Raw genomic sequence first — 57,671 nt, 5'->3', positions numbered from 1 at the left:
CCGCAGTTCGGGTGTGGCCGCCTGCAGTTGGCCTTCGGCAATGAGGGCCCGGGCCCTCAAGAGCTTGGCTTCAGGCACATTCCCGGGTTCTTTGACGGCTGCGGCGGCGCGGAGGGCCAGCTCTGCGGTGGACGGACTGTCCGCGGCAGGCGCAGCAGACAGGATCAGTTCATCGGACAAGCTCAGCCCGGAGTCCAGTGTCCAGGTCATCCAGCGCAGCATCGCCGGAGCGGACTCCTTGGTCAGCTTGGGACCCTCGACGCCGATCCGGAGGGCCGTGCTGCGCGAACGCGGAACGGACAGCCGGGTGCCCTCGCCCCAAAGCCAGGAACTGGTCCGGACCATGGGCGGGCTGCCGGGGATCAGCCGGATCCGGCTTGCCGCAAGCAGGTCGTCCATGGTCCGCTGCCCGAAGCTGCGTTCCACGGTCTCCAGTGCCACCGGCTCCCCCAGCGCGATGACCTCCAACGCCTGGCGTTCCTCGGGCGGGCAGAGGGCATTTTCTGCCGCCACGTGTTCCACCACGCCCGGCCACCGGCAGCGGGCACGCGGGTCCAGGGTCCAGAATCCGCGCCGATGCACCAGCAACTCCGCTCGCCGGGCGTCCTCGACGGCAAGGCACAACAGACCCACGTTGAAACCGCTGATGACCGCAAAGACGCTGCTGACCCGGCGCTGCATCCGTCCGCCCAGGAGGTCCTCGCACAGCGCCTGGGCTTCCTGGAAGGTGAAGGGCGGCAGGAGATACTGCTCAAGGAAGCCGTCTTCCCATAGCTGGTAGAGGTCCTGCGGCAAGGGCCTCCTGCTGTCCGCGGTAGCCACCAAGGTGGCACCGAACCCGGGCATCAACTGCAGCAATACAGCCAACGAGTCCGGGTCGACGTGATGGATGTCGTCCACCAACAGCACCAGCGGAGGACGCCGCTGCGCCGTCATGCTTTTCCGGCCGCGGCGGCGCGGCGCGGGCGTATACAAATAGTCGGCAGGACCGAGGGCTGCGGTGAGCGCCCGGAAAACATGCAGCCCCGGAAGACCGGAGTACTCCCCCGCAGCTTCAGCGCGCGATGTCAGGGCTCCAAAAGGTACGGCTTCAAGTTCAGGCGTGCCTGCAAATGTTCGGACATCCATCGATTCGGGCAATCCGGCCTGGATGGAGAGCAGCAGGTGGCTCTTGCCTGAGCCTTTGTCCCCCACCACCACTATGCCGTTGGTTGACGGTGACGCTATGGCTCCGACGATGAGTTCCAGGAGCTGCCGGCGGTCCGGAAGTGCCGATGGCCCCAACCCTGCTGCGACGGTGTCTTCGTCCAGCCAAGGGTCCGGCAACATGCGCACTCCAATAAGCAGCAAAAGTCCCTTGTTCGGGGAGAAGGTTGAGTTTCCGCGAGCGCGGATCCCTGGCCTAGAAGCCGGCGACGGCTGGGGGGAGAGTCTCGGTCTCAGAAGACTCTGTCGCCGCCGGCTTCGTCCAGGGCCGGACCGTCTTGCGACGGCCGGAGCACCGGCTCAAAGAGACCACCGATGCGACTGTTGCGACTGGAATTCCGGCGATGCTTGGGGCTAACCGTCCTTCCAAGAAACAGTTAACCGTCTGGCCGAAACCGGATCACCAGTAGTTGGTACTCGATTCCCTACGCTGTTTGCGGGCCCGGGTACTCCTTTGTACTCAGTCCTTTCGGGGTGCACTACTTGGTCCCGGCGCACCGCAAGCAGGTATTACTCCATTCATTGGTTAAATCCGCTGAGTGGCGCGGGCCAGTGGTCCCCACAGGGTTTGGACGGTACTCGGAACGCGCCTTCAGCTGCGGACCGCAGCACCCAGATCTTCACGACGCCGGATGCCCAGTTTTGCGTAGCTGCGGTAGAGGTGACCCTCCACGGTGCGCACCGAGACCATGAGCTTCTCTGCGATTTGCCGGTCAGTGAGTCCGGAAACAGCGAGGGCTACAATGTCCTGTTCCCTGCGGGTCAGCGGGACGGACCGGTCGGTTTCCGTGTGCGGGTCATGGACCAGGGCACTGCCGAGGTTGGCTTCACTGGCATCACGCAGCACCGCCGCCTGCCGCGCTTCGGGACGCTTGCCCTCGGCGTCGAAGGCGTTGGCCGCCTTATCGAATGCCACAGCGGCCGGCCCGGGCATGCCTGCCGCGGCAAGGAGGTTGCCGGCGTTGACGAAGCCGTCCCCTGCACCGCCGAGCTGGGCCACCGCCAAGGACTCCCAGCCGTTGGCCCACGATCCACCCATGGGCGAAGCGGTATCCCGGATGACCTCCATGGCGGGAAGGTCGCCGAGCTCGGCACGGAGGACGACATTCTGCAGGAGGACTCCGGGCAACCGGTGCAGGGCGGATGACTCCGGCAGCTCGCGCAGCTTTTCCAGCCCCGTGCCCCTGTCCAGGTGTTCTTTGGCGGCCAGTACGAACAGTTCAGCCAGGGCTTCGATGTAGGCTCCGCCGGCCGCGGCCGTGTCCACTTCTCCGGCCAGGCGCCTGGCCAGATCCTTGTCGCCCGTCCGCGCCGCCGCATAGAAGGCCACCGCAACGCCCAGTCGCCGCAACCGCTGGGGGTCCCTGACCTTGAGGGCTTCCACAGCAGGCGTCAGCACCGCAGCGGCCTGCTCCAGCCGGCCTTGACGCAGCAGGGACAAGCCTTGGAGCGTCTGGATGTCTCCACCAAAGATGATCAGTCCCATGGCAGAACTTGCCGCGTAACGGTCCAGCGCAGATTCCGCGGCCGGCCATTCCCCGGCTTCCAGGGCTGCCAGCGCGTACCGGACCACGATGAAATCACTGAAGTAGAGGAGATCATCCTTGTGTTCGTCCAGGAGCACCAGGGCGTCCCGCCCCTTGTCCAAGGCCTGGACCGCCTGGCCCTCTACCATGAGGAGCTCGCACGTCATGGCAAGCAGGAAGAGTTGGTTCATGACGAAGTCAGGCTCATCGGCCGCCATGCCGGCCTCGAACTTTTCCAACCCTTCGCGCAGTTCCGCATAAAGGCCCGAGTGGGCCAAGGCCGCAAGTTCCAAGGCGTCTGCGTGGCGGCTGATCTCGGCCACCTTAGCCGGATCCGCGCTGTGCCGCGCAGCCAGGCCCTCGGCCGCGGCCCGGGCGTCAGCGGCAATATCAGCCGACGAGTCGCCCAGTGCAGATCGGGCGGCCGCCCACAGGAGGCCTGCTCCCAAAGGACCGGACGGATCTGCGTCCAGGAAACCCGAGTCTTCCTCGAGCAGCCGGACGGCGGCGCGGTAGTCGCCGTCGTTATAGCTGACCATTGCCATGACCACGCGGGCCCGGGGGCGCAGCACCTCTGAACGCACTTTCGCGGCCGCCGCCATGGCCAGCTGGTTTTGCAGCAGTTTCGCTGCAAGGAAAGCGGCCTGCAGGAGCTGTTCGTCCTCGACGTCGGCCCCGCAGTCCAGCGCCCAGCTCACCATCCGCAGCAAACCCTCAGCGGTGGCCGGTTCCGCGGCCAGGTGGTGGACCATCCGCTGGCGTATCTGGAGGCTGCGCGCCGGGGACACGATCTGGCGCAGGGCTTCCCCGTACATCGGGTGCCACATCTTCAGGGGACTTCCGATGCCGTTCGTGGACAGGACCAGCCGGTTGTCCATTAACGAGCGGACGGTCTCCCTGCCGACCAGTGAATCCAGCACGGCCGCCGGGACCGGCTCGGACAACGCCACCACGAACATCGCTTCGCGTTCTGCCTCGCTGGTCCGGAGGACTTTGTTCCGGACAACCTCTGCCAACCCTTCGCCGCTACCGGTCAGGGCGCGGGTCAGGAACCAGACTCCGTTGCGCCTGACGAGGTTCCCGTCAGCCTTGGCATCCTCCACCAAGGAACGGAGCAGGAGCGGGTTGCCCTCGGAGACCGTGTGCAGGACGTCGGCGGTGCTGGCCATGACGGTTCCGCCCAGCATCTTCTCTGCCAGTTCCGTGACGGTTTCCTGCTCCAAGGGGTGCAGCTCCAGGCGTTCGGCCAAGCCGTCGTACCAGAGCTGGAGCAGTGCGGGCGGGAGCCCGGGCCTCGGGCGGCTCGTAGCCACCAACCTGGCCCAACCCGCCGTCACCAACTCAGCGAGGATCTGCGTGCTCCCCTCATCCAGATCGTGGGCGTCGTCAACCACCAGCAACAGGCGGTTGCCTTCGCTGCCCCGCCTTTTTTCGAACTGGGACCAGAACTCCCGCAAGATGGCCACGGGAGAGGTGGCTTGGTCTACCGGCAGGTCCAGCAGGTACGGCGCCAGCACCCCGAACGGAACAGCGGACAATGCAGGACTGCCGTGGACGTGCATCACCACCATTTCGCCGGACAGGCGGGAGGCAAGCTCTGCCGCCATGGCCGTCTTGCCGATGCCCGGGTCAGCGATGAGCAGTACTGCCCCCGCGCCTTCCTGTGTCAAAATTTCCGTGGCCAGGTCCAACTCTGCTTCCCGGCCCACCAGGTACTCAGCCTGCATCGGCGAATCTCACCGAGTAGTCCGTCACCGGGTATGCCTGCTCAGAGGAGACCATTGAGCTCACCCCGCGACGACACCCCGAGCTTGGTAAACACCTGGTAGAGGTGGCCTTCCACTGTGCGCACAGACACCCCAATATCCATCGCGATTTCACGGTTGCTGACACCCTTTCCAGCGAGTTTGGCGATTTGCCGTTCGCGCTCGGTCAACACCGGCGCGTCACTGCGAGGTTGGATCGGCAGGGCCGACACGGATTGTTCGAGCCGTTCCAGGCGGAGCTGGGCCGTCCTGGCCGTGGTGGTCTCGCCGGCGTCGCGGGCGAAGTCCAGGGCCATGGCGACGCACCGGGCCTCCACCACCAGCAGGTCCAGCGCTGCCGCGGCATCGGCGGCGGCCAAAAGGGCTTTGGAGCTGCGGCCCAGGGAGCCCCTGGCCAGTTGTCCGGAGATTTCGGCCAGGGGACCCTGGCGGTGTCCGGCGATGTCCTCCAGCAGGCGGTATTCGGCGTCCGTACCTTCGACCGTCGCGCCGAAAAGGCAGATCCCCGCGGTCGTAAACCGCTGGTTGTCGAAGTCCTCGCGGACCTTCGCCAGGAGCCGCTGCTTGACGTCGGGGTCACCCATCCAGCGGCCGGCCATGTCCGCGCAGAAACCGGCCACGGATTCCGAGAAGTACGTGCCCGTCCCCCGGCAAGTCCGGTACAGGTCCAGGTAGCGTCCGGCTTCCAAGGAGTTGCCCAGTTGTGCGTAGGCGAAGGCCGTGGCGGCGTAGGCGACCTTAACCAGGTTCATGGCCGGGCGAAGCTCGAGTTGGGCAGCCGCGGAGCGCAGCGGTTCAATGGCGCTGGAGGGCTTGCCTGCATAGGCGTAGGCCAGGCCGATGCCCAGCTCAGTGATGGCGCCACGGAACTGGAGGCGGGAGGGCTTGGACGGGGCGCGGCGCATGAGCTCGATGCACTTACGCCACTGGCCGGACAACAACAGGGCCAGGAACGCATGCCGGGCCAGGGCCTCCTCCAACGGCGCGGGGCTCCCTGCCTCACGCAGAGCCTGGGACATGCTGCGGGCCAGTTGCTGGGCTTCCAGCTCCCGGCCCAGGATGCAGCGGGCTTCGATCAGGAAGAAACCGGACCGCAGCCAGTGCTCCCGGTCGAAGTCCGGGTCCTGCTGCAGCTCCGCTTCCAGGTCCTCGATGATCCGTGCGTACTCTCCCATGTAGGTCTGGTACTCGTAGTTGCACAAGCGCATGCGGTTTCTGGCAAGGCGGAAGGCACGCGCTCCGTGCCCGGCCCTGGCCTCCATGTCATCCAGGGCAGCGTTGGCCTCCGCAATGACGCCGGGAACCATACCGGAGCGGCCGTCGATCCACGTCATCGCCTGACACTTGGCCGCCATGATTTCCGCGAATTCAACGGGTTCCAATGCTGCCAACTGGTCCTCAGTGACCTCATCGAGGGCTTGCGCGGCATGCAGCGGCAAATCGAGCATCAGGTATGCGGCTGCTTTCACCCGTTGCCCCGGCACCCATTCAGGGTCCTTCGGGTCCAGGGAGAGGGTGCACTGGATGGCGAAGTTGGGATCGTAATCATCCAAGGCTGCCCGACCCGCGGCAAGCGCGTGGGCAGGCGACGGCGACGGCTCATCCTCGCAGGCATGCATCCACGCCGCGTAGCTCAACAGGTCCTGCGATGCCAGGCCCTCGAGTTCGGGTTCCTTTGGCCCCAGCAGCATCAACCACAGTTCCCTCCGGCGCCTGGTGCTGAGCCAACCGCGGACCACTTCGCCGAGGTACGGATCACGGAGCGACACCCAGTGCTCGCCGGCGCGGTCGATTGTCAGGAAACCGGATTCCTCCATCTCCACCAGGGTCTCGGTGCTGAAAATCGCTGCGAGGTCCACCAGGGTTGCGCGCTGCGCACACGCCAGGATTTCAATGACGGTCCGGTTGGTTTGTGGTTCGCGCGCCAGCCTGGAACGGACAAAGTCCTCCACCACCGTGGCACCTTCGAGCTTGATCCGGTCGCGCAACGTCCACACCGAGTCATTGAGGACCAGGTTGCCGGAGTGCCGCTGTTCATCCAGCAGGGCGTGCAGCAGCATCGGGTTGCCGCCCACGGCCGAGTGCAGCGAGCCGACCAGTGTGGACGACACGTAATGTCCCAGCACGGAGCCGAGCACTTGCTTGGTCTGTTCCTCCGTCAAAGTGTTCAGATGGACCTCGCCCAACTGGCCCTCCAGGACCAGGCGATGGAAATCTGCAGGGAGGTCGCTGGCGCGTTGCACGGTGGCAATGACCTTGGCCGTTCCAGTGGCCATGAGATTGAGCAGCACGCCGGTGCTCATGGGGTCCATGCCTCCGGCGTTATCCACGATGAACACCGTCTGGCGTCCCGCCGCTTCCGCCCGGATCAGGGACGTCACCGAGTGCAGGATCCCGGTGGGAGTACTCACTGCTTCCGAAGGGAGGCGGGCCAGGAGAAAGCCGAGGCACCCGTACGGGGTTTGTCCGCCGGCCAAAGTGTTGCGCAACTGCAGGCTGTGGATCTTCGGGCCGAGGGAAGCAACCACGGCGCGGGCCAGTCCGGATTTTCCGATGCCCCGGTCTCCGGTGAGTATCACGCCGTAGGAGTCCGGAGCTTCAAGGTGCTTGCCGGCCCTCGCCAAGTCATGGCTCCTGGCCAGGAGGGACCACGTTTGACGGTCGGATGGTCCGCCAACAAGATCGGGAGCCGCAGCCCTGGCCGCGCCTCCCCGGTTCCTGTTAAGCAACTCCGCCGACACCCGCACCCCTCGCTCAGTTCCCCCGTGCACCTGCGTACCATGCACACTACCGCCGGGGCGCGACACTTTATAGGGCCAAGGGTCCCATCGACCGTAAGGCTTTGATCAGGCTTTCCTCAAGATTTGCTCAAGATCGCGCGGCGTGGTGTTTTTGTTGGGCGGACAACAAGCCCTCAGTGATAAGGAGCTCCACGGCATCAGCCGCCTCATCCAGCAGGAACGGCAAGTCCTTCTTCTCCGGGGTGGCGAAGTCACGGAGCACGAAGTCGGCTGTATCCATGCGCCCCGGAGGACGTCCCACGCCCACGCGGACCCGGAGGTAATCCTTGGTGGCGAGGGCCTTGGAAATGTCGCGAAGACCGTTGTGGCCGCCTTCCCCGCCACCGATCTTCAGTTTCACCGTGTTGAACGGGATGTCGATCTCATCGTGGACGGCGATCACGTGGTCCGGAGCCACATCGAAAAACTTGGCCAACGCGGAGACAGGCCCGCCGGAAACATTCATGTATGTCATCGGCTTGGCAAGGACCACGCGCGGGCCGCCGATGCCCATACGGCCCTCCACCACTTGGGCGCGGGATTTGTGGACCTTGAACTTGCCGCCGATCCGGGATGCGAGTTCATCCAGCACCATCTGGCCCACGTTGTGGCGGTTGCCGCTGTATTCGCTGCCGGGGTTGCCGAGGCCAACAATGAGCCAGGTGTCAGTCATGGATTCAATCCTAGGGAATGGAAGAAGGTGCAGGTCAGGCGACAAAGGAAAGTGGCCGGACCCCCATGGGACCCGGCCACTCTCAAGGCAATAACAGCCTCAGGCAGTCAGAAGACTACTCAGCGGCTTCTTCGGCTGCAGGAGCCTCTTCGCCTTCAGCAGCTTCTTCGCCGGCCGCGGAAGCGGTGGCCTCGGAGATGTTGACCACCAGGGTGTCGGCTTCGGTCAGCAGGCTGACGCCCTTGGGGAGCACGACGTCGGAAGCGTGGACGTGCGCGCCGGCTTCGCGGCCTTCGATGTCAACCTCGAGGGCGGTCGGCAGGTGGGTTGCCTCGGCCTCAACGGAGATGGTGACGGCTTCCTGGTTGGCAACGGCGCCCGGAGCAACTTCACCGGTTACGTGAACGGGAACGTCCACGGTGACCTTCTCGCCGTGGCGGACGGTCAGGAGGTCCATGTGCTCGATGGTCTGCTTGATCGCGTTGCGCTGGATGTCCTTGACGATCGTCAGGTGGGCTTCACCGTTGATGTCCAGGTTCAGCAGGGCGTTGGCAACGCGGACTGCCAAGGTGGTCTCGCGGCCCGGGAGGGTTACGTGGACCGGCTCGGCACCGTGGCCGTAGATGACTGCGGGGATGCGGCCTGCGACGCGGGCACGGCGGGCGTAGCCCTTGCCGAATTCGGTGCGCAGTTCTGCTGCGAGCTTCTGCTCAGACATGTGTACTCCTTGATTACTGGTGTGCCGCTGAGGCGGCGTGGTGATCAGCAAGGGCGGAGGTCTGGAGTGACCTTCCACGCCCGCGGGCCCGGGCTTGAGCGCCGGCCCGCCTTCGTCGAAGGAGGTTACAGACCCAGTCGATGACGGAGACACTTTCCCGGTTGTGAAACCAGGGGTGCTCTCCCTCGCCAAGGTATCCCCGAAAGTTTACCAGCGGTGCCGGGCAAAAATGAAAACGGGCCATCGGCCGCCGCTGGGGTGGCCGATGGCCCGTCTACGTACAGCAGTCCGGCGTTACGCCTTGCCGTCAAAGAGGCTGGTGACCGAACCGTCGTCGAACACTTCACGGATGGCGCGGGCAATCAGCGGTGCGATGGACAGCACCGTCAGCTGCGGGAAGCGCTTCTCGGCCGGAATCGGCAGGGTGTTGGTCACCACCACTTCACGTGCACCCGACTCGGCCAGGCGCTGGGCTGCGGGATCGGAGAACACGGCGTGCGTGCAGGCGATGATGACGTCCTTGGCCCCGGCGTTCTTCAGGACCTGGACGGCGCCGGAAATGGTTCCACCGGTATCGATCATGTCGTCGATCAGGACGCAGGTGCGGCCTTCGACCTGGCCCACGACGGTCTTGGACACGGCCTGGTTGGGCACGGTCAGGTCGCGGCTCTTGTGCACGAAAGCCAAGGGGGCGCCGCCAAGGCGTTCGGCCCACTGTTCGGCAACGCGGACGCGGCCGGTGTCAGGCGAAACGACAGTGATGTTGTCAGCTTCCACCTTGGTGCGGATGTAGTCGGCCAGGAGCGGAATGGCCATCAAGTGGTCAACGGGGCCGTCGAAGAAGCCCTGGATCTGCGAGGTGTGCAGGTCCACCGACATGATGCGGTCAGCGCCGGCCGTCTTGTAGAGATCAGCAACCAGGCGGGCGGAGATGGGCTCGCGGCCACGGCCCTTCTTGTCCTGGCGGGAGTAGGGGTAGAACGGCGAAACTACCGTGATGCGCTTGGCAGAGGCACGCTTGAGGGAGTCGATCATGATCAACTGCTCCATCAGCCAGTTGTTCAGCGGTGCCGGGTGCGCCTGGATAACGAACGCATCCGTACCACGAACGCTCTCGGCCGACCGCACATAGATCTCCCCGTTGGCGAAGTCGTACGCGTCCACCGGAAGGAGTTCGGTTTCCAGTTCCTTTGCGATTTCCTGCGCCAGCTCCGGATGCGCCCGTCCGGAGGCGAGAACCAGTTTCTTCTCGCCGTGTGCGGTAATTTCGCTCATTCCTATTTGCCTTCTTCTGTGGTTGCCGGGGATGGTGAAGATGTGGGGGCGGCAGCCAGCCGCGGTTCCAGTGCCGCTTCGGCAAGGCGGGCGGAGACGGAGCCTTCACGGTTGGCCAGGACCCAGCCTTCGGCGTTCCGCTGGGCGGCGACGTTGAGGGCAAGGGCACCTGCGGGCACGTCCTTGCGGATCACGGCGCCGGCACCGCTGTAGGCGCCGTCACCTACGGTCACCGGGGCCACGAAGACCGTGTTCGAACCCGTGCGGACGCCCGAGCCGATCACCGTACGGTGCTTTTTCTCGCCGTCGTAATTGGCTGTGATGTTGCCGCAACCAATGTTGGTGTCCTCGCCGATTTCGGCGTCACCGGCGTACCCGAGGTGGGACAGCTTGGAGCCGCGGCCAATGGTGACGTTCTTTGTCTCATAGAAGGCGCCGATCTTGCCCGTCTCGCCAAGGACCGTGCCGGGGCGAAGGTAGGTGAACGGTCCAACGCTTGCCTTGGCGCCGATGGTGGAACCGGATCCGTGCGTGCGGACAACCTTGGCGCCCTCACCCACGTGCACGTCGGTGAGCGTCGTGTCAGGACCGACGACGGCGTCCCTCGCCACGGTGGTGGAACCGTGCAGTTGCGTATTGGGCAGCAGCCTGACGTCCTCGTCCAGGGTCACGGTGGAATCGATCCAGGTGGTCGCAGGGTCCACTACCGTCACTCCGGCGCGCATCCAGGATTCGATGATGCGGCGGTTGTGCTCGGCGCCCAGCGCGGACAACTGGATGCGGTCGTTGGCGCCTTCAACCTGCCAGCGGTCATTGGTGACGACGGCGGCAACCCGGCCACCGGCGTCGCGCGCCAGGCCAAGGACGTCGGTCAGGTACATCTCACCCTGGGCGTTGTCCGTGGTGACGCTTTCCAGGGAGGTGCGAAGGACGGCGGCGTCGAAAGCGTAAATGCCGGAGTTGATCTCGCGGATGCTGCGTTCTTCTTCCGACGCATCCTTGTGCTCGCGGATACCCAGCACGGTTCCGTCTTCGGCACGAAGGATCCGGCCGTAGCCGGTGGCGTCGTCCAGGACCGCGGTCAGGACCGTCACTGCGTTGCCCTGGGATTCGTGGGTGGAGACCAGTTCACCCAACAATTCACCCGTGAGCAGGGGAACATCGCCGTAGGTGACAACCACGGTGCCGGTGACGTCGCCCTGGGCATCGAGGGCCTTCAGCGCCACTTCCACGGCGCGTCCCGTGCCGGGAACGTCGTCCTGGTCCACGATCAGGGCCTCGGGGTCCTGCGTTGAGATGTGCCCCGCCACGCGGTCACGCTCGTGGCGGACCACAAGGGCAAGCCTCTGCGGGTTAAGCGAACGGGCGGCGAGGATGGCGTGGCCAACCATGGAACGGCCGCCGATTTCGTGGAGAATCTTGGGAGTCCGCGACTTCATTCGCGTTCCGGCACCTGCGGCCAGGACGATGACCGCTGCGGGACCGGTGGTTTCGGGGCTCACGTACTGGCTCTCCTTGCTCGGTTTGTCCCGGATGACCCGGCTTCGGAATACTGCCATCCAAGCCTTGGACCCAGACACCGCTCGAGCCGTTCCAGGTACAGAGTGGAGCGCATTCCGACCGTTCCGCCCATAGGATTCGAACCTATACTCCACGGCTCCAAAGGCCGGGGTGCTGCCGTTACACCAGAGCGGACCGTGCATGCCCGGCGAGCCCAAGTCCTGAGGCTTGGAAGCCTTCCCGGCTAACCGGGATGCACACACAAGAAACTAGTTTGCCATGACCTTTGCGTGCTTCGCGACTTGACCGGCGCGGACCGGCCCGGAAATGCCCGTTCGGCACGGTATCAGCGGTCCTGTCCGGCTCGAATACCGCCGGTGGTGCATGATGGACAAGTGAGCAAGCGCACTGAATTTTCCCGGTCAATCCCGTCCCGCGGGCCCTCGGAACACGCCTCCGGCGGCACCACGGTCCGTGCCAGGATGACCGGCCAACAACGTCGCGAGCAGCTCATCGGGATTGGCCGGTCACTATTCGCTACCCGCGGGCTGGACGGCACCACCATCGAGGAAATCGCGGCGACTGCCGGGGTTTCCAAACCGGTCATCTACGAGCACTTCGGTTCCAAGGAGGGCCTCTACCGGCAGGTGGTCGATGCGGAATTCCGGATTCTGCTGGACTCCATCACCGAGGCCCTCAGCACCGAGGCCAAGCCCCGCGTCCTGGTGGAGCGGGCGGCCTTGGCACTGCTGGGCTACATCGAGGAACGCACCGACGGTTTCCGGATCCTCATGCGTGACGCACCGCCGTCGCAACCCGAAGGTGCCTTCTCCACCCTGCTCTCGCATGTCACCGCCAGGGTGGAACACCTGCTGTCCGACGAGTTCGCCCGCCGCGGTTTCAGCGCCGCGGACGGTGCCATGTACGCGCAAATGCTCGTGGGCATGGTGGCGATGACGGGCCAATGGTGGCTGGACAGCCGGCAGCCGGACAAGAGGGCCGTGGCGGCACACCTGGTGAACCTGGCGTGGAACGGCCTGACCGGCCTCCAAAAGGAGCCCGCCCTCCGCTCCGCCCCCTGATCCTCTATCACTTCCCGGCCGCTGACGGGCGTTCCTCTATCACATCCCGGCCGCCTACGGGCATTCCCCTATCACATCCCAACCGCCTACGGGCATTCCTCTATCACGGCGGATAGGATCCCGGAATGACTGCACTGCAGATTTACGCCCTCTTCCCCGGCACTGCGCGCGAGGCTCTTACCTTCTACGCGGGAGTCTTCGGCGGCACTCTTGCCCTCTACTCCTATGAGGAATTTGGACGCGTTGACGGACCGGCAGACGCAATCGCACACGGCGTCCTCGACGGACCAGTGAGCCTTGCTGGAGCCGACGCCTCGGAGGGTGGGCCAAGCGTCCGCATGGAGGGCCTCATGCTCTCGCTCCTTGGCACAGCTGCCCCGGCGGTTCTCCACCAGTGGTTCGACAAACTCGCCGACGGCGGCAAGGTAGTCGATCCCTTGGGCCCGAAGCCGTGGGGCGCATCTGATGGTCAGGTGATAGACCGCTACGGTCTGCACTGGCTCCTGGGGTACGAACCGGCCCCACAAACCGACGGGACGTGAAAGAGCAACCCCCGCAAACCGACGGGACGTGATAGAGCGTTGCTGGGGCGGGCTTACTCCCCTAGGACTTCAGCGGCTTCGAGCCACTCGAGCTCCAGGCCTTCCTTCTCCTCGAGCAGTTCCTGCAGCTTGGCGTTGAGTTCCCCGAGGGCGTCGAAGTTGCCGGATTCGGACTTGGCTGCCATCTGGGCGTGGAGCTTCTCCTCCTGCTGGGCCAACTTTCCGAGCTGACGGTCGATCCTGTTGAGGTCCTTCCGCGCTTCGCGTTTTTCGGCCTCGCTGGGTCCATCCGCCGACGTCGGAGCCGAACCTCCCGCAGAACCGGCGGTAGGTGCGGTGGAACCGGCAAGGGACCCGGAAGCCAGGGCGGCTTCGCGCAGTTCGAGGTACTGGTCCACGCCGCCGGGCAGCCCACGGAGCTTCCCGTCACCGAGCAAGGCCATTTGGTGGTCGGTGACGCGCTCCAGCAGGTACCGGTCGTGGCTGACAACCACCAGCGTTCCGGGCCAGCCGTCCAGGACGTCTTCCACGGCAGCCAGGGTGTCGGTGTCGAGGTCGTTGGTGGGCTCGTCCAGCATGAGGACGTTGGGCTCCCCCACCAGCAGGCGCAGGAGTTGGAGGCGGCGGCGCTCACCACCGGACAGGTCGGAGACCGGCGTCCACTGCTTTTCCTTGGTGAAGCCCAACTGCTCCACCAGTTGCCCGGCCGTGAACTCCTTGCCGCCAACGCTGAACGAGCGCTTCTCGCGTTCAATAACCTCAATGACACGGAGGTCCGAGACCTCGTCAAGTTCCTTCACGTCCTGCGTAAGGACAGCCGTGACCACGGTCTTACCGCGCTTGAGCCGACCCGACGTTGGTTGGATGTCGCCGTTCAGGAGCCGCAGCAGCGTGGACTTGCCGGCGCCGTTGACCCCCACCAGCCCCAGGCGCTCCCCCGGCGCCAACCGCAGCGTGATGTTGTTGAACAGCTTCTGCCCGGATTCGCCTCCCTCAAAATCGAGGGTGATGTTCTCAAGGTCCAGCACGTCCTTGCCCAGCCGGGCGGTGGCCATCTTGCTCAGCGCCACGGAGTCGCGGGGTTCGGGGACGTCGGAGATGAGCTCGTTGGCGGCTTCGATGCGGAACTTGGGCTTGGAGGTCCGGGCCGGTGCGCCACGCCTCAGCCAGGCGAGTTCCTTCTTGACCAGTTGCTGGCGCTTATTCTCGACGACGGCGGCCATGCGGTCGCGCTCGGCGCGCGCCAGGACGTAGGCGGCGTACCCGCCGTCGAACATGTCCACCATGGCGTCGTGGACTTCCCAGGTGTAGTTGCAGACCTCGTCGAGGAACCAGCGGTCGTGGGTGACCACCAGGAACGCGCCTTGGTTGGCGCGCCAGCGTGACTTGAGGTGCCGCGCCAGCCAGGCAACGCCTTCGACGTCTAGGTGGTTGGTCGGTTCGTCCAGCATGATGACGTCGTGGTCGCCGATCAGGAGCTTGGCCAGTGCCACCCGCCGCTTCTGGCCACCGGAGAGCGAGTGCACGTTGGCGTGCCAGTCAACGTCACCTACGAGGCCGCCCATGATTTCCCGGATCTTCGGGTTCGCAGCCCATTCGTGGTCCGCTTGGTCGCCGACGATCGCGGCACCCACCGTCAGGTCGCCGTCGAGCACGTCGCTTTGGTCCAGGTAGCCCACAGTGACGTCGTTGCGTTTGGTGACCCGGCCCGAGTCCGGAGTGGATCGCAGCGCAAGCAGCCGCATGAGGGTGGACTTTCCGTCGCCGTTACGGCCGACCATGCCAATCCGGTCGCCATCCTCCAAACCGAGGGTGACGCCGTCGAGCACGGTGCGGGTGCCATAGGTGACAGAGAGGTTTTCGCCGCCAAGCAGGTGGGCCAATGGGTACTACTTTCTGGAGCTGGTGTGCAGGGAGCTATTAAAGGCAGGGAGCTACTAAAGGAGGGTATCGGAGATGATCCGGGCGCCTGGCACGGGTCCGTGCACAGCGATGGCGTTGTGCCCCCGATGTGTCAGGTCTTCGGCCAGCACGGAGGCGGCACCGGGATCCCTCGCCAGGAGGGCCACGGTGGGTCCGGAGCCTGAGACCATTCCGGCCAGGGCGCCTTGCGCCTCCCCAAGCCCGATTGTGTCGCGAAGCTGCGGGGCCAGGGCAATCGAGGCTCTTTGCAGATCGTTGACGAGGACCCGGCTCAGGGTTTCAGGATCGCCGTTCCGTAGGGCCTGGAGGATGGTCGGATCCACCTCCACGGGTTCCGGAACCTCCGCGCCTTCCGAATCCCGCAGCCCATCCAGCGTGCGGAATACGTCCGGGGTCGACAGTCCGTAGTCGGCGAAAACCAGCACCCAGTCCACCTGCGCTTTGGCCAGTGCCGGCGAGAGCTTGTCGCCTACCCCGAGCCCGACCGCGGTCCCCCCCAGGAGCGAGAACGGCACATCCGCACCAAGTTCGGCGGCCACGTGGGCAAGTTCCTCGCGGGAGAGGCCGCTGTTCCACAGGGCATCGCACGCCAACAGCGTGGCCGCGGCATCGGCGGACCCCCCGCCCATCCCGCCGGCGACGGGAACGCGCTTGGTGATCTCCAAGTGAACGCCGGTTGGCTTCTCCGACATCTCGGCCATCACAGCGGCTGCCTTGTAAGCCAGGTTGCGCTCATCCAGCGGGATATCGACGCCGTCCAGGTCCAAGGTGCTCGCCGGGCTGATGCTGACGGTGATCCCGGGGGCTTCAGTGCTGGTCGCAGCAACCTCCTCGTACAAGGACACTGCCAGGTAGACGCTGGCCACGGAGTGGTAGCCATCGGGTCGCAAGGGTCCAACGGCCAGCGAGACGTTGACTTTGCCGGGCGCTTTCACCCGGACCGTGCGTGCACGGAAGCGCTCCCCTTGGTAGGGCAGTTCCCCGGGCCTGCGGATTCCCGGGGTCATACTGCTGCCGGGTGGCGCGCTTCGGCGATCCGCACGTACCCGCCAATGTCCAGGACTTCGCCGCGTGCGGTGGGGTCCACCCCTGCAGCTACCAGGCACCGTTCGGCCTCCACGGCACCGCCTGCCCAACCCGCCAGCGCAGCCCTGAGCGTCTTGCGCCGCTGCGCAAACGCGGCGTCGATGACGGCGAAGACCTGGTCCCGTGTCACGTGGGTGGCGGGCGGCTCGTGGCGCGTGAATTCCACCAGGCCCGAATGGATCTTGGGTGCCGGCCAGAACACGTTCATGCCGATCACACCGGCCTTGCGCATGCGCCCGTACCAGGCGGCCTTGACGGACGGGACGCCGTAGATCTTGGAACCTGGCGACGCCGCGAGGCGGTCGGCCACCTCGTCCTGCACCATCACCAGGCCGTGGCGCAGGCCCGGGAAGTGCTGGAGCAGATGCAGCACCACCGGGACGGCCACGTTGTAGGGCAGGTTGGCCACCAAGGCAGTGGGCTCCACCGGCAGTTCGGTCACCTTCATGGCATCGGACAGCACCAGGTGGAAGCGCTCCTCGGCCTGGGGCCGCCAGGTACGGAGGGTCTCCGGCAGCTTGCCGGCCAGCACGGGATCGATTTCGACGGCGACTACCTCGCGGGCCGCGTCCAGCAGGCCCAACGTCAGCGAGCCAAGGCCGGGTCCAACTTCCAGCACGGTCTCGTCCGGGTCGATGCCGGCCGCGGACACGATCCTGCGAATGGTGTTGCCGTCGATCACAAAGTTCTGCCCCAGGGTCTTGGTGGGGCGGACACCGATTTCCTCGGCTAACCGTCGGATGTCAGTTGCGCCCAGCAAAGGCGCGACGGCGGCGGGTTCGGAATTCGGTTCAGTCACCTAGGTATCGTATCGTCTGCGCCGGGCTAGGCTGCGTGCGCGCAGCCCCAGTCGCGGAGGCCGTTCTTGGCGTAGAGGCGGTTGGCGATATCGATTTGCTGTGCCTTGGTGGCAAGGTTGGCGGTCGGTGCGTAGGCGCCACCACCGTTGGCGAGCCAGGTGGGGCTGGAGAACTGGAGGCCGCCGTAGTAGCCGTTGCCGGTGTTGATGGACCAGTTGCCGCCGGATTCACACTGGGCAATACGGTCCCACATTGCTTCGTTGGGAGCACCGGTGGGGCCGCTGGATACGGGAGCGGCTGCCTTCGCTGCTGCCACCGGACGTGCCTTGGTTCCAACAGCCACCTTCTCGGTGACGGGCTGGGTGGTCACGTTGCTGGAGACGAGGGTGCGGGAGGCTTCACGGCCATCCACGAGGACCAGCTTGAACGTCTTGACCACGGAGCCGGCAACGCCCTTCTGCGTTACCTTTTCCTCACCCTTGTAGAGCTCTGCGCTTTCGCTCTTGACGCTCTCGAACGGGACTTCCTCGGTGGTCTCGGCAGTCTTGCTGGTGTCCACGCGGGAGACCTTGATGACCATGTCCTGGACAATGGGGGCGTTGCTCGGCTGGGAGACGCGGTCGTTGGCACCCACGGTGATCCCGGCGTCCTTGAGGACCTCGGCGACGTCGGAGGCCGTGGTGGTGGTGCTGGTGTCCTTGCCGTCGGCTACGAGGCTGATGGTCTTGGGCGTGGAGATGGACACGAAGGAACCCTGGACTTCGAGGGAAGCATCCTTGGGCTGGGAAATTTCGGACGAACCGGCGACGCCGAGTTCGCTGACCAGGCCGGCCACATCGGGAGCGTTGGTGTTGACCGTCTTCCGGGCGCCGTCCAGTTCGATGGAGACGGCCTTGGCGAGGTTGACGTTCACCACGGAGCCGTTTTCCACCCGGGAATCCAGCGCGGGGGTCACCCGGTCATCGTTCTTCAGTTCAACCTTGGCTGCCTTGACCACCTGGTCGACGGTTCCGCCAAAGGTCTGGATGGAGCTCACTTTTCCGTCGACGTTCAAGGTGACCGTCTTGTTGTTGCCCACGAAGGCAACGACACCGGCTACGAGTGCTACTAACACCAGCACTTGCGCGCCCACTTTGAGGAAACTGAACTTGCCGTCCGTTGTGAAGAACTTGATCACGTTTGCCCATAACTCTCAGACCATCCGGGCACGGGGAAAAGCGCAAAGAAACACCAGCGGCAAAACACAGGGGCCTGGCTCACGCCCGGTCCCACGCTTCACTGCCGGCTGCTGCGCCGTCACTACATTCAACTGGTGAGTCCGGATCTTACCGAACCAGTTGTCCGAAGGCCTTCCCCGACCCCGGCTATTTGGTTCACAGTAACCGATTTGTTATAAACGAGCCAATCAAAATGCATACCGGGTATTCAGCATCACATCGAATACCTGCACGTCAGATGGCCCTTATGCCCATGATCCGTAGGCATTGACGGTGTTTTCCGCGAGGCGCGAACACAGCTCGGACAGGTCATCTCCAGTCACATCGGCCATGGAGCGGACAGTGTAGGGAACCATGTAGCTTGCGTTGGGACGTCCCCGGTAAGGGTGCGGGGTGAGGAACGGCGAATCGGTCTCCACCAGCACCCTGGATGGTTCCGCGATGGCCAGGGCGTCCCTGAGGTTCTGCGCGTTCTTGAACGTCATAGTCCCGGCGAAGGACATGTACCAGCCGTTGTCATTGCAGATCCTCGCCAGATCCTCGTCGCCGGAAAAGCAATGGAAGACCACCCGCTCCGGAGCACCCTCTTCCTTGAGCACCTGCACCACGTCGTCGTGGGCATCGCGGTCGTGGATCTGCAGGGTGAGGTCAAGGCGCTTGGCAATATCAATGTGGCGCCGGAAGGAATGGCGCTGATGCGCCAGTCCTTCGCCGCGCGTACGGAAGAAGTCCAAGCCGGTCTCGCCGATGGCACGGATTCTGGGATGGCGGGCAAGGTCTTCGATCTCGGCGAGCGCCGATTTCAGCTCTCCGCGTCCGGCGTAAACGGGAGCATCGTTCGGATGGATCGCCACTGCACCCAGAAGCCGCGGGTCGGCTTCCACCGCTTGCACGGTGAACCTGGACGACTCGAGGTCGCACCCTACTTGGATGGCTCCATGAACACCGACGGCGGCGGCGGCATCCATGGCGTCGGCGACGCTTACCTCGATCAGGCCGTGCCGGAAGTCCAGGTGCGTGTGGTTGTCCATCACGGGGACGGGGAGCGGTTGGGGCGCGGGTGGATATTCCTTGCGCGATGCCTTGGCATCGTCTGGGTCTGCGGACGTGCGATAGGGAGCAGGGGCGAGGGAATTGCACATGCTCCCACCTTAATCGGACCGCGGTCCTCCCCCATCCCCGCGGCCCGTGGTGACGAACTCCAAGCAGCACACAAATTCCCCCTGCACTATGTCAGCGATGCCCAAAGTCTGGGTAGGCTGGAACGGACAAGGCGGCCAACGCCGGCACGTTGCCGGGCGGGCGGCCACGGCTGAAGGGCATTCCATGGAGTCCAAGCGACGCGCCACTGTTGAACCAGCTTCTTTTCAGGGCGAGGCGTACAGCGCTGTGCCCCTGGACGCTGCAGACAACGGGAATGCTTCGCGCAACCCGGACGCCGTGCACAACGGGCACAAGCCGCACGTGATGGATGCCGAACGCTTCCACGATTCCAGCGAACGGATCCTCGGTGCGATCAGCAAGGTGATCGATGGGAAGGCCGACGCTGCCAAGCTGGCCCTGACGGTCCTCCTGGCCCAAGGGCACCTGCTGCTTGAGGACGTGCCGGGGGTAGGAAAAACCCTACTGGCAAAGACACTTGCCAGAACCGTTGACTGCACGGTTTCCCGTATCCAGTTCACCCCGGACCTGCTGCCTTCGGATGTCACGGGCGTCTCCATCTATAACCAGTCCTCCCGGCAGTTCGAGTTCCGGCCCGGAGCTGTTTTCGCGAACATCGTGATTGGTGACGAGATTAACCGTGCTTCGGCCAAGACCCAGTCCGCACTGCTCGAGTGCATGGAGGAGCACCAGGTCACCGTGGACGGGCACTCCTATCCGTTGGCCCTGCCGTTCATGGTGGTCGCTACCCAGAACCCCATCGAGATGGAGGGCACCTACCCGCTCCCCGAGGCCCAGCGCGACCGTTTCATGGCGCGCATCTCCATGGGTTACCCGGACCGGGATGCGGAAATCGAAATGCTGGAGACCCACCAGGCTGTTTCGCCCTTGGCCAAGGTGACGCCGGTGGTCACCGCCAACGACGTCGCAGCCATGATTGCCACGGTCCAGCAGGTGTACGTGTCCCCCGCCATCAAGGAGTACACCGTAGCCATAGGCCGCGCCACCCGCGAAAGTGCCCGGTTGCGGCTGGGTGCCAGTCCGCGCTCCTTGCTCCAGTTGCTGCGCGCCGCGAAGGCAACCGCTGCCTTGGACGGCAGGGACTTCGTTCTCCCTGACGATGTGGTGGACGTCGCCGAGTCGGTCCTGGCGCATCGCATCATCCTGGACAGGAAAGCGGCGAGCGCCGGCGATACCCCCCAGACCGTCCTGCGCGGAATCCTTGCCTCGCTCCCGGTCGCCCAGGAACCGCCCGGCGCGTGGCGCAGGGATAAGCAAAGCGCCTAGGCGGTCCGGATGGCACTCGTGGATCGGCTTCCCAAGCATCTGTTCACCAACCGGGGTTGGGGTTTGCTGGCCGCAGGCGTGGTGTCCATCGTTTGTGCCCACATCATGGGCCGGCGCGATTTGCTCACCTTGGCAGTGTTCCTGATTTTGCTGCCCCTTGTGGCACTGGCGGGGGTCCGTATCCTCAAACCTAAATTCCAGGTGTACCGGGAGTTCAATCCCTCAACTGTGGAAACCGCCATGGCAACCACCGTGCGGTTGGCCGTGGCCCGCACCTCGTACGGCACCGGCCAGGTGGTCATGGAGGAGCAGCTTCCGCCCCGTTTCGGGGATCCGCCCGCGTTCCGCTTCCCTGCCCGCTCCGCCACCGGCGGAACCAGCCGCTATGAGTACCATCTCCGTTCCGGGAAGCGCGGCCAATTCCGGATCGGTCCGGTCACCGCGGAGTTCAGCGATCCGTTTGGCCTGTCCTTGCGCCGCCATTCAATCGACGACGGCGACCTCCTCACCGTGACGCCCGCCGCCGTCGAACTTCCCGCGACGGGACTGGCCGGGGCCCGGGGAAATGACGGCGTCACGGCAACCCGGATCCGCGCCAACCCGAGCGATGACGACATCATGACCCGCGAGTACCGCCATGGTGATCCGATGCGCCGGGTTCACTGGCCGGCAACGGCGCGCCACGGGCAATTGATGGTGCGCCAGGAAGAGTCCGTGACCACTCCCGAGGCCACGATCGTCCTGGACCAGCGGCTGGCAGCCTTTGCTCCAAGCACCGGCTCGGTCTTCGGGAGCCATGACGAGGACACTGATCTGCTGACCACGCCCGGTTTCGAGTGGGTGGTGACCGCTGCAATGTCCATCAGCGCACACCTGTCCGAGCGGAACTATTCGCTGCGAATGTTGGACGCCTCGGGGCATCCCGCCTTCAGCCACTCAAAATCCGCTCCTGACGCCACCGCGGAGGAATTCAACGGGGCGGGCGGCCTGCACGCCATCGCCGAGGGCCTGGCAGCAATTGAGTTGTCCGGTCCCCGGCATCACCGGCCCGAGCACGCCCGTCAGGACGAAGAAGCGTCTGCGGACCGGCGCAACCCGGGCAGGACCCCTGTTGCCGTCAGAGGCCCCGGCCGCGCCGCCAGGAACCTCGATGAATCGCCGGAAGGCGGAGACTCGGCTTTCGATGACCTGCTCATGGACAAGCTCGCGGCCCATCGGCTGCGCGGCCCCCTCCTGGCGCTGCTCGGCAACCTGACCGTGCCCGAGGCCAAAGCCCTGGCTCCGGCTGCCGCATATGGGGCCAACGCTTTTGCGCTGCTGGTTACTGATTCCTCCCGCAACAACGAGCAAGTCCTGGAGATTCTGCGGCAGGGTGGATGGCGGGCCGTCGCCGTCACGTCAAGGACCCCGTTGGCGGCTGCCTGGGCGGCGTTTGACGAGGGCGGAATGGTTGCTGCGGCTGCGGCTGCCATGGACGTCCGACGGGGAGCGGCGGTGCCACGATGACCGTCACTTCGCGGCCGAGCGCAGATCCCCGGAGCAAAACTTCGACGCCGGGCACACGGCGCCGCATCCCGGGCCCGGGTCCGGGCGCGTTCCCCTGGGCGATGGCCGGGGCCATTTCCGTGGGCGTACTGGGTGCCGCGCTTTCACTGAACGGGGTTTTCCGGGGCTGGGCGTGGTTCATGCCGCTGATCACCGCCGTGGTGGCCGTGGCGCTGACGCTGGCCGTGCTGCGCTCCTTGCGCGTGCAGCCCTTGCTGGCCACCATTGGCGCCTTGGCTTCCCTGATCGGGGTCCTGGCCTTCACGTTCTTCCGGCAGGAAAGCCTCCTGGGGTTCATCCCCACGCCGGAGACCCTCCAGGCAGTGGGAAGGCTCATCAAGCGTGCCGGGGAAACCGTGGTTTCCGAGAGCGCTCCAGTGGCTCCAAACGTCGGCATCGTCTTTGTCACGTGCGCTTGCCTTGGGCTTTTGGTGGTCTTGATCGATGCCTTGGCCGTCCCCCTTTCCATGCCCGCGGCGAGCGGCATCGGCCTGCTGGCCATCATGGTTGTTCCGGCCACCATCAAACCGCAAAGCGTCGGCGTGCCGGGCTTTATCGGCGCGACCATCGGGTTCCTGCTGATCCTCGGCTGCAGCCAATGGTTCGCTCCCGACTCGCGGCTGCAATCCGGGGCTCCGCGGGGCGCTGGCCAGTTCAAGCGCTTGGTGGTCACAGGGGTGCTGACCCTTGGCTTGGCGATGGTGGTGCCGCTGGCCATACCGGGTTTCGACAACGGTACCTTCCCGCAAGGCTCACGGCTCACGCCGTGGGGAACCTCGAACGGGCTCAACCCCATGATCACACTGGGCAACAGCCTCCGCAGCCCCAGCGGGGCGGGCCGGATTACTTACGCCACCAGTTCCAGCGGGCCTTTGTACCTGCGCTCGGTCACCATTGACCACCTCGACGGCGAAACCTGGGCGCCGGATGATCGTGCCGGCTCGCGGCGGGCGGGGGCGGACCGGATCGAGGCCGGGTACTCCGTCCAGGGAGAGATAGTCAACGCCGTCACGTCCATCAACGCCGGACTGTTCACCAGCCCGTATCTACCCGCCCCCTTTGCACCGGTGTCAGTCAACGGGCTCAACGGACGCTGGACGTGGGACCCCGACACGCTGAGCATCATGAGCACGGAAACCAGCACTTTGGCCCAGCGGTACGTTGTGTTTTCCGCAGCGCCCAAGGTCACGGCCCAGGCTTTGTCCCAGGCGAACGCTGCGCCCCGCTCCATTTCCGAGGACTTCCTGCGCATCCCCGGAAACCTCCCGGGCACCGTCCGGGAAACAGCCCGGACGGTGACGGCATCGGCGGGCAACAATTACGCCAAGGCGCTGGCCATCCAGAAATACCTCCGCTCCGGCGAGTTCATCTACTCCCTGCAGGCTCCGGTCCAAAACGGGTATGACGGCAACGGCCTGTCAGTCCTGGCGGATTTCCTTTCCGTCAAGAGCGGCTACTGCGTCCATTTCGCATCGGCGATGGCTGTGATGGCGCGGGTTGAGGGCATCCCCAGCCGAATCGCCGTCGGATACGCACCGGGCCGGCTGACCGGCGAATCCGTGGCGTTGGTGGGCCAAGGTTCCTTCCCCGAGTATGAAGTGGACGCCCGTGACGCCCATGCCTGGCCGGAACTGTACTTCGAAGGCCTGGGGTGGGTTCCTTTTGAGCCGACGCCTTCCCGCGGCGTCGTTCCCGAATATGCCACCGAGGCTTCCACCACCGGAAACCTCAGCACGAACACCGATGAGAAGGACGTTCCCAGTACGGCGCCAACGCCTGTCCCCACCACGGCGCCGCTGCCCGGTATCGACACACCGGCCCAAGGGCCTGTTCAGGGCAACCCGCTTCCCGCTATTGCCGCCACATCTGCCGCCGTCATCCTCTTGGCTGCGTTCCTGGGTTCTCCGCGCCTTACCCGCTCCGTGCTTCGCCGCCGCCGGCTGAAGCGCCGCAAACCCGGGGACGATCAGCCACTCCCGGAGTACCCGTCCGCAGGATTGGCATGGGCCGAATTGCTGGACCTGGCCACGGACTTTGGCGTGCCCTCCACACCAAGCGAAACCCCACGGCACTTCTCGGCAAGGTTCCGCTCCAGCACGGTGCTTGGTGACTCTGGCGGGTTCGACGACGCCGCCCACCGGGCGGTTGCCTCCCTCACCGCCGACTTCGAACGGCAGCGCTATGGCCGCCCCTCGGATACCGCCGCCGCGTCCGCAGCGCCCAGGATCGCCGTCGTCCGGGAGTCGTTGCGCAACAATTCGGGCTGGTGGGTCCGTTTCCAGGCGGACTGGCTTCCGCCGTCGTTGATGCGACGGTGGCTCCACGCGCTCGGCGCGCCTTTCCGGGCGCTGGCCTCGGTCACGAGGCGGGCCGGTGCCGGGCTTGCCAGGTCATGGCGGGGGTTGCGGCAGCTGCTCCCTCAGCGCCGCTGACCCGCGCGGGGTCACAGCCGGACCCACACAGGGCCGCACAGTAAAAAGACCCTGCCCCTCGGAACGTGTAGTTCCAGGGGCAGGGTCTTTCTTGCATCTACCGGCTTGTTGCGGGAGCGGTGGACACGGAAGGGATGCTAGTCGGCGTACGGATCCGCGATACCTACGTACTGGGTGTAGAGGTACTCTTCGATGCCCTCTGCGCCGCCTTCGCGGCCCAGGCCGGACTGCTTGACGCCGCCGAACGGCGCAGCGGCGTTGGAGATGACTCCGGCGTTCAGGCCGAGCATGCCGGTCTCGAGCTTCTCGCTGACGCGCAGGCCGCGGTTGAGGTCCTTGGTGAAGACGTAGGCAACCAGGCCGTACTCGGTGTTGTTGGCCAAGCGGACTGCGTCGTCTTCGGTGGAGAACGTGATGATCGGGGCAACCGGACCGAAGATTTCTTCCTTGAGGATGCGGGCACCCTCGGCCACGTTCTTGAGCACCGTGGGCTGGTAGAAGTAGCCGGGACCGTCGACGGCGGCACCACCGGTGACTGCCTCGGCGCCGCCTGCGACTGCCTCGCTGACCAGGGCGTGGACGCCGTCGCGGGCTTTGCCGTCGATCAGCGGGCCGACCTTGGATTCGGGCTCGGTGCCGCGGGCGGTGGTGAGGGAACCGATCTTCGCTGCGAACTTCTCAGCGAAAGCGTCGGCGACGGACTCGTGGACGATGAAGCGGTTGGCTGCTGTGCAGGCCTCGCCCATGTTGCGCATCTTGGCAGCGATGGCGCCTTCGACGGCCTTGTCCAGGTCGGCGTCTTCGAAGACGACGAACGGGGCGTTGCCGCCCAGCTCCATGGAGGTGCGCAGGACCTTGTCCGCGGCCTCACGGATGAGTGCCTGGCCCACTGGGGTGGAACCGGTGAAGGAGATCTTGCGGAGGCGGTCATCCTTGATCAGCGGGCCGGTGACGGCACCTGCGGTGGAGGTCTGGATGACGTTCAGGACACCGGCGGGAAGGCCGGCTTCCTGCATGACCTGTGCAAAGAGGAGGCTCGTCAGCGGGGTGAGGTTGGCGGGCTTGAGCACCATGGTGCAACCGGCGGCAACCGCGGGGGCAATCTTGCGGGTGGCCATGGCCAGCGGGAAGTTCCACGGAGTGATCAACAGGCAGGGACCCACGGGCTTCTTCTGGACCAGGAGGCGGTTCTTGCCGTCCGGGGCTGCCGAGTAGCGGCCGGAGACACGGACTGCTTCTTCGGAGAACCAGCGCAGGAACTCAGCGCCGTAGGTTACTTCACCGCGGGCTTCGGCCAGGGGCTTGCCCATTTCGAGGGTCATCAGCAGTGCGAAGTCTTCGGCGCGCTCGGTCACCATGTCGAACGCCCGGCGCAGGATTTCGCCGCGTTCGCGCGGTGCCGTGCGGGCCCAGTCGGCCTGGGCAGCCGCAGCTGCGTCCAGGGCAGCGGCGCCGTCTTCCGGACCGGCGTCGGAGATGCTGAGCAGCACCTTGCCCGTGGCAGGGTCCTCAACATCAAAGGTCTTTCCGGATCCCGCGGGGCGCCACTGACCGTTGATCAGCAGGCCAGTAGGGACGGAAGCCAGCAGTTCGCTTTCGCGTTCAACCGTGACAGTCATGGCGACTCCTTCGTCTTGGGTGCTTTGGAGTGTTGCACCACTAGGGTTCCTTGCCAGAAGTGGCTTGAATTACTGCCACGGTACTGCCCGGCCGGAAGGAGTGTCTACGCCTGTGCGCACTGCACGGTGCCCCCGTAATTGTGCAGCTGCACAGCACTTCCTAGCGCGCCGCCAGGACCGCCGCGTAGAGTTCGCGCTTGCTGATGCGGGCGTCTTCGGCAACTGCGGCCACGGCCTCTTTCAGGCGGATGCCTTGGGTTACCAGCTCATTGACAGCCGCCACGTGGTCTTCCGGCTTTCCGGGCGCCTGTTCAGGTGCACCGCCCACCACCACGGCAATTTCCCCACGGACCTCGTTGTTCTCGGCCCATTCCAGGAGTTCGCGCAAGGACCCGCGGATGACTTCCTCGTAGGTTTTTGTCAGTTCACGGCACACCGCTCCACGCCGCTCCGGGCCAAACCGCTCGTGGAGGGCACGCAACATCACTTCGAGCCGGTGCGGGGCCTCGAAGAACACCATGGTGCGGCGTTCGTCGGCCAGCTCGCCCAGCCGGGAATTCCGCTCCCCGGGTTTTCGGGGCAGGAAGCCTTCAAAACAGAAGCGGTCTGTCGGGAGGCCGGACAACGCCAGGGCAGTCAGCACAGCCGAGGGGCCGGGAACAGCGGTGACGGTCAGGCCCGCGGCAACAGCGCCTTCGACCAGACGGAAGCCGGGGTCGGAAACCGCCGGCATGCCCGCGTCACTGACCATGAGGATGCTCTTGCCCTCGCGCACCTGGTCCAGGAGTTCGCCGGTCTTGGCCACCTCATTGTGCTCGTGGTAGCTGATCACGCGGCCGGATACCTCAACGCCAAGGGCCTGGACCAGTCGATGGAGCCGGCGGGTGTCCTCCGCAGCGATGATGTCCGATGTGCCCAGGAGCTCGATCAGCCGCGAGGATGCGTCGCCCACATTTCCGATCGGTGTGGCGGCCAGGACGATCCTGCCAATACCGGGGGTGCCCCGCTCCGGAGACTGCACGGTTTCCCCTGCGGAAAATTCGTCATCCAAGGGGTTCTCAACAGGGGTGCTGCGTTCTTCGTCCACTTGCCAAGCCTACTGCCCCGGCCAGCCGTTCAAAGGCAGTTCCGGTTTCTCCCAAGGACGGAAAGGTAGCATGGGGCGGGTGAACCAGTCGTCCGTTCCTGCCACCGATTCCGGAACTGCCGAGACGCCGGTCCCCTCCCGGGACACCGACGGAACGGCGGCCGCTGACACAAAAGAACCGGTAAGGGAACTGACTACTTGGGAGCTCCCGCAAAACCACCGAAAGGACGCCCGCCTTAAGCCGCGCGGACTGGAGCGGCAATCCTGGATTGCACGGCCGGCTGAAGCCTTCACCTCGAAGAGCCTCCGGAACCGCCTCATTGGCGGCATTCACAGCTGGCGGGACTACCCGCCGTCGTTGCGTCTCTGGTTCTGGCTCATCCCTGCCCTGACCGCCGTCCTGGCCGGCGTACTCCGCTTCGTCCGCCTTGAGGTTCCGCACAGCCTCGTGTTCGATGAGACCTACTACGTCAAGGACGCCTACTCCTACCTGGTGAGTGGCTACGAACGGAGCTGGCCGGCCAAGGCCAATGATTCCTTCAACGCGGGCAACCCCGACGTCCTCCTGAACAGTCCTGAGTATGTAGTCCACCCGCCTGTGGGCAAGTGGATGATTGCGTTCGGCATGTGGCTGTTCGGAGCAGACAACCCCTTAGGGTGGCGCTTCGGGGCGGCTCTCATCGGAACACTGACGGTTTTCCTGGTGTCCCTGATCGCGCTCAAGCTCTTCCGCTCCCACACCCTCGGTTTGGTTGCCGGAGTGCTGCTTGCAGTGGACGGCCACCACCTGGTGCTCTCCAGGACATCCTTGCTGGATATTTTCCTGGCCTTCTGGATCCTGGCGGCGTTCGGCGCCTTGCTGTTGGACCGCGACGACGGCCGCCGTCGTCTGGCTTCCCGGCTCGCCGTGCAAGCGGCTGCTTCGCCCGGCGGGGTGCCATCCCCGCTTCAGCTCCTCTCCGGTCCATGGCTGGGAATGCGTTGGTGGCGCCTGGTGGCGGGCCTTTGCCTCGGCTTGGCGGTGGGCACCAAGTGGTCCGCGCTCTCCTTCGTGGCCGTGTTCGGTCTGATGACGGTCTTTTGGGACATGAGTGCCCGCAGGATTGCAGGAATCCGGAGCTGGGCCAGCGCGGCGATCATCAAGGACGGCATCGCGGCGTTCTTCACCCTCGTCCCCGTCGCGTGCGCGACGTACGTGGCCACCTGGACCGGGTGGTTCCTGTCCAAGGACGCCTATTACCGCCAATGGGCTGCCACCAACCCGTCGCCCGGCTGGGACTGGCTGCCCAACCCGATTCGCTCCCTGGCGCACTACCACCTGGAGGCGTACAAGTTCCATCAGGGCCTCAGCTCGGACCACCCTTACGAATCGAGTCCCTGGACGTGGCTGGTGATGGGCCGGCCCACGTCCTTCTACTACCAGGCCCCCAAGCAGGGCACGTCCGGTTGCGTCGTTGAAACGTGCTCCTCGGCGATCCTTCCAGTCGGAAACCCCGTCGTGTGGTGGGGCGGAACCATTGCCCTGGTCATCCTTCTTTTTTGGTGGGCGGGCCGGCGTGACTGGCGTGCCGGAGCCATCCTGGCCGGGGTTGCCGCAGGCTATCTCCCGTGGTTCATGTATCCGGAACGCACCATGTTCGTCTTCTATGCAGTGTCCTTCGAGCCCTTCCTGGTCCTTGCCCTCACCTACGTCCTCGGCCTGGCGCTGGGGCGGAGCAACGATCCACCCTGGCGGCGCCGCTCAGGGCTGTACGTCGTGGGTCTCGTGGTGATGCTCGCTGTGATTGCCACGGCATTCTTCTACCCCGTCCTGACCGCAGAGGTCATCAGTTACCAGGACTGGCGGATGAGGATGTGGATGCCTTCATGGATTTAGGCTGATCCATGGAAGAAATGCGCGGGCAACGGCACACAGCCAAGCCCAGGAAGCGAGGAGGGTCGTGAGGGAAGCAAGCACAGAGCTTCTGGTGGAGGCCGATGAGGACAGCAACGTCACGGACCTCCTCTTGGAACGGTGCACCAAAGATCCCTTCGGCATCCTCTATGCCCACAAGACACCCAACGGCTGGTTGAACGTCACGGCATCCCGGTTCCTGGCCGACGTCAGCGCACTCGCCAAGGGCTTGATTGCAGGAGGGCTCAACCCCGGAGATCCGGTGGCTGTCCTCTCCCGCTCCAGCTTTGAGTGGACGCTGGTGGATTTCGCCATTTGGATGGCCGGCGGGGTCACCGTTCCTATTTACGAGACGTCATCGGCAGGCCAGATCGAATGGATCCTGGTGGACTCCGGAGCCCGCCGCGTCTTCGTCGAGGACACAGCCAAGGCTGAACTGGTCCGGTCTGTGGTGGACAAGTCGGCCGCCCTGGGTGATGACCTGGTCACCATCATCCGCATGGAACACGAAGGTGAGGCACCGCACCTGACCAGCGTATCCGCCGTCGGGACCGGCATCACCGACACTGAGCTGGAACGGCAACGCAGCGCCGCGAACCTTGCCGATGTCGCATCGATTGTCTACACCTCCGGCACCACGGGCAGGCCAAAGGGTTGCGAAATCACCCATGGCAACTTTGTCCGCATCACCCGCAACGTCATTCCCTTCCTGCCTGAACTGCTCATGCAGCCGGGAGCAAGAACCCTGATGTTCCTGCCGTTGGCCCATGTCCTGGCGCGGGCAGTGCAGGTGGTCTCAATGACCGGCGGGATCACCATGGGCCACAGCGCAGGAGCGAGCGGGTTGATGGATGACCTCGGCGCCTTCAAACCGACGTTCCTGCTGGCTGTCCCCCGCATCTTCGAAAAGGTCTACGCAGGAGCCGGGCACAAGGCTGCCATGAGCGGCAAAGGGCGGCTCTTCGCCGCGGCGTCGTCAACGGCTGTGGAGTATTCGACGGCGGCGGACCTCGCCTCGCGCGGGCAGGGCACCGGGCCCGGCTGGACGTTGCGCGCCAAGCATGCAGTGTTCAACAAGCTCCTCTACCCCAAGGTCCGCGAGGTCTTTGGCGGGGCCGTAGGCTACACGGTCTCCGGTGCAAGCCCGCTCAGCCTTCGGGAGAACCATTTCTTCCATGGTGCCGGCGTTCCCGTCCTGGAAGGCTACGGGCTGACCGAAACCACTGCCCCCTGCACGGTCAACACACCCAGCATGTTCCGCGTCGGCACCGTAGGCATTCCACTCCCCGGGACCACCATCCGGATAGCCTCCGACGGAGAAATCCTGGTGAAGGGCATCGGCGTCTTCAAGGGTTACCACAACAACCCGGCCGCCACGGAGGCAGCGTTCGTCGACGGGTTCTTCCGCACGGGAGACCTCGGCGAGCTCGACCAGGACGGGTTCCTCACCATCACCGGCCGCAAGAAGGACCTGCTGGTCACTGCCGGTGGCAAGAACATCGCCCCGGCACCGCTGGAGGAGAAGCTCCGTGAACACCAACTGGTGGGCCAGGCAGTGGTCGTCGGCGATGGAAAGCCGTTCGTTGCCGCATTGATCGCCCTCGATCCTGAAGGACTTGCGGATTGGTGCGCGGAGAACAAGCTCGGTGCGCTGTCCCTCCAGGAAGCATCCACAGACCCGCGGGTCCGCGCTGAAGTGCAGTCCGCCGTTGATGAAGCCAACAGGCTGGTGTCCGCCGCAGAGTCCATCCGGAAGTTCGACTTCATCACCAGCGAACTCACCGAAGAATCAGGCCACCTCACGCCGTCGCTGAAGCTGAAGCGCGATGTGGTGACGAACGACTTCGCCAAGCTGGTGGAGAAGCTCTACGCAAAGTAGCGCCACCTGCGCTGAACGCAGTCTTACCGCTTGGTGGTTGCTGAATCCTTGGTGGGGTCTGCAGCCTCGGCCTCAACATCGGCAGCTTCGTTGGCATCCGCCGATTTGGCTCCCAGACCGCGACGACGGCGTGTGGGCCACGTCAGGATGAAGGTCACCGTGGCTGCCAGGAACACCAGGGCACCGATGACGATTCCGGCATCGACCCAGAACTGGCCGGGGAAAAGGCGGATGAGCGTATCCTCGAGCGAGAAAGTCCAGGTGCCGCTGGCGAAGAAGATGCGGTGGAACTCGGTGAAGAACTGCTGCCAGCTCAGGACCGCCAACACGGCAAGACCGATGATGATCACCAGCGTGACGATCGAGCCGGCGAACAGGCCGCGGCGGACACCGCCGTCGCTCTTCTTCCGGAGGTACATGATGGCGATGAAGCTCAGGATGATCAGCAGGAGGCCGGCCCCGAAGGAAGACAGTATGACCAGCTTGACGTCGGCCATGTGTGAAACTTCGGAGTCCTTGAACAGCTGGTTGCCGTCCTCATGGACCAGGCCGCCCAGGTACCGCGGACCCGCCCAGTTGCTGAGGTAGTCCACTGCATAGGAGCCGTAGGTCATGCGGTCTTCGGTGCTGAACCCGTAGCCGTCCCCGGGGAAACCCGGCCGGTTGTACTCGATCCAGAGGAACAGGGGGCTGGCTACTGCACGGACGGCAAGCACCAGCAAGATGATGGGGAAGAAAATCGCGAGCAGCACTTGGAAGATGCGGGGCGCCAGCGGCTTCACCTTGGCCGCTTGCTCGCGCTCTGCGTTGCGGCGGGCAACTTCCTCTTCGGGCGGACGGACCTGAAGGGCCGATGTCGGTAACGGCTCCGAGTGCGACGCGCCGCCGGTTGGTTTGCCGGCAGGGGAAGAACCTGCGAACAGCGGGGGCTCGGGCTCAGTTTCCGCAGCTTCGGCGGCCTTGCGGCCAGCGCGGCTTTCGGGCTGGGTTCCCGTCGGGGCCGCGGGCTGGGATCCAGTGCGGCTTTCGGGTTGGGATCCAGTCGGGGCCGAGGACGCCGGCTGGGCTTTAGTAGCTGCATCGGCTGGGGCGGAGTTCCCCGCAGCCGACGTGGCGCCGGACGATGCGGGCTTCATCCATTCGAAGGCCGGTTCATCGGGATCGTCGTGGACGTCCGTGTCCGGTTCTTGTGGTTTCGGGCTCTTGTCGCTCACAGCGGTTTCACTTCCGTAGGCATCGACCGGCCACTGCGTGCTGCCGGATTCTTGTCTGCATTCGAGCCTACAGTCCGCCCTTGCACCGAAACAGGAGCCACCCCGCCGTCGGCAAGATTGAAACGTAACTGTAAGGTGCCTACGCAGCTATGCCCCGGTATCCGGCGTCGTTCGTTTCCAGGTCTCCCGTTTCCCCGGCGCGGAAGGCACGTCCGCCCAGCAGCAGTGCGTACACCCAGTAGGCGGCGAGGACCATCGCCCCAATGGTGATCTTCGCCCACACCGGCAAAGGGCTGGGCGTCACGAATGCTTCGACGACGCCGGAGACAAGCAGCACCAGAACCAGTCCCAGCGCAACGGTCACCAAGGAGCGGCCTTCCTCCGCAACAGCCTGGAGCCGGGTTCTCGGGCCCGGCTGGACCATGGCCCAGAAGATCCTTAATCCGGCTGCGCATGCAATGAAGACGGCCGTCAGTTCCATCAGGCCATGCGGAAGGATGTAGCTGAAGAAGATGTCCAGCTTCCCGGTCGCCACGAAGACTCCGGCCGCGGCTCCTACCGCCTGGGCGTTGAGGAAGAGGATCATGGGCACCCAGAATCCGGTGATGCCGAAGGCAACAGCCTGCGCGGAGATCCAGGCGTTGTTGGTCCACACGGCGCCGGCGAATGATGCTGCGGGGTTTTCGGAATAGTAGTCGATGAAGTCGTCCTCGACGTACCGGCGGATATTGTCGTCGCTGCCGAATACCGCCCGCAAGGCCTCCGGCGAGGTACCGATCCACAACGCATACGCCCCACCCACCGCCAGAAAGAAAAGTCCGCACCACACGGTCAGCCAGCGGATTCGGTAGAAAGCCGCAGGCAACGCGATCACAAAGAAGCGGGCCAGGTCTTCCATGAAGTTGGATCTGGCCCCTGTAAACCGGGTACGTGCCTGGGCCAAGGCTGCGGACAGGGACGACGACAAGGCCGATTCCGGCGCCACGGAACGGATCAGCGACAGGTGCGCTGACACGGTTTGGTACAGCCGCAGCAACTCGTCGGCCTCTTCCCCGGTCAGCCGCCGTTTATGGGCCAGGTAAGTAAGCCTGGACCATTTGCTCCCGTTCACGGCTGAGAAGGCGTCGATGTCCACGGCTCCACCCTAGTCCCTGACGCGCGCGCGGCAGCGGGGACGCGGCTAGACTCAGTGCAGCAAAGGCAGGTCATGCCTTTCGCAGGGCAAAAAGCTACGAGAGAGGCGGCGCCCGGTTGAGTTCAATCGTCACAGGCGAGGCAGTGGTCCTTGAACTGCGCCCTGCCTCATTCGCCGCCCGCGCCCTGGGCCTGGTCCTGGACGTCATCGCGAACGTCGTGCTGCTCATCCTGCTGATCATCCTCGTCGGCTTCGCCGCCCCGGACCTGGACGCGGCCGCAACGCGGGCCATCATCCTGGCCTGCGTCGTTTTCTCGTTCGTCATCGTCCCGGTCACGGTGGAAACCCTCACCCGTGGTCGTTCCCTGGGCAAGCTTGCCGCAGGACTCCGCATTGTCCGCGACGACGGCGGTTCCATCCGGTTCCGGCATGCGGTTATCCGCGGGCTGCTCGGGTTCCTCGAAATCTACGTGACGTTTGGTGGACTCGCCATTGGTGTGGCGCTGTTCAGCGAGAAGTCCAAACGGTTGGGTGACATCGTGGCCGGAACATACTCCCTTCGCCAGAGGGTTCCTGTGGAACCGCGTATCCTGCCTGCCGCGCCACCGTATCTTCAAGGGTGGGTGGCCATGGCCGACATTGGGCGTATCCCGGACAATACCGCGCGCCGTGCGGCGACCTTCGTCCAACAGGCTTATCGGATGGCGCCGGCATCGCGAACCAACATGGCCATTGCCTTGGCTTCCGAACTTGCCAGCTATGTGGCTCCGCCCCCGCCGGCAGGAACCATGCCCGGAGACTACATCGGGGCAGTCCTGGGCGAACGCCGGAACCGGGAGTACGAGCGGCTCAAGCGTGCCGAGCAGCGCAATCTGGCCACCGGTGAAAGGCTCCGCAAGCTGCCGTTCACGGAGCGCTGACTTTGCCTGGTCCTACCTTTGGGCGTAGCTTGCCCATGGAATATTCCAGTCACCGAAGCCTTCGAGCGGCTCGACGGCGGGGGCGCCGGTGTTGAGGATCTGCACGACGTCGCCGGTCTTCATGTTGTTGAAGAACCAGGCGGCATCCTCAGGCAAGAGACCCACGCAACCGTGCGACACATTGGCGCGTCCAATGGCACCCCAGGCGGCCTCCAAAGCCTGGTGAACATAGACGCCGGACCACGTCAGCCGGTTGGCGTACTCCACCACCAGCGGCGGATAATAGCCCTTGTCCCCCGGCTTCAGCCCGATGGTCCCGGCGTTGAAGTTGGAGTGGCGTTCCTGCTCCATGATCACCGCATAGCCCGTGGGCGAGAGCCAGTCCTCCCCGCCCAGGGACACCGGCGCTGTGTGTGCCAGCTTGCCGTCGATGTACACGTTCATGGTCTTGGTGGTGTCGTCAACCACGGCTATGCGCTGCGGACCGGTGGTGAAGGTGGACGTGACATCCCCGTTGCCGATCATTCCGTTGCCGAAGTCGACGCCCAGGAGCTTCATGTCCACGGTGACAGTGGTTCCCGCGGCCCAGAAGGCTTCGGGCCGGATGCGCACTTTCTTGTCCGAGTACCAGTGCCACGCCACCGGCTGTCCCGAGGAGACCGTGATGGCAACGCGCTTTTCCATGGCCGCCTTGTCCAGGACCGGTTCACTGAAGTTGATCTCGATCGGTTGCCCTGAACCTGCCACGGTGCCGTTGCGGGGGTAGATGGACGCATCCGCTTCATAGGCTGCCGAGACGGTGGTGAAAGTCTGGTTTCTGGTGGTTTCCTTGCCGGCAGAGTCAGCCACCGTGAAGGAGTAGTTGTATTGGGTCTTGAACTTCAGGACCTCCAGCGTTGTCCAGGTGCTGCCGTCCGGACTGATCTTCCCTTGCACGGGAGCGCCCCCGTCGGCAGGAACCAGGCGGACATCCTTGATTTTCCCGTTGACGGCTTTCACCTGCGGGCCGACCACCGGATTCCACTCCACTGCGCCATCGAGGGGAGTGACGCCCAGTTCAACGGGCTTGGCCTCGGGAGCGGCCGACTGCACCGTTCCGGCGTCGTTGGAGGCGGAGCCCGGCAGGAGGCCGGGGACGGTGGCCACACCGATTCCGCCGGCGGCGATGGCCGCGCAGATCCCGATGATGGCAACGACCTTGCCTGTTTTCCGCTTTGCGACTTCGGTCATGGTTCCCGTCTTCCTGTCCCCCGGCAGCTTTACTGAACAGTCAATTTTAGCCGAAAGGCCGGCCACGCAGGTTCGCGTGTCCGGCCTTCCAGTTCTTGTCACAAGGCTTAGTAGCGGTAATGCTCCGGCTTGTAGGGCCCGGCGACGTCGAGGCCCAGGTATTCGGCCTGTTCCTTGCTCAGTTCGGTCAGCTCTACGCCAAGCGCGTCAAGGTGGAGGCGTGCCACCTTCTCGTCAAGGATCTTCGGCAGGACGTAAACCTGCTTCTCGTACTCCCGCTCGCCGGCAGGCTGGTCGTGCTTGGTCCAGAGTTCGATCTGCGCGATGGTCTGGTTGGCGAAGGAGTTGCTCATCACGAACGACGGGTGGCCCGTGGCGTTGCCGAGGTTCAGGAGGCGGCCTTCGGAGAGCACGATGATGGAGCGCTCGTTGTCCGTTCCGGAGTCGAAGACCCATTCGTGGACCTGCGGCTTGATTTCGACCTTCTTGACGCCGGGAAGCTTGGCAAGGCCGGCGATGTCGATCTCGTTGTCGAAGTGGCCGATGTTGCCCACGATCGCCTTGTTCTTCATGCCCACCATGTGCTCGGCCAAGATGACGTCCTTGTTGCCGGTGGTGGTGATGAAGATGTCACCCTGCGCCAGAACCGTCTCCAGCTTGGCCACTTGGTATCCGTCCATGGCGGCCTGCAGGGCACAGATGGGGTCGATCTCGGTGACCACTACGCGGGAACCCTGGCCCCGGAGCGCCTCGGCCGCACCCTTGCCGACGTCGCCATAGCCACAAACGACGGCGACCTTGCCGCCCATAAGGACGTCGGTGGCCCGGTTGATGCCATCAGGGAGGGAGTGGCGGATGCCGTATTTGTTGTCGAACTTGCTCTTGGTCACGGAGTCGTTGACGTTGATGGCCGGGAAGAGGAGCTTGCCCTGCTCGGCGAGCTGGTACAGGCGGTGGACACCCGTGGTGGTCTCCTCGGTGACGCCCTGGATGCGGGCCGCGGTGCGCGTCCACTTCTGCGGGTCCTCGGCAAGCGTGCGGCGAAGGACGTCCAGGATGATGCCGTATTCCTCGGGGTCCTCTTCCGCTGTGGCCGGGACAGCCCCGGCGGCTTCGAACTCAACGCCCTTATGCAGCAGGAGCGTTGCGTCGCCGCCGTCGTCGAGGATCATGTTGGGGCCCAGCTCCGGGTTGCTGTCGGCACCCGGCCAGGTGAGGATCTGCTCTGCGGTCCACCAGTACTCTTCCAGGGTTTCGCCCTTCCAGGCGAAGACGGGAACACCCTGCGGGTCTTCCGGAGTTCCCTTGCCAACCACGACGGCGGCCGCTGCCTCGTCCTGGGTGGAGAAAATGTTGCATGATGCCCAACGGACTTCGGCGCCCAAAGCGGTGAGGGTCTCGATCAGCACGGCAGTCTGCACGGTCATGTGCAGCGAGCCGGCAATCCGGGCACCCTTCAGGGGCTGGGAGGCGCCGAATTCTGCGCGCAGCGACATCAGACCCGGCATTTCGTGTTCGGCGAGGCGGATCTGGTGGCGTCCGGCCTCGGCCAGGGAGATGTCGGCTACTTTGTAGTCAAAAGTCATGGGTGTCCTTCGATGTACCTTGTGGAATTCGTGTCTTGGGAGAATCAGGCGTCGGCGGCCGGAAGAAGGTCCGGCGGCAGGAGCAGGGGAATTCCGTCTTCGATTCCGTAACGGACCTTGTTGCCGGCGGCGTCCGCCTCGGTGGAGACGAGCTCCTCGCCTTCCTGCACCAGCGCGGACCCTGTCACCGGGCAACGCAGGATGGACAACAGTTCAGGACTTACCTTTGGCATGGTGAATGCTCCCTGGATGGCGCCGGGCATGGCGCCACGGGCTGATTATTCTGCAGGTTCCAGCCTACCGCGCGGGACTAAGCGTCACGGAGCCGGCGCAATATTGCCTCCGTACCCGGGCTGGCCGCCGGGTCAGGAAGGTTCGCGCAGGACCCTCAGGTGTCCCCGTCGGGTGCCCTCAACTGCGGCAGGCGGTTCCACCGGAGTGCGCGGGGTACGGGCCGGGCTTTCCGGTGCTGCGGATGCGGCTTCCCGCACTGCGTTCGCAAGGGCCAGCAGATCATCCGGGCCCGGCTGCGGCGGGGTGCCCGGCATGGCCAGGCGAAGCACTTCCCATCCCCGCGGCACGGTCAGCGTCTCCGCGTGCTGGGCACAGAGGTCATAGGCGTGGGGTTCGGCGTACGTTGCCAACGGGCCCAGAACGGCGGTCGACTCGGCATAAACGTACGTCAAAGTAGCTACCGCTGACTGGCGGCAGGCTGATCTTGAACACTGGCGAATAGCACCCACAACATCCCAGATTAGCCGCAGTTGGCCCCTGGAGCGTGCATTGACGGGCACAGCAGGCCGCATTTCGGCTCCGAAGCAGGGCCCGACGGCGGCGCCGGCCCCATGATGTCGCGCTGGCGGTTGGGCGGGACTACAGTCGTTGTATGCAGTCACAGCCACAGGTTCCTGGCTTCACCATCCAGTGGAATGAGGCCAACGGCAGTCAGGCCACTGACCCTGCTGCGCAAGCCCCCCGCGGGTTCCGGCGGCGCCGTCGCAACCGTCATGGGCGGGGCCTGCGGGGCGAGCTGATGCTCCCCAACCTTCCGGGCTTCCGGTCCCGCTCCGAGCGCTTCGATGACATGGTGCTCGACTCGGCCGAACGGCTGCAGGAGATGTGGGGCCAGCAACTCGATGGCGTGCTCTTTGCCGTGGATGAGATCCCGCCCCGGTTGGAGCAGCTGGTCGCCGAACGCACGGCAGCGCCCATGGGGGCATACACGCCGGCCCGCGGAGGCGAACCTCCCATGATCACGGTGTACCGGCGGGTTGTTGAACAGGCTGCGGGCACCCGCGAGGAACTCCAGGACCTGGTCCATGACGTTGTGGTGGAGTACACGGCCGAGATGCTCGGAGTGCCACCTGAGACGCTCGACCCCGTGTACCGCCGTCGTTATCAGTAGCACGGTGTGCCGGCAGCCTCAAGCCGGACTGCACCGCGTACCGAACCGGCTGCAGGCCGCTCAGTAACCGACCGTGACGGGCACCTTCCGTAGGCCGTCCGCGGCGTCCTGAATGGCCAGCACGGACACGTCGGGACGGTCCTTGTTTCTCAGGACCACGGAACCGTAGACGGGATCACCTTCAGCTGAAACCACGTAACCGGCTACCGCAGCACCGCCCGACGTGGCCGGGAGCTCGATCAGGGACGTCGTGCCGCCGGACATATCGACGTCCACGGACTTCCCGACCTTGCCATCGGCGGTCACCGGGGCATAGCTCACGGTTGCCCGCCCTTCCGGCACCCCGAAACTGAAGAAGCTCTGGCCCGCGCGCGGAGCAGCTACCAAGTGCTGGCTGCCCAGGCGGGAAGCAGAAGGGGACCAGGCAAAGTCGGCCGGCGAGTCAGCCTTGGCTCCCCGGACAACGCGGGTGGAGGCCACGAACGCCACGTCCGAGCTCGCCGTGACGGTGTAACTGCCGGAAGGAAGTCCGTCCAGTTTCAACGACGCAACAGTGCCGCCCTTCACGGTCACCACTCCTCCGTCGGGGATTTGCCGTTCTCCGTTGGCGCCGTAGACCTTCACCTGCACCACGGCGTCACTGGAGCCCGGAACGGCCAGTTGGAGCGACGGGACAGCATCGGTGAAACCTGGCTTCCCGCCGAGTGCCTGAACAGCTGCGGCATCCTGGATATCGACGCCGGACATCACCTGAAGCGTGGACGGCGCCGTGCCGGGTGAGAGGAAGTCAACGCCGCCGGGGACAAGCCCCCGCAGGGCGCTCTGCTGGATGGTTCCGGCCACGGGCCCGCCGGTACTGCGGACGTGCACCGCCAGTTCCGACTCGTTCGGGGCCAATCCGGCCAGGTTCACCGAGCGTGTGGTCCCGGGCGCGACCAGGAGGCCCCTGGCGCCGGGGGCTTGGATCTGCCCCTGGGCACCAAAGAGGTCCAGGCTGACCGTGGCAGGGGTCTCGGATGCATTGCTGAGATTGAGCACCGCAGTCCGCCCCAAAGCCGTGTTGGCGCCGAGCAACCATGAGTCGTTTCCGGGTTGCTGGCACTGCGCGGCTGCCATGCCCCGCAGGTCACCGTCCGTGGCCGAATAGCTGAGGTTTGCAGACAAGGAGGCCTGTTCGTTGCCGATCGGATCCGCGCCCACCACTGCCGGGGACGTCACGGATGTGATGGAAGCAACGGCTGCGGCCAGCACGGGCGGACCCGGCGTGGGCGAGGGCGTGCTGGCGGGAGCCTGGGCGATCCTGGCTATGCCCTTGCCGTCCAGGGACGTGACGTTGCTGCCGGGGACCGTTCCGGCCGGATTGCTGAGGACGACGGCGTTGAGCGCACTCGTCGCGGTTGTCGATACCGGGCTGAAGTCGGCATCGGTATCCACATCGGTTCCAGTGACCAACCGGGCAGGCTCAGGGCAGACGCCAAGCGACCGCCCGGCAGGGACATCGGCTTGCTTCACTTCGACGTTGCTGCTGCCCGTTGGCCCGGGAACCATTCCGGATGCTGCCACCGCGCCTCCCCCGGCGGCCAGGATCACCACCGCGGACACCACCCCGCCGACAACGCCCTTGTTGGAACCGCGCCGGCTCTTGGAATTGCGCCGGTTGTCCCGGCCCGCTTTCTCCTGTTCGTCAGACACTGCTGTACTCCTTACGGAGGGAAACTTCGTCCCTTGTCATGCCGGTCCGGGAACGGCGGGCGGGTACGGGTACGGCCAGGAGTGCCGTGAGCCCGAATACCACTACCTGCAGGATTCCCAGCCATAGGGCCCAGGGGTTGGTGTGGCGAATTTCAAGGTGCCCGCCGGTGGCGGGAAGTTCGAAGGCCTGGGACCAGCCGGACGTCGTGGCAGGGAGCTCCTTGCCGTCCAACCACGCCTTCCAGCCGGTGTCGAAGCGCTCAGCGAGTACTACCTTGCGTCCCGGGTCGCCTGGAGGCACGTCCCCGGCCACGCTCACGTCCTCGGAAGGCAGGGCACCGATCACGGTGTCCTTGGCATCAATGATCCTTGCGCGGACTGCGGTGTCCGAGACCGTGGTGGCCGCCGCTCCGCGCGGAGTGACGCGCCACAGCCATCCCGCTTCGGTTTGCCCCACAGCAACAAGTCCGGGGACTGCGTCGATCCGGCTGGCGGTCAGTTGCGCGGCGCTGTCCGCAGTCTTGAGGACCACGAAACCTGCGCCGAGTTGTTCCAGATCAGCACGTGGATCCACCCCCGTACTCGCGACGATCGTCGCTACGGCCCTGCGGAGCGAGGCGGTTGCGGCGTCGTCGGTGTTCATTTCCTCCCGGCCCGGCGCACCGCTGATGGTGCGGGCCGAGGCGATCGTGGAAAGGCTGTCCAGAGTGGTGCCGGCGCCCCGCATCAATGACGACGTGAACTCGCCCTGCTCGCCGCTGGTGATAACCAGCGTCCTGGTGCGCTCGGGTCCCACGCCGCGGTCGACGGCGGTGGCCGGCAGGGTGGCGGTCTCCACCGCCCGGACCTGTCGTGAAGCGCCGAGTGAGGCGGCCGCACCGGCCTCCGCACGTTGGGTCGTCGGGGCATCCGATTGCAGGACATTCTGGGCTACCCAAGCGCCCATGCCGGCCAACGGGCCGGACAACAGGACGGCGACGGTGACGCCCGAGACGGCTCCGCGCAGCGATGGCTTCCAACGCCCTGCACCCGCGGACCGGGACGTGCCGAAGATGCGGTCGGCGCCGATCATCGCAGCACCCAACAGCAGTACCCCGGCCGCCGAAACAGCCGGTCCTGTGAAGGGGCCGGCCAGTACGTTGTTGTTCACGCCCGTAGCCACATGCCCGAACAACCAGCTGCAGGCAAGAGTGGCCAAGGCGGCCAGCCAGAAAATACGGGCCAGGACCATGCGCTCACCGGGCAGGAACAAGGCGACGACAGCAAGCACCAGCACCGGGACGCCGATCAGCAATGCAAGGATCAGGGCCCAGGGAACCGACCCCGGTCCAAAGAGCCCCAGACCGGTTAGTCCGCCGTCGACGTCGAACGCCAGCGGCTGCCCAAGGAGTTGCTGCCAAAGCGGTGCCGCTTCAAAGAACCGGGGCACGCCGGGATCGGCGAGCAAGGAGCGGGGACGGTCCGCGGCGGAAATCGCATACGGGATGAAGAGCGCGGCGCTGGGCAGAAGCGACCACCACAGCGTTTTTCCCCGACGCCCCAAAACAACGGCAGCCAGGATGATCGCTACGGTGATGGGCCCCAGCAACGAGGGAGCTGATGCCGTAATGGCAGCCATGACCAGGCCCGCTGCAGCAGCTGCTGTCCATGAGGGCACTCCGTTGACCCCGGGCTTGCTTCGGCCCGGGACGGAACGGCGGGCGGGGAGTTGGTGCCGGCCACCGTTGGCCAGTGCTGAACCGGACGCCCGCAACAGCGCCAAGAGCAGCAAGGGCATCAGGACATGTGCCACGAGGGCACCAAGACGGCCCTCGTTGACGGCAATCAAAAGTGCAGGCGCGCTTCCCCAGACAAGGGCCGCTACCATCCTGAAACGGCGGAGCCTGGTCAACGCACCAACGGCGAACCAAGCGCCCAGTGCGGACAGGGGCAGGGCCAGGACCAACAGCCAGCTCATCGCTGCGTTGCCGTCGCCACCGCCCAGGATGGAGATCGCCCACAGAACGTATCCGAACGGATCACCATGGCCGGGCAATCCGGCGCCCAACGAAATCCACCACGTGGAGGCGTTGTCCCACATGGCTCCCGGAGTCGCGGACACCGGCAGTAGGCTTCCTCCTGTAACTGCTCCCGTGCGGAGAAGCCCGAGAAGTCCCACCATCGCTGCGGCAAGGGTGACGAGGACCGCTGCCACCGCTCCCGTTCCCACCCAACCGCGCTCGTTCGTGGCCAGTGCCGCGAAGTCGTCCGTGGAGTCTCCGCTGGGTTCCGGTGCCAGGAGATCGGAGACCTCTTGGCGCTCTTCAGGGGGTCGGATGGCTTCCAGCAGCGAACGCCGGTGCGCGCGGACCTCGCGCGAGGAGCGTTGGAGTCCCCGGACCACGGTCCGGTGCAGGCTCCGCGTCCGGGCGGCTGTGCGTCGGCTTCGCACCACTGCCATTGGACGGGCAAGGGCGGAAACCGTGGAGGTGAATTGCGAGAAGCCGTAGCCGGGTTCCTTCACCAGGATGCTGAGGACCAGGCGCAGCAAAGAGCCCAGCAGCGCGCCCACAGCGTGGAACGGCACTTTCCACCAGGCAGTGTGTTTGAGGCGGAGGTGGATCTGGGCCTTACGGGCAGCCGCGGAGGTTCCCAGGCCGTTGGGGCGGTGCTCCACGTGGAACATCCGTGCGCTGGGAACAACAACCACGCGGTTGCCTGCAAGCCAGTTCCGCCAGCAGAAGTCGACGTCATCGCCGCTCCCGGGCAGTGCGGGGTCGAAGCCGCCAAACTGCTCCCAGACGTCGCGTCGGATCAACATGCCTGCCGAATTGACTGCGAAGGTGTCCGTGCGGGCATCGTATTGGCCCTGATCCACCTCGTCAGCGTCGATCAGCGTCAGGCGTTCTGCCCATCGGCTCGTGGACAAGCCCACATCAACCAAGTGCCGCTCGTCGTCCCAGCCCAACTGCTTGCAACCGGCAACTGTGACCGACGTAGTCCGCTCAACGGCGTGGAGGAGTTCCGCCAGCGCATCCGGGGCCGGGGCCGCGTCATCATGAAGCAGCCAGATCCATTCCGTTGTTTCCGACGACGCTGATCCGGCGGGAGCCAACTGCTCCAATCCGGACCGGACGGCAGAACCAAACCCGGCTTTTGCGTGGTGGTGAAGTTCCACCACGTTGGCATCGCCGAGCACATTACGGAGCAGTTCCGCCGAATGGTCGGTCGATCCCGCATCAACGCCAATGGCGGCATCTGCCGAACGCGTCTGGTTCGACAATGCCGCCAATGTCCTGGGGAGATAGTTCCCGCCGTCGTGGGCAACCACGACGGCGGTAACGTGCACTTCCTTAAGAATTAGACCGCTCGCTTCCTTAGCCGACGACGCTCACGCTCGGAGAGGCCGCCCCAAATGCCGAATCGTTCGTCGTTCGCGAGGGCGTACTCAAGGCACTGCGAGCGGACGTTGCACGCTCCGCAGACCTTCTTGGCGTCCCTGGTGGAACCGCCCTTTTCAGGGAAGAAGGCTTCGGGATCGGTCTGTGCGCACAGCGCATCCGTCTGCCAGCCAAGCTCACCTTCATCATCGAAGTCAGCCTGCGTAGGCAACCCGATCCAGACAGGCTGCACCGGGCTTTCAAGCGGACGGCGCAACTCCATGGGTGGATCGTCAAGTTCGTCCTCGGCCGCGGCGGGGTCGTCCCCGATCAAGGCCTCGTGGGCTGCAAGGAGCGCCGTTGCCTGCTCCTCCAGCGATTGCTGCACGTTCTGGTTGTATTTCTCTGCCGCTTCGGGATCCGCCGGATCCACATACCAATCCCCGGGTACTTCCCGCGACCGGTATTTTACCGACGCGTGTTCTGCGACGACTGCATCTTCCTGGATACGCAACGCTTGCCCCATGGCGTCCCTCCTGATTTTGCAGCTGCTGCTTGGATGTTTTCCGATTCCCGGTGTTCGTTCCGGTCCTCTGTGCAGCGGCGTTTGATTACTAATTACACGTGTGTAACTAGCTGCCAGTCAAGCCGCGCCGGGATAATAATCAAGAATCTGTAGAAACGTGGGCTGCGCCACGCCCAACGTTTTGGTACTGGTCCCCGGGCGTGGCGGAACCAAAACGAAAGCGTCGTCCTGCTTGCCGCCCGCGTACCCCGGCTTTCCGCGGATTCCCGCCATGGCTGCCGGCCCCGCCAGCGAATGGACTAATCCCGGTGTGCGGCATTTCACACAGGGCATCCCGCTGCCAGTGCAACGCGTGCCAAGATGGACCCATGAGTATCCCGGCAGCCAACTTGATGTCCGCCCTGCGATCCGGCCACTCCACCTCGCCGAGGCTCACGTGGTACGGCCCCGACTCCGAACGGGTGGAATTGTCCGGCCGGGTCCTGGACAACTGGGTGGCCAAAACCAGCAACCTGCTGCAGGACGAACTCGACGCCGAACCGGGCACGGCCATCAGGATCGACCTCCCTGCGCACTGGAAGTCCTTTGTGTGGGCGCTGGCCGCTTGGCAGCTCGGCATGGAAGTTGTTCTGGACGGCTCAGCCGCAGATCTGCTGGTGACCAATGATCCCTCTGACCACACGGGCGCGGCATACGACGCTGTCGTGGCGGTACCCCTCGCGGCGCTGGCCATGAGCTGGCCGGGCGAGCTGCCCCCCGGCGTCGTTGACTACGCTGCCGAAGTGCGTTCCCACGGTGACGTGTTCATGGTGCACAACGAGCCCACCCCGGAACTCGCAGCCGTACGTGGCAACGCCGGCTATGCCCACGCGGATCTTATGGAACAGTTTGCGGAAGCCGCCGAGCCCGGCGTCCGCCTGCTGGTGCGGGCCTCCGAGGGACTGGAGTCCGGACTGTCGGCAGCTCTTGGCGCCTGGCAGGGGGACGGTTCAGTGGTGTTGGTGCACGAGGATGTGGATGTGACCGAACATCTGCTCGAGAACGAGCGCGTTAGCCGTCCGTAGGCCCGTCAACCGTTCTTTATACGGGGAAACTCGCCCGTGGGAGGTCCGGCGTGGCCGGCATCGGCGGTTCCGCTCTGGGCCTTGTGGTGGACCTCGAGGATCTCGTGGTCGTGCGAGAACTCGGGCTCTGCATCGAGTTCTTCGTTGAAGACCCAGAAACGGTAGGCGAAGAACCGGAAGATCGTCCCGAGGATCAAGCCCACTACGCTGCCGGCAATGAACAGTGATGGTTTGTCATTGAGGTTGAGGATGTACTTGGCAACCCACACGCAGCCCGACGCGATGAGGAGCCCGACGAAGTTCATCACGGCAAAGAGAATGGCCTCACGGACGACGTTCGCTTGCTTCCGGTGACGGAAGGTCCAGAACCTGTTGGCAATCCAGGAAAAAATACTCGCAACGATCGTCGCGATCGCCTTGGCCCAGACCTCGCTGCCGTGCATGGGACCCGAAAAGAGCCAAATGAAAACGGCAGAGTCAATGACGAAAGCTACACCTCCAACGGCGCCGAACTTGGCTACTTCGCGCCAGAAGAGCGAGGCAAGTCCGCGGATGCGATCTGCAAGTGTGGTGATCATGACCCTCCATGGCCGTTGAAAATTAGGGCCGGTGGGCCTCATCCATTTTAGCGCCGATTTTTTCGCGTTGCCTTGGAGCAGCCTGTGCAGACGCTGTTTGACGGTACTTCCCGGGTCCTCCGCGGCCGTTGAAACACAGGTGGCTAGGCTCCTGAACACAGGCGGCTACGCTCCTGCGCACAGTTGACTACGCTGGGGAATCCGTGATCGAGCCGCTGGTTCGGTAGGCTGAACCTTGTGACTTTTCCTGTTATTGGCGTTGTTGGCGGAGGCCAACTCGCACGCATGATGGCCCCGCCCGCTACTGCACTGGGCTTTGAACTCCGCGTACTGGCCGAAGGTGAGGACGTTTCAGCGGTAGCCGCCGTGGCCACAGCGCCTGTTGGCGATTACAAGGACCTGGACACCCTCCTTGAGTTTGCCAAGGGCGTGGATGTCCTGACCTTTGATCACGAACACGTGCCCACGGACCACTTGCACGCCCTGCTTGACGCCGGTGTGAACGTCCAACCCGGGCCGGAGTCACTGGTGAACGCCCAGGACAAACTGGTGATGCGTGCCGCGATCGACCGCCTCGGACTTCCCAACCCCGAGTGGGCTGCCGTGAACACGGTGGAGGAGCTGGTGGCGTTCGGAGACAAGATCGGCTGGCCGGTGGTCCTGAAGACACCCCGCGGCGGTTACGACGGTAAGGGCGTGCGCATCGTCGACTCCCCCGAAGATGCCGCAGACACCGCCAGCTGGTTCCAGGCCATGAGTCCCCTCCTTGCCGAAGCCAAAGTGGACTTCAGCCGCGAGCTCTCCGCCCTGGTTGCGCGGACACCCAGCGGCGAGGCCCGTGCGTGGCCTGTGGTGCACACCATCCAAGTGGACGGAGTGTGCGATGAAGTCATTGCCCCCGCCCAGAACATCTCAGTGGAAGTAGCTGCCGCAGCCGAGGATGCTGCCCTGCGCATCGCCACCGAGCTTGGCGTCACGGGCGTCATGGCGGCTGAACTCTTTGAAACCCCGGGCGTCGGCGCCGGCTTCCTCATCAACGAGCTCGCCATGCGCCCGCACAACACCGGCCACTGGACCCAGGACGGTTCCATCACGAGCCAATTCGAACAGCACTTGCGAGCGGTCCTGGACCTTCCGCTGGGTGCCACGGACGCCCTGGCACCCGTGGCCGTCATGAAGAACTTCCTGGGCGGGGAAAACCAGGATCTTTTTGCTGCCTTCCCCCTGGCCCTGGCCTTTGAACCGGCTGCCAAGGTGCACTGCTACGGCAAGTCCGTGCGCCCCGGCCGCAAGATCGGCCACGTCAACCTGTTGGGCACAACCGCCTCCGACGTGGATTCCGTCCGTTCCCGCGCAACGGCAGTCGCAAACACCATCCGGGACGGCCGCGTCCCGTCGGAATCCTCTGAGGAGAACGCATGACAAACCCCACCGTCGCTCCCTTGGTAGGCCTCGTGATGGGTTCGGATTCGGACTGGCCGGTCATGGAGGCCGCGGCCGATGCTTTGGCGGAGTTCGGCATTCCGTTCGAGGCAGACGTCGTTTCCGCCCACCGGATGCCCACGGAGATGATCCGGTACGGCCAGACCGCCCATGAGCGCGGACTTCGCGTCATCATCGCCGGCGCCGGCGGAGCGGCACACCTGCCGGGCATGCTGGCCTCCGTCACGCCCCTTCCCGTGATTGGTGTTCCCGTTCCCTTGAAGACCCTGGATGGCATGGACTCGTTGTTGTCCATCGTCCAGATGCCTGCCGGCGTTCCGGTGGCCACCGTCTCGATCGCCGGTGCCCGGAACGCAGGCTTGCTGGCCGTCCGGATGCTGGCATCAGGAACTGACGACCTCGCTGTCCGCCTCCGCGACGACCTCCTCACCTTCGCCCGGGAGCTGAACGATACCGCCACCAAGAAGGGCGAAAACCTGCGGCAGAAAGTCAGCGAGGTCTTCGCTTCCGCAAACACTTCCGAGGGGAGCACCCGCTAGGAAGGCCGCGGATGACCACCATGAACCAGAACACCCGTCAGCCAGGCGGAGCCCTGACTGATCCCGTCAGATATCCGTCCGGGGCCAGCGCCCCGGTGCGGACCAAACGCGCGTTCGTGCTGGTCCTCCTCACCTTGTTCGTCCCCGGCAGCGCCCAGATCGTAGCCGGCGACCGGAAACTCGGCCGCCTTGCCCTGCGCGTAACCCTCGCAGTCTGGGCGGTAGCGATCCTGGCTTTACTGATCGCCGCCCTGAACCGCAGCCTCCTGCTGGGCATAGTGACGCACCCCGTCGGCTCCCTTGTGATCATCGTGGTGCTCATTGCCTTGGCCCTTGGCTGGGCCTTCCTGTTCCTCAACACCCTCCGGATCATCCGTCCGGTTTTGCTGGCCCCGGGCATGCGGCCCATCATCGCCGTCGTGCTGGTCGCTGCCACTGTCCTGGGGAGCGGTTCACTCGGCTACCTCGCCTACGTCCTGAATGTCAGCAGGAACGCGATCAGCAGCATCTTCAATGCCGGGCCCGCCATTGACCCGGTGGACGGACGCTACAACTTCCTCATGATGGGCGGCGACGCCGGAGATGACCGCACCGGCCGCCGTCCGGACAGCCTCTCCGTCATCAGCGTGGACGCCAGGACCGGCGAAAGCGCCATCATCTCGGTGCCCCGAAACCTCCAGAACGCGCAGTTCAGCGAAGATTCGCCGATGCGCAAGATCTACCCCGACGGGTACAACTGCGGCGACGAGTGCCTCATCAACGCCGTCAACACGGAAGTCACCAACAACTACCAGGACCTGTACCCCGGTGTGGCAGACCCCGGGGCCCAAGCCACCCTTGAGGCTGTGTCCGGAACACTTGGCATCACGGTCCAGGCCTATGTCCTGGTGGACATGGACGGTTTCGCAAAATTGATCGATGCCATGGGCGGCATCCGCATCAAGGCCGGCGGCTGGGTTCCCATCAGCGGTCCCGTCACCGACGAAGCCAACGGAATCCACGGCATGCCTGACGGTTGGATCCCGGCCGGCGACCAGCACCTGGATGGCTTCCACGCCCTGTGGTACGGACGGTCCCGCGAGTTCGTGGACGACTACGCCCGCATCGCCCGCCAGCAGTGCGTGCAGCAGGCCATGCTGAAGCAGTTGGATCCGGCAACCCTGCTGACGAAGTTCGAGGACATCGCCAACGCAGGAACCAAGGTGGTGGATTCGAACATCTCGTCCTCCCAGCTGGGCAGCTTCGTCGACCTCGCTTTGAAATCGAAGAACCAGCCGGTCAAGCGCCTCACCATCGGCCCGCCGGACTTCGACGCCTCCTTCTCCACGGTGCCCGATTTCGACCTGATCCACTCAAGGGTCCAGCAACTGCTGACGCCTTCCAACGGACCCAAGGCCAACGACTCCATGGTGTCCAACACCGTGCAGGGAGCGGGCCCAATAGCCGCCTCCGGTCCGTTTCAACCGCAGCTCTCCCTCCAACAGCAGGCAGCCGTCCAGCCAGTGGCACTCAAGCCTGCCGGCCAGCAGCCTTCGCCGTCGTCGCCGGACTTCACTCCGGTCACTACCACCCCTGACGGCACCCCGATCACCGAGGAACTGCTCAACGGCCTCAAAGCGCAGGGCGACGAACAGGGTATCCGTAACCTCGTGGCCACCAATGGCCAGTGCGCCCCGCTCTAACCGCCCCTTTTCATCCCATTCCGAGCAACATAAGGACTTCTTTCCGTGTATCAGATTGAGAATGTTTTGCGGCCCTACGTGTGGGGTTCGACGACGGCGATCGCGGACTTGCTGGGGCGGCCCGCTTCGGGCGGTCCGGAAGCGGAGCTTTGGATCGGGGCCCATCCGGATTCGCCGTCCACCGCCATCCACCCCAACGGCGTGACGCAGTCCCTGGATGAATTGATCGCCTCGAACCCGCTGCACCATCTTGGCGCAGAGAGCCTGGCGGAGTTCGGCCCCCGGCTGCCCTTCCTGACCAAGGTCCTCGCAGCTGAGCAGCCGCTGTCCCTGCAGGTACACCCGAGCCTGGAACAGGCGCGCGAGGGTTTCGCGCGGGAGAATGCTACGGGGTTGCCCGCCGATGCCGCCGAGCGGAACTACCGCGATGACAACCACAAGCCGGAGATGATCTTCGCACTGACGCCGTTCCGGGCCCTGTGCGGTTTCCGGTCCGCCGCAGCCGCGAAGAGCATCTTCGTACACCTTGCGACGATCCTGGATTCGGCAGCCATGGATGTCCCGGACACCATTACGGGCGTCATCGCCGATCTTGGCCAGCCTGACGAGTCCGCAGCGCTCCGGGCCGCTTTTACCCGGCTGATTGAAGGTGGACGCACGGTTTCCGGAGCCGTGGTCGCCGTGGAATCCGTGCTCCGCGCAGGTGCGCCGCGGGAACCGCACCAGGAAGCGCTGACCACCCTGCTGGACATCAACGACGCCTTCCCCGGCGATCCCGGCGTCCTCATTTCGCTGCTGCTGAACCTTGTGTCCTTGGAGCCGGGGCAGGCAATCTACCTCCCTGCCGGGAACATCCACGCCTACATCCGGGGCTTGGGCATTGAGGTCATGGCGTCCTCGGACAACGTGCTCCGCGGCGGGCTCACGCCAAAGCATGTGGATGTGGCCGAACTGCTCAAGACCGTCCGCTTCGAGTCTTTGGGCGTGCCCAGGGTGTTGGCCGAGGGCACGGAATTCGGGCAGGAACTGTACCGTCCGCCTTTCAAGGAATTCCAGCTCCAACGGATCGAACTGGGTCCGGACGCAGCCCCGGTGCCGTTGGCACAAACCGGTCCGGCCGTCGTCGTGGTTGTTGCCGGAGCAGTGGTCCTCGACTCCCCCAAGAGCGATCTCCGCGTGCAGCGCGGTGGCGCCGCGTTCATCCCGGAGATTGAGAACCCGGTCAACGTACACCCTGTCCAGGGTGCCACGGGGACCAGCGTGGCCTTCGCCGTGACCACCGGACTGGGGAAATAAGCATGGACCATTTCCTGCAGACGCCCGCGTGGGCCGATGTCCAGCGTGCCCTCGGCCGCCGGGTCCATGAGAAATCGGGACCAGGCTGGAGCTTCCTCGCGATCGAGGAAAAAAACCCCGCCGGCAAGGTTCTCTACTCCCCCTACGGACCCGTGGCGGATTCCGTGGAAGCGTTCGACGCCGCCACGGCGGCTCTGGTGGCCCTGGCCAAGGAGGTCCATGCTGTCTTCGTGCGCATGGAGCCCGTCGCGGCAGGATTCACAGCGTCCGACGCCGGACCCCTCCTGCGAGCCCGCGGGCTGCGGCCGGCGCCGGTCAACCAGCAGCCGGAGCTGAGCTGGGTGGTTGACCTTGAAGGGGACTTCAAGGATGTGCTGGCCGGGATGAAGCCGACCAACCGCAACCTCTACCGCAACATCCACAAGAAGGGTGTGACGTTCCGGACGTCGCAGGACCCCGCCGACATTTCCGTCCTGCTGCACTTCCTGCACCTCACCGCGGCCCGGAACGGATTCAAGCCGCAGAGTGACGGATACCTGACCACCGTTGCGCAGTCGCTGCTTCCCTCCGGCGCGGGCACGTTGTTCATCGCCGAGCTTGAGGGCGAGCCGATCGCGGCGGCCTTCGCCTACGACTCCGCCGATACCCGCGTCTATGCCCATGCAGCCCTGGACGACGCCCACCGGAAGCTCAGCGCGGGCATCCCCTTGCTGGTCAACCTCATGGCCGATGCCAAGGAGAAGGGCCTCAAGCACGTGGACCTGTGGGGCGTGGCCCCGGAAGGCGAACCGGACCACAAGTGGGCGGGCTTCACGGCCTTCAAGAAGTCCTTCGGCGGACGCGGGGTGTCCTACCCCGGCACCTGGGACCTCCCGGTCAACAAAGCCCGCTACGGCGCCTACCAACTGGCCCGGAAACTCCGCGACACAGCAAAAACCCTCCGCAACAAACTCCCCCGCCCCTAATCACCCCAAGACGCGCCAAGGGTTAACCGCGGCACCAAACGCACCGGGATAGCGAAAGGCGCCCCATCGCGTCAGCGGCATCAAATCGACGAGGAACGAGGAGATAGCCGCAGAGCGGTGGGGCGCCTTTCGCGCCCAGGGCGCGATGAGCCGGGGGTACTAAGCCTTGCGCGCGTACGTCTCCCACTTGGACGCCAGGTGCTCTGCGTCCACGAAGCGCACGGTTCCGGACTTGGAGCGCATGACGATCGACTGGGTGACCACGCGGTCCTTGGTGTAGCGGACGCCGCGCAGGAGGTCGCCGTCGGTGATGCCCGTTGCTGCGAAGTAGCAGTTGTCCGAGGTGACGAGGTCGTTGGTGGACAGCACGCGGTCGAGGTCGTGGCCGGCGTCGATGGCCTTCTGCTTCTCGTCATCGGAGGTGGGCCAGAGACGGCCCTGGATCACGCCGCCCAAGGACTTGATGGCGCAGGCTGCAACGATGCCTTCGGGGGTGCCGCCGATGCCCATGAGGGCGTCGACGCCGGTGCCGGTACGGGCGGCGGCAATGGCGCCGGCTACGTCGCCGTCCATGATGAACTTGGTGCGCGCACCTGCTTCGCGGATTTCCTCCACGAGCGGGCGGTGGCGGTCGCGGTCAAGGATCATGACGTTGAGCTGGTTGACCTTGACGCCCTTTGCCTTGGCAATGAGGTGCAGGTTCTGCTTGACCGGGAGGCGGAGGTCCACCATGTCGGCGGCTTCGGGGCCCGTGACGAGCTTCTCCATGTAGAAGACGGCCGAGGGGTCGAACATTGATCCGCGCTCGGCAACCGCCAGGACTGCAAGGGCGTTGTTGATGCCAAGGGCGGTCAGGCGGGTTCCGTCGATGGGGTCGACGGCGACGTCGCATTCGGGGCCGGTGCCGTCGCCAACCTGCTCACCGTTGAACAGCATGGGGGCTTCGTCTTTTTCGCCTTCACCAATCACCACGACGCCGTTGAAGTGGACGGTGTGAAGGAACGAACGCATGGCATCCACGGCGGCGCCGTCTGCCTTGTTCTTGTCGCCGAAACCAACCCAGTGGCCACCGGCAATAGCCGCGGCCTCGGTGACACGGACGAGTTCCAGCGCGAGGTTGCGGTCGGGTTCGTCGGTGCCGACGGCGAGCGACGGCGAAATCGTGGAATACTGCTGGGTCATTGGTGCAGGAGACACTTGAACCTCTTCTTCGAGTGACGATTCACGGGGCCGGACACGGTTGCACTGGGGCTAACCCGGGGTCCCTACCAACGATCATAGTCGCCGGAGCGGCTTGGAGCCTCTGGATGACCACCGCCCGCAATACCCGCGGTGAGGTTCCCGGTTGTGTGTTAGGTGCGGCGATAAGGGACTATGGAAGGGTGAGTGAAACGCAGGACAAGCCCGTCGCCGGCAATGGCCAGACCGCCCCGGAGCCCCATTCGACCAACGCCCCGGACGCCTCGGAAGCCCCGTACAAACCCGTCATTGCGGCGAAGGCGGCAAAACGCGCCAATGCTTCGGTCATCGGCATGGTTATTGCCCTGGTCCTCTGCGTCCTCGCATTCCTTCCTGTGGTCTTGATGAATCCGGCCCCCAAGGGCGAGAACTTCCGGCCCGCCGTCGACGTCCCTGCGATCGCCCGGAACGCTGCGGATGTGGCCGGATTCACACCCGTAACTCCGGATACTGGTGACACATTCCGGCCCAACTACGCCCGTTGGGAAAGCGGCACGGGTACAGGCGTCCCCACGTGGGAAGTCGGCTACCTGACGCCGAAGGAAGCATTCATCGGCCTGACCCAGACGCGGGAAGCGAACCCCACCTGGGTCCTCCAGCAGACCGGCAACCTGCCCGTGACGGGTACCCGGAACGCCGGCGGACAGGACTGGGAGCTTCGCGATTCCGGCAAGGAAAAGCGCAGCATGACCCTCGAGTACAAAGGCACCACCATCATCCTCAGCGGCACAGCGAACCTTGAGGAATTCGCGGCCCTGGCTGCCGCCGTCGTGAAGTCCGCAGACGAGGCTCCTGAGGCCGGTGCGCCGGCCACGACTCCGGCTCCCTGACGCCGGACGCAACACTTCGTGACCTAAGGGTCGCGCGCCGTAAAGTAATAAGGTGCCTACTTATTTGACTCCAGCCCTTGCCTGGCGCCGGCTTCGCGAGGGTAATGAACGCTTTGTTTCCGGCGAATCCCGCCACCCCAACCAGGATGCGGCCCGTCGTTCGTCGCTTCTTGAGGGCCAGAATCCTTTCGCGGTCATCTTTGGCTGCGCGGATTCGCGCCTCGCGGCAGAGATCATCTTCGACCTCGGACTGGGCGACGCCTTCGTGGTGCGGACAGCAGGCCAGGTGATCGATGACGCGGTTCTGGGCTCGCTGGAGTACAGCATCAGCGAACTCAAAGTTCCGCTGATCGCCATCCTGGGCCACGACAGCTGCGGGGCAGTCACCGCCACCAAGGGCGCCGTGGAAACCGGTGAAATGCCCCCGGGCTTCATCAGGGACCTCGTCGAACGCATTACCCCGTCGGTGCTCACGGCCAAGCGCAATGGCCAGGAAGAGGTCAACGACATGGTGGTGGAGCACGTCAAGCAGACCGCGCAGCGGCTTGCGGACAGCTCCCGTGTGATTTCCGACGCCATTGAAGAAGGCCGCGTAGCCGTCATCGGCCTTTCCTACAAGCTCGGCGAGGGCCAGGCGGCCCTTGTTTCCGCGATCGGCGACGTTTAAGGGCTCGTGCCCCGGCCTTCCAGCCGGGGCACGTAGCACTGACCTCCTGGTTTTCGATGGAGCCTGAAGTCGCCCTAAGCTAGCCCCATGACTTCCACCACTGAGTTCCGTATTGAACATGACACCATGGGCGAAGTTCGCGTCCCCGTGAACGCCCTGTACCGCGCCCAGACGCAGCGCGCCGTGGAGAACTTCCCGATTTCCGGCAAGACCCTGGAACGTGCGCACATTGAGGCCCTTGCCCGCGTCAAGAAGGCTGCTGCACTCGCGAACGCCGAACTGGGGGTGCTCGATGGCGAGCTCGCCGAGGCTATCGCGGCTGCAGCCGATGAGGTTGCCACCGGCAAGTACGACGGCGACTTCCCGATTGATGTTTTCCAGACCGGTTCGGGCACGTCGTCCAACATGAACACCAACGAGGTCATCGCCGAACTCGCTTCTCGTGCTCTCTCCGCTGCCGGCAGCGACAAGGTGGTCCACCCCAACGACCACGTCAACGCTTCCCAGTCCTCCAACGACGTCTTCCCGACCTCCGTGCACGTTGCCGCCACCTCCGCCCTGATGAACGACCTGATCCCGGCGTTGGAGTACCTGGCAGCATCGCTTGAGCGCAAAGCCGCTGAATTCCAGGACGTCGTCAAGTCCGGCCGTACGCACCTCATGGACGCCACCCCGGTCACGCTCGGCCAGGAGTTCGGCGGCTACGCAGCCCAGGTCCGCTACGGCATTGAGCGCATCAACGCCGCACTCCCCCGCGTTGCCGAGGTTCCCCTGGGCGGCACGGCCGTGGGCACCGGCATCAACACTCCGGCAGGCTTCCCGGAACGCGTCATTGAACTCCTCGCAGCCGACACGGGCCTGCCCCTCACCGAGGCCCGCGACCACTTCGAAGCCCAGGCCAACCGCGACGGCCTCATCGAGGGCTCCAGCCAGCTGCGCAACATTGCGATCTCCTTCATGAAGATCAACAATGACCTCCGCTGGATGGGATCCGGCCCCAACACCGGCCTCGGCGAAATCGCGATTCCGGACCTGCAGCCGGGCTCCTCGATCATGCCGGGCAAGGTCAACCCGGTGATCTGCGAGGCGTCCATCATGGTGTGCGCCCAGGTCATCGGCAACGACACCGCCATTGCATGGTCCGGCACCAACGGCGCTTTCGAGCTCAACGTCGGCATCCCCGTCATGGCCGCCAACCTGCTTGAGTCCATCCGCTTGCTGGCCAACACCAGCCGCGTCATGGCCGACAAGATGATCGACGGCATCACCGCCAACGTCGAACGCGCACGCTTCCTGGCCGAGGCCTCCCCCTCGATCGTGACCCCGCTGAACAAGTACATCGGTTACGAGAACGCCGCGAAGATCGCCAAGCTCGCCGTCAAGGACGGCTTGACCGTCCGCCAGGCCACGGAACAGCTTGGCTTCGTGGGTGAGGGCGAAGGCAAGGTCTCCGAGGAGGACCTGGACAAGGCCCTGGATGTCACCACCATGACCGCCCCGGCGCACAAGGCATAGTCCCCGCCGCCTCCGGCGAGGCATGAGTACGACGACGGCCGGTTGCCTTCCCGCACGGGAGGTGGCCGGCCGTCGTCGTTCTGTGTGGGATCAAGCCGGCAAAACCACCATGGCGGCGGCCGCGCCGGCCAGCATGAACGGACCGAACGGAATAGCGGAGCCAAGATTGGCCCGGCGCGCCACCAGGACTACCAATCCCCACAGTCCGCCCAGGAGGAACGCCGCGAACGTGCCCGCGAAGACGTGCCCCCATCCCAGGTACCCCAGGTACAGGCCGAGCACCCCTGCCAGCTTGACGTCCCCGAACCCCATGCCCGGCGGGTAGACGGTGCGCAGCAGGAAGTAGAACAGCCACAGAGCCGCACCTCCGGCAAGGACATTGAGGCCCGGCACGCCGAAGAGGGGTGCGCCGAGGTCCCTGTCCGCACCCCCTATGGCGGCGACTACCGCAGCGCCCGGAAGCAGAACCCCTGCCACTCCGTAGGAGGGAAAGACGATGCGGTTGGGCAAAAGGTGGCTTCGGATATCGATCACGGTCAGCCGCGCTGCCATGACCAGGAAGAACAGGCATGCCAGCAGCACCAGCCAGAATCCAAAAGGGCTGGCGGTCCAGAGCTCGGCAAGTCGTCGAATCACCATCGGATGCTACCGCGGATTGGGCCCGGGACCGGATTGCACCACTGGGTACACTGTGGATATGGGGTTCCGGAACCTGTGCCGCTCTTCACCGTGGAGATGGACAAGCCTGCGTTTCGAATACCTCGAACTGCCGGGAACGGGCGCTGCCATGGTCCGTGCCTGGTTGAGGCGTCCGGGGGCACTGAGGCTGGAGAGCCCCGACGGCAAGCTGCTCTACAGCACCACCGGCATCAACGACTCCAAGGATGAGTTCTACGTCAGCTCCACACGCCGTTCATGGCTCCTGCCTCCGCATCTGGTGACCCCTGTCTATGACGGCGCCGGCCTGGTGCAGCGGCGGCCGGAAGCGGCCTACGGTGAACCGTCGTTCGGCAACGGCAGGCTGGCGGCGGCGCTGGACCCCGTGGAGTTGGCGGGCAATGCCCCCGTGCCCTTGGAGTTTCCCGAGTCCAACCCGGTCTCCTTTCCGGAGCCGCGCGAGGTGGACCATGAGGGCCGCCCGGCTTTGGAGGCCATTGTCACCCGCGGCCGGACATACCGCCCCTTGGACCCGGACCAGCCTTTGGCGCATCCGGGCCGCACGCTCATCCTCATCGATATCCAGACGGGCGTTTGCGTCGCGAGCCGGTCGCTCGACGGCGATTCGGCAGGAAAAGGTCATTGGCTCAAGATCCTGGGCGTTGACGAGTACATGCTGGACGACCTTTTCCTGGCCGAGTCCATGAACCTCACTGACGTCCGCCGGCACATCCCTTGGGACATCGGCCCCGCAGCCTGACCACGCCGAACGCGAAGCTTGGCTAGACTACGGCGATGACCTGGTTGGCAGACATCTGGCCCCCTTTCGCCCTCACATTGGCCACACCGCGGCTGACTTTGCGGCCAATTCTCGACGCCGACATCCCGGCTGCCGTCGCGGCTGCCCGTTCCGGCGTCCACCAGCCGGGCAAGAGCCCGTTCAGCACCCCGTGGGCGGAGCTACCGGAGGACGAGCTGGCACCGAACATGGCCCAGTGGTACTGGCGCTGCCGCGCCGGCTTCACCCGCGAATCATGGACGCTCCTGCTGGGCGTTTGGCAGGACGGTGAATTCCTTGGCGTCCAGGACCTTGGGGCCAGGAACCTCGCCGTCCTCAAAACGGTCAGCACC

General features: G+C 65.0%; 46 protein-coding genes and 1 tRNA gene (2 of these 47 only partly in view). 20 read left to right on the top strand and 27 right to left on the bottom strand.

What is annotated here, in order from left to right:
- The 8 genes from QN084_RS18105 to QN084_RS18070 all read right to left on the bottom strand — a co-directional run.
- A protein-coding gene (locus QN084_RS18105; RefSeq protein ID WP_069694748.1) for an ATP-binding protein crosses the window boundary here: on the bottom strand, positions 1 to 1,329 show its 5' portion. The gene continues 1,095 nt to the left of window position 1, outside the view; only the first 1,329 of its 2,424 coding nucleotides appear in the window; it begins with the start codon at positions 1,327 to 1,329; its stop codon lies off the left edge, out of view.
- Between the two features lie 469 nt (positions 1,330 to 1,798).
- The gene (locus QN084_RS18100) at positions 1,799 to 4,459 is read right to left on the bottom strand and encodes an AAA family ATPase (RefSeq protein WP_069694747.1); all 2,661 of its coding nucleotides are present in this window, start codon (positions 4,457 to 4,459) and stop codon (positions 1,799 to 1,801) included.
- Positions 4,460 to 4,500: 41 nt separating this feature from the next.
- Complete coding sequence (locus QN084_RS18095) at positions 4,501 to 7,239, bottom strand: helix-turn-helix transcriptional regulator (RefSeq protein ID WP_031216216.1); 2,739 nt, start codon at positions 7,237 to 7,239, stop codon at positions 4,501 to 4,503.
- 127 nt (positions 7,240 to 7,366) lie between these two features.
- On the bottom strand, positions 7,367 to 7,951 hold the full coding sequence (pth, locus tag QN084_RS18090; RefSeq protein ID WP_021471457.1) for an aminoacyl-tRNA hydrolase: 585 nt from the start codon (positions 7,949 to 7,951) through the stop codon (positions 7,367 to 7,369).
- A gap of 115 nt (positions 7,952 to 8,066) precedes the next feature.
- Positions 8,067 to 8,669, bottom strand: coding sequence for a 50S ribosomal protein L25/general stress protein Ctc (locus QN084_RS18085; RefSeq protein ID WP_069694746.1), 603 nt, complete (start codon positions 8,667 to 8,669; stop codon positions 8,067 to 8,069).
- A 294-nt stretch (positions 8,670 to 8,963) separates the two neighbouring features.
- Positions 8,964 to 9,944 (bottom strand): ribose-phosphate diphosphokinase, encoded by a 981-nt coding sequence (locus QN084_RS18080; RefSeq protein ID WP_021471459.1) that lies wholly within the window; start codon positions 9,942 to 9,944, stop codon positions 8,964 to 8,966.
- Between the two features lie 2 nt (positions 9,945 to 9,946).
- A complete protein-coding gene (glmU, locus tag QN084_RS18075) occupies positions 9,947 to 11,446 on the bottom strand; it encodes a bifunctional UDP-N-acetylglucosamine diphosphorylase/glucosamine-1-phosphate N-acetyltransferase GlmU (RefSeq protein ID WP_062099085.1) in 1,500 nt (499 codons plus the stop codon).
- 121 nt (positions 11,447 to 11,567) lie between these two features.
- Positions 11,568 to 11,639: transfer RNA gene (locus QN084_RS18070), tRNA-Gln, on the bottom strand.
- Between the two features lie 287 nt (positions 11,640 to 11,926).
- Between QN084_RS18070 and QN084_RS18065 the strand changes: the two genes are divergently transcribed.
- Both QN084_RS18065 and QN084_RS18060 read left to right on the top strand, forming a co-directional pair.
- Positions 11,927 to 12,526: a TetR/AcrR family transcriptional regulator gene (locus QN084_RS18065; protein ID WP_031216219.1), complete on the top strand. Its 600-nt coding sequence runs from the start codon at positions 11,927 to 11,929 to the stop codon at positions 12,524 to 12,526.
- Between the two features lie 125 nt (positions 12,527 to 12,651).
- Positions 12,652 to 13,068: a VOC family protein gene (locus QN084_RS18060; RefSeq protein ID WP_069694745.1), complete on the top strand. Its 417-nt coding sequence runs from the start codon at positions 12,652 to 12,654 to the stop codon at positions 13,066 to 13,068.
- 53 nt (positions 13,069 to 13,121) lie between these two features.
- Here QN084_RS18060 and QN084_RS18055 read toward each other — a convergent pair whose 3' ends face one another.
- The 5 genes from QN084_RS18055 to QN084_RS18035 all read right to left on the bottom strand — a co-directional run bounded on the left by QN084_RS18055 (position 13,122) and on the right by QN084_RS18035 (position 19,236).
- Positions 13,122 to 14,951, bottom strand: a complete 1,830-nt coding sequence (locus QN084_RS18055; protein WP_021471463.1) for an ABC-F family ATP-binding cassette domain-containing protein — start codon at positions 14,949 to 14,951, stop codon at positions 13,122 to 13,124.
- A gap of 54 nt (positions 14,952 to 15,005) precedes the next feature.
- Entirely contained in the window at positions 15,006 to 15,998 is a 993-nt protein-coding gene (locus QN084_RS18050; RefSeq protein WP_021471464.1) for a 4-(cytidine 5'-diphospho)-2-C-methyl-D-erythritol kinase, read from the bottom strand.
- Positions 15,995 to 16,876, bottom strand: coding sequence for a 16S rRNA (adenine(1518)-N(6)/adenine(1519)-N(6))-dimethyltransferase RsmA (gene rsmA, locus QN084_RS18045; protein WP_069694744.1), 882 nt, complete (start codon positions 16,874 to 16,876; stop codon positions 15,995 to 15,997). Before rsmA ends, QN084_RS18050 begins: the two co-directional genes overlap by 4 nt.
- Before the next feature lie 26 nt (positions 16,877 to 16,902).
- Complete coding sequence (locus QN084_RS18040; protein WP_021471466.1) at positions 16,903 to 18,054, bottom strand: resuscitation-promoting factor; 1,152 nt, start codon at positions 18,052 to 18,054, stop codon at positions 16,903 to 16,905.
- Positions 18,055 to 18,339: 285 nt separating this feature from the next.
- Positions 18,340 to 19,236: a TatD family hydrolase gene (locus tag QN084_RS18035; protein ID WP_031216220.1), complete on the bottom strand. Its 897-nt coding sequence runs from the start codon at positions 19,234 to 19,236 to the stop codon at positions 18,340 to 18,342.
- Positions 19,237 to 19,420: 184 nt separating this feature from the next.
- Between QN084_RS18035 and QN084_RS18030 the strand changes: the two genes are divergently transcribed.
- The 3 genes from QN084_RS18030 to QN084_RS18020 are packed head-to-tail and all read left to right on the top strand — an operon-like array spanning position 19,421 to position 24,519.
- Positions 19,421 to 20,542: an AAA family ATPase gene (locus QN084_RS18030; protein WP_031216222.1), complete on the top strand. Its 1,122-nt coding sequence runs from the start codon at positions 19,421 to 19,423 to the stop codon at positions 20,540 to 20,542.
- A 9-nt stretch (positions 20,543 to 20,551) separates the two neighbouring features.
- Complete coding sequence (locus QN084_RS18025) at positions 20,552 to 22,048, top strand: DUF58 domain-containing protein (protein ID WP_069694743.1); 1,497 nt, start codon at positions 20,552 to 20,554, stop codon at positions 22,046 to 22,048.
- The gene (locus QN084_RS18020; RefSeq protein ID WP_069694742.1) at positions 22,045 to 24,519 is read left to right on the top strand and encodes a transglutaminase TgpA family protein; all 2,475 of its coding nucleotides are present in this window, start codon (positions 22,045 to 22,047) and stop codon (positions 24,517 to 24,519) included. Before QN084_RS18025 ends, QN084_RS18020 begins: the two co-directional genes overlap by 4 nt.
- 137 nt (positions 24,520 to 24,656) lie before the next feature.
- Here QN084_RS18020 and QN084_RS18015 read toward each other — a convergent pair whose 3' ends face one another.
- Both QN084_RS18015 and rsmI read right to left on the bottom strand, forming a co-directional pair.
- On the bottom strand, positions 24,657 to 26,138 hold the full coding sequence (locus QN084_RS18015; protein WP_021471471.1) for an NAD-dependent succinate-semialdehyde dehydrogenase: 1,482 nt from the start codon (positions 26,136 to 26,138) through the stop codon (positions 24,657 to 24,659).
- A 160-nt stretch (positions 26,139 to 26,298) separates the two neighbouring features.
- A complete protein-coding gene (gene rsmI / locus QN084_RS18010; RefSeq protein ID WP_062099081.1) occupies positions 26,299 to 27,129 on the bottom strand; it encodes a 16S rRNA (cytidine(1402)-2'-O)-methyltransferase in 831 nt (276 codons plus the stop codon).
- 175 nt (positions 27,130 to 27,304) lie between these two features.
- Between rsmI and QN084_RS18005 the strand changes: the two genes are divergently transcribed.
- Together QN084_RS18005 and QN084_RS18000 are read left to right on the top strand one after the other, a co-directional pair.
- Entirely contained in the window at positions 27,305 to 29,101 is a 1,797-nt protein-coding gene (locus QN084_RS18005) for a dolichyl-phosphate-mannose--protein mannosyltransferase (protein ID WP_069694782.1), read from the top strand.
- Between the two features lie 64 nt (positions 29,102 to 29,165).
- The gene (locus QN084_RS18000; protein WP_069694741.1) at positions 29,166 to 30,998 is read left to right on the top strand and encodes an AMP-dependent synthetase/ligase; all 1,833 of its coding nucleotides are present in this window, start codon (positions 29,166 to 29,168) and stop codon (positions 30,996 to 30,998) included.
- A gap of 23 nt (positions 30,999 to 31,021) precedes the next feature.
- On the opposite strand, the gene QN084_RS17995 is transcribed toward QN084_RS18000, so the two are convergent.
- Together QN084_RS17995 and QN084_RS17990 are read right to left on the bottom strand one after the other, a co-directional pair.
- A complete protein-coding gene (locus QN084_RS17995; RefSeq protein ID WP_069694740.1) occupies positions 31,022 to 32,212 on the bottom strand; it encodes a TIGR01906 family membrane protein in 1,191 nt (396 codons plus the stop codon).
- Between the two features lie 139 nt (positions 32,213 to 32,351).
- Entirely contained in the window at positions 32,352 to 33,347 is a 996-nt protein-coding gene (locus tag QN084_RS17990) for a stage II sporulation protein M (RefSeq protein ID WP_170828525.1), read from the bottom strand.
- A gap of 116 nt (positions 33,348 to 33,463) precedes the next feature.
- Here QN084_RS17990 and QN084_RS17985 point away from each other — a divergent pair, with 116 nt between their 5' ends.
- Positions 33,464 to 34,267, top strand: coding sequence for an RDD family protein (locus tag QN084_RS17985; RefSeq protein WP_021471477.1), 804 nt, complete (start codon positions 33,464 to 33,466; stop codon positions 34,265 to 34,267).
- A 12-nt stretch (positions 34,268 to 34,279) separates the two neighbouring features.
- Here the strand turns inward: QN084_RS17985 and QN084_RS17980 are convergent, their stop codons facing one another.
- The 4 genes from QN084_RS17980 to QN084_RS17965 form a co-directional block, all read right to left on the bottom strand.
- Positions 34,280 to 35,497: a L,D-transpeptidase gene (locus QN084_RS17980; protein WP_021471478.1), complete on the bottom strand. Its 1,218-nt coding sequence runs from the start codon at positions 35,495 to 35,497 to the stop codon at positions 34,280 to 34,282.
- A 107-nt stretch (positions 35,498 to 35,604) separates the two neighbouring features.
- On the bottom strand, positions 35,605 to 37,083 hold the full coding sequence (gene ahcY, locus QN084_RS17975; RefSeq protein WP_069694739.1) for an adenosylhomocysteinase: 1,479 nt from the start codon (positions 37,081 to 37,083) through the stop codon (positions 35,605 to 35,607).
- A 44-nt stretch (positions 37,084 to 37,127) separates the two neighbouring features.
- Positions 37,128 to 37,316: a Trm112 family protein gene (locus tag QN084_RS17970; RefSeq protein WP_062099075.1), complete on the bottom strand. Its 189-nt coding sequence runs from the start codon at positions 37,314 to 37,316 to the stop codon at positions 37,128 to 37,130.
- A 132-nt stretch (positions 37,317 to 37,448) separates the two neighbouring features.
- Positions 37,449 to 37,826 (bottom strand): DUF3499 domain-containing protein, encoded by a 378-nt coding sequence (locus QN084_RS17965; RefSeq protein WP_031216227.1) that lies wholly within the window; start codon positions 37,824 to 37,826, stop codon positions 37,449 to 37,451.
- Between the two features lie 143 nt (positions 37,827 to 37,969).
- Here QN084_RS17965 and QN084_RS17960 point away from each other — a divergent pair, with 143 nt between their 5' ends.
- On the top strand, positions 37,970 to 38,488 hold the full coding sequence (locus QN084_RS17960; protein ID WP_021471482.1) for a metallopeptidase family protein: 519 nt from the start codon (positions 37,970 to 37,972) through the stop codon (positions 38,486 to 38,488).
- A gap of 60 nt (positions 38,489 to 38,548) precedes the next feature.
- On the opposite strand, the gene QN084_RS17955 is transcribed toward QN084_RS17960, so the two are convergent.
- From QN084_RS17955 to QN084_RS17945, 3 genes are read right to left on the bottom strand one after another with little or no spacing between them, the layout of a single operon-like run.
- Positions 38,549 to 40,180 carry a DUF5719 family protein gene (locus QN084_RS17955; protein WP_069694738.1) on the bottom strand — a complete coding sequence of 544 codons (1,632 nt, stop codon included), beginning with the start codon at positions 40,178 to 40,180 and terminating at the stop codon, positions 38,549 to 38,551.
- Positions 40,173 to 43,508 (bottom strand): glycosyltransferase family 2 protein, encoded by a 3,336-nt coding sequence (locus QN084_RS17950; protein WP_069694737.1) that lies wholly within the window; start codon positions 43,506 to 43,508, stop codon positions 40,173 to 40,175. The genes QN084_RS17955 and QN084_RS17950 overlap by 8 nt, the downstream gene beginning before the upstream one ends.
- Positions 43,509 to 43,519: 11 nt before the next feature.
- On the bottom strand, positions 43,520 to 44,065 hold the full coding sequence (locus tag QN084_RS17945) for a WhiB family transcriptional regulator (protein WP_082694443.1): 546 nt from the start codon (positions 44,063 to 44,065) through the stop codon (positions 43,520 to 43,522).
- Positions 44,066 to 44,433: 368 nt separating this feature from the next.
- Between QN084_RS17945 and QN084_RS17940 the strand changes: the two genes are divergently transcribed.
- Complete coding sequence (locus tag QN084_RS17940; RefSeq protein ID WP_069694736.1) at positions 44,434 to 45,129, top strand: TIGR03089 family protein; 696 nt, start codon at positions 44,434 to 44,436, stop codon at positions 45,127 to 45,129.
- Positions 45,130 to 45,134: 5 nt separating this feature from the next.
- On the opposite strand, the gene QN084_RS17935 is transcribed toward QN084_RS17940, so the two are convergent.
- Complete coding sequence (locus tag QN084_RS17935; protein ID WP_062095725.1) at positions 45,135 to 45,707, bottom strand: GtrA family protein; 573 nt, start codon at positions 45,705 to 45,707, stop codon at positions 45,135 to 45,137.
- Positions 45,708 to 45,944: 237 nt separating this feature from the next.
- Between QN084_RS17935 and QN084_RS17930 the strand changes: the two genes are divergently transcribed.
- Genes QN084_RS17930 through QN084_RS17910 form a run of 5 tightly spaced genes read left to right on the top strand, consistent with a single transcriptional unit; the run spans position 45,945 to position 51,632 of the window.
- A complete protein-coding gene (locus QN084_RS17930; protein WP_079941360.1) occupies positions 45,945 to 47,129 on the top strand; it encodes a 5-(carboxyamino)imidazole ribonucleotide synthase in 1,185 nt (394 codons plus the stop codon).
- Positions 47,126 to 47,689 carry a 5-(carboxyamino)imidazole ribonucleotide mutase gene (purE, locus tag QN084_RS17925; RefSeq protein ID WP_069694735.1) on the top strand — a complete coding sequence of 188 codons (564 nt, stop codon included), beginning with the start codon at positions 47,126 to 47,128 and terminating at the stop codon, positions 47,687 to 47,689. The genes QN084_RS17930 and purE overlap by 4 nt, the downstream gene beginning before the upstream one ends.
- Positions 47,690 to 47,700: 11 nt before the next feature.
- Positions 47,701 to 49,371, top strand: a complete 1,671-nt coding sequence (locus QN084_RS17920; RefSeq protein WP_069694734.1) for an LCP family protein — start codon at positions 47,701 to 47,703, stop codon at positions 49,369 to 49,371.
- 45 nt (positions 49,372 to 49,416) lie between these two features.
- A complete protein-coding gene (gene manA / locus QN084_RS17915; RefSeq protein WP_069694733.1) occupies positions 49,417 to 50,667 on the top strand; it encodes a mannose-6-phosphate isomerase, class I in 1,251 nt (416 codons plus the stop codon).
- 2 nt (positions 50,668 to 50,669) lie between these two features.
- Positions 50,670 to 51,632, top strand: a complete 963-nt coding sequence (locus QN084_RS17910; RefSeq protein ID WP_069694732.1) for a lipid II:glycine glycyltransferase FemX — start codon at positions 50,670 to 50,672, stop codon at positions 51,630 to 51,632.
- A 159-nt stretch (positions 51,633 to 51,791) separates the two neighbouring features.
- Here the strand turns inward: QN084_RS17910 and glpX are convergent, their stop codons facing one another.
- Positions 51,792 to 52,814, bottom strand: a complete 1,023-nt coding sequence (gene glpX / locus QN084_RS17905) for a class II fructose-bisphosphatase (RefSeq protein ID WP_021471493.1) — start codon at positions 52,812 to 52,814, stop codon at positions 51,792 to 51,794.
- Between the two features lie 200 nt (positions 52,815 to 53,014).
- On the opposite strand from glpX, the gene QN084_RS17900 reads away from it, so the two are divergent.
- The 3 genes from QN084_RS17900 (at position 53,015) to QN084_RS17890 (ending at position 55,883) form a co-directional block, all read left to right on the top strand.
- Positions 53,015 to 53,701, top strand: coding sequence for a DUF4245 domain-containing protein (locus tag QN084_RS17900; protein WP_228145583.1), 687 nt, complete (start codon positions 53,015 to 53,017; stop codon positions 53,699 to 53,701).
- Between the two features lie 52 nt (positions 53,702 to 53,753).
- The gene (locus QN084_RS17895) at positions 53,754 to 54,368 is read left to right on the top strand and encodes a carbonic anhydrase (RefSeq protein WP_031216233.1); all 615 of its coding nucleotides are present in this window, start codon (positions 53,754 to 53,756) and stop codon (positions 54,366 to 54,368) included.
- Positions 54,369 to 54,455: 87 nt separating this feature from the next.
- A complete protein-coding gene (locus QN084_RS17890; protein ID WP_062095713.1) occupies positions 54,456 to 55,883 on the top strand; it encodes a class II fumarate hydratase in 1,428 nt (475 codons plus the stop codon).
- A 90-nt stretch (positions 55,884 to 55,973) separates the two neighbouring features.
- Here the strand turns inward: QN084_RS17890 and QN084_RS17885 are convergent, their stop codons facing one another.
- Positions 55,974 to 56,519 carry a prepilin peptidase gene (locus tag QN084_RS17885; protein WP_062099069.1) on the bottom strand — a complete coding sequence of 182 codons (546 nt, stop codon included), beginning with the start codon at positions 56,517 to 56,519 and terminating at the stop codon, positions 55,974 to 55,976.
- A 61-nt stretch (positions 56,520 to 56,580) separates the two neighbouring features.
- On the opposite strand from QN084_RS17885, the gene QN084_RS17880 reads away from it, so the two are divergent.
- Together QN084_RS17880 and QN084_RS17875 are read left to right on the top strand one after the other, a co-directional pair.
- A complete protein-coding gene (locus tag QN084_RS17880; RefSeq protein ID WP_069694731.1) occupies positions 56,581 to 57,300 on the top strand; it encodes a hypothetical protein in 720 nt (239 codons plus the stop codon).
- A 35-nt stretch (positions 57,301 to 57,335) separates the two neighbouring features.
- A protein-coding gene (locus QN084_RS17875; protein WP_069694730.1) for a GNAT family N-acetyltransferase crosses the window boundary here: on the top strand, positions 57,336 to 57,671 show its 5' portion. 309 nt of this gene lie beyond the right edge of the window; only the first 336 of its 645 coding nucleotides appear in the window; the start codon lies at positions 57,336 to 57,338; its stop codon lies off the right edge, out of view.

The sequence above is a fragment of the Paenarthrobacter sp. R1 genome, from assembly GCF_030264015.1.
Classification (GTDB): Bacteria; Actinomycetota; Actinomycetes; order Actinomycetales; family Micrococcaceae; genus Arthrobacter; species Arthrobacter ureafaciens.
The sequence above is the reverse complement of the archived record's forward strand: the minus strand, read 5'-3'. Positions and strand labels throughout refer to the sequence as shown.

Coding starts and splice junctions, on each gene's coding strand:
- glpX (WP_021471493.1), bottom strand. CDS start 52,814: ATGACCCAGCAGTATTCCACGATTTCGCCGTCGCTCGCCGTCGGCACC.
- QN084_RS18080 (WP_021471459.1), bottom strand. CDS start 9,944: ATGAGCGAAATTACCGCACACGGCGAGAAGAAACTGGTTCTCGCCTCC.
- QN084_RS17910 (WP_069694732.1), top strand. CDS start 50,670: ATGGACCATTTCCTGCAGACGCCCGCGTGGGCCGATGTCCAGCGTGCC.
- QN084_RS18020 (WP_069694742.1), top strand. CDS start 22,045: ATGACCGTCACTTCGCGGCCGAGCGCAGATCCCCGGAGCAAAACTTCG.
- QN084_RS17890 (WP_062095713.1), top strand. CDS start 54,456: ATGACTTCCACCACTGAGTTCCGTATTGAACATGACACCATGGGCGAA.
- QN084_RS17880 (WP_069694731.1), top strand. CDS start 56,581: ATGGGGTTCCGGAACCTGTGCCGCTCTTCACCGTGGAGATGGACAAGC.
- QN084_RS18060 (WP_069694745.1), top strand. CDS start 12,652: ATGACTGCACTGCAGATTTACGCCCTCTTCCCCGGCACTGCGCGCGAG.
- QN084_RS18030 (WP_031216222.1), top strand. CDS start 19,421: ATGGAGTCCAAGCGACGCGCCACTGTTGAACCAGCTTCTTTTCAGGGC.
- QN084_RS17980 (WP_021471478.1), bottom strand. CDS start 35,497: ATGACCGAAGTCGCAAAGCGGAAAACAGGCAAGGTCGTTGCCATCATC.
- QN084_RS18085 (WP_069694746.1), bottom strand. CDS start 8,669: ATGTCTGAGCAGAAGCTCGCAGCAGAACTGCGCACCGAATTCGGCAAG.
- QN084_RS17960 (WP_021471482.1), top strand. CDS start 37,970: ATGCAGTCACAGCCACAGGTTCCTGGCTTCACCATCCAGTGGAATGAG.
- QN084_RS17940 (WP_069694736.1), top strand. CDS start 44,434: ATGAGTATCCCGGCAGCCAACTTGATGTCCGCCCTGCGATCCGGCCAC.
- QN084_RS18100 (WP_069694747.1), bottom strand. CDS start 4,459: ATGCAGGCTGAGTACCTGGTGGGCCGGGAAGCAGAGTTGGACCTGGCC.
- QN084_RS17945 (WP_082694443.1), bottom strand. CDS start 44,065: ATGGGGCAAGCGTTGCGTATCCAGGAAGATGCAGTCGTCGCAGAACAC.
- QN084_RS18050 (WP_021471464.1), bottom strand. CDS start 15,998: ATGACCCCGGGAATCCGCAGGCCCGGGGAACTGCCCTACCAAGGGGAG.
- QN084_RS18025 (WP_069694743.1), top strand. CDS start 20,552: ATGGCACTCGTGGATCGGCTTCCCAAGCATCTGTTCACCAACCGGGGT.
- QN084_RS18065 (WP_031216219.1), top strand. CDS start 11,927: ATGACCGGCCAACAACGTCGCGAGCAGCTCATCGGGATTGGCCGGTCA.
- pth (WP_021471457.1), bottom strand. CDS start 7,951: ATGACTGACACCTGGCTCATTGTTGGCCTCGGCAACCCCGGCAGCGAA.
- ahcY (WP_069694739.1), bottom strand. CDS start 37,083: ATGACTTTTGACTACAAAGTAGCCGACATCTCCCTGGCCGAGGCCGGA.
- QN084_RS17935 (WP_062095725.1), bottom strand. CDS start 45,707: ATGATCACCACACTTGCAGATCGCATCCGCGGACTTGCCTCGCTCTTC.
- QN084_RS17970 (WP_062099075.1), bottom strand. CDS start 37,316: ATGCCAAAGGTAAGTCCTGAACTGTTGTCCATCCTGCGTTGCCCGGTG.
- QN084_RS17920 (WP_069694734.1), top strand. CDS start 47,701: ATGACCACCATGAACCAGAACACCCGTCAGCCAGGCGGAGCCCTGACT.
- QN084_RS18015 (WP_021471471.1), bottom strand. CDS start 26,138: ATGACTGTCACGGTTGAACGCGAAAGCGAACTGCTGGCTTCCGTCCCT.
- purE (WP_069694735.1), top strand. CDS start 47,126: ATGACAAACCCCACCGTCGCTCCCTTGGTAGGCCTCGTGATGGGTTCG.
- QN084_RS18035 (WP_031216220.1), bottom strand. CDS start 19,236: ATGTGCAATTCCCTCGCCCCTGCTCCCTATCGCACGTCCGCAGACCCA.